This window comes from Desulfosarcina sp., from assembly GCF_046496365.1.
Lineage (GTDB): Bacteria > Desulfobacterota > Desulfobacteria > Desulfobacterales > Desulfosarcinaceae > Desulfosarcina.
Window position 1 is genome coordinate 1 of sequence record NZ_JAWOHB010000043.1, and the last position, 52,903, is coordinate 52,903.

46 protein-coding genes are annotated in these 52,903 nt (G+C 57.0%); 26 read left to right on the forward strand and 20 right to left on the reverse strand.

Annotated elements, in window-relative coordinates; all coding sequences use genetic code 11:
- The 6 genes from R6V78_RS02830 to R6V78_RS02855 form a co-directional block, all read left to right on the forward strand.
- Positions 1-537, forward strand: a 537-nt coding sequence (locus R6V78_RS02830; protein WP_410287809.1) for a YSC84-related protein, incomplete at its 5' end; no start/stop codon positions are given.
- 190 nt (positions 538-727) lie between these two features.
- Positions 728-1,093, forward strand: coding sequence for a hypothetical protein (locus tag R6V78_RS02835; protein WP_410287810.1), 366 nt, complete (start codon positions 728-730; stop codon positions 1,091-1,093).
- A gap of 58 nt (positions 1,094-1,151) precedes the next feature.
- Positions 1,152-1,562: a cysteine rich repeat-containing protein gene (locus tag R6V78_RS02840; protein WP_410287811.1), complete on the forward strand. Its 411-nt coding sequence runs from the start codon at positions 1,152-1,154 to the stop codon at positions 1,560-1,562.
- Positions 1,563-1,685: 123 nt separating this feature from the next.
- On the forward strand, positions 1,686-2,489 hold the full coding sequence (locus R6V78_RS02845; RefSeq protein ID WP_410287812.1) for a hypothetical protein: 804 nt from the start codon (positions 1,686-1,688) through the stop codon (positions 2,487-2,489).
- A gap of 276 nt (positions 2,490-2,765) precedes the next feature.
- Positions 2,766-5,591 (forward strand): patatin-like phospholipase family protein, encoded by a 2,826-nt coding sequence (locus R6V78_RS02850; protein WP_410287813.1) that lies wholly within the window; start codon positions 2,766-2,768, stop codon positions 5,589-5,591.
- Positions 5,592-5,711: 120 nt separating this feature from the next.
- Positions 5,712-6,176, forward strand: coding sequence for a PaaI family thioesterase (locus R6V78_RS02855; protein ID WP_410287814.1), 465 nt, complete (start codon positions 5,712-5,714; stop codon positions 6,174-6,176).
- A gap of 189 nt (positions 6,177-6,365) precedes the next feature.
- On the opposite strand, the gene hisA is transcribed toward R6V78_RS02855, so the two are convergent.
- Positions 6,366-7,127 carry a phosphoribosylformimino-5-aminoimidazole carboxamide ribotide isomerase gene (gene hisA / locus R6V78_RS02860; protein ID WP_410287815.1) on the reverse strand — a complete coding sequence of 254 codons (762 nt, stop codon included), beginning with the start codon at positions 7,125-7,127 and terminating at the stop codon, positions 6,366-6,368.
- A gap of 46 nt (positions 7,128-7,173) precedes the next feature.
- Complete coding sequence (locus R6V78_RS02865; RefSeq protein ID WP_410287816.1) at positions 7,174-9,669, reverse strand: EAL domain-containing protein; 2,496 nt, start codon at positions 9,667-9,669, stop codon at positions 7,174-7,176.
- Between the two features lie 230 nt (positions 9,670-9,899).
- Between R6V78_RS02865 and R6V78_RS02870 the strand changes: the two genes are divergently transcribed.
- Together R6V78_RS02870 and rsmG are read left to right on the forward strand one after the other, a co-directional pair.
- The gene (locus R6V78_RS02870) at positions 9,900-10,901 is read left to right on the forward strand and encodes a methyltransferase (RefSeq protein ID WP_410287817.1); all 1,002 of its coding nucleotides are present in this window, start codon (positions 9,900-9,902) and stop codon (positions 10,899-10,901) included.
- A 26-nt stretch (positions 10,902-10,927) separates the two neighbouring features.
- On the forward strand, positions 10,928-11,692 hold the full coding sequence (rsmG, locus tag R6V78_RS02875; RefSeq protein WP_410287818.1) for a 16S rRNA (guanine(527)-N(7))-methyltransferase RsmG: 765 nt from the start codon (positions 10,928-10,930) through the stop codon (positions 11,690-11,692).
- 132 nt (positions 11,693-11,824) lie between these two features.
- On the opposite strand, the gene carB is transcribed toward rsmG, so the two are convergent.
- Positions 11,825-15,043, reverse strand: coding sequence for a carbamoyl-phosphate synthase large subunit (gene carB / locus R6V78_RS02880; RefSeq protein WP_410287819.1), 3,219 nt, complete (start codon positions 15,041-15,043; stop codon positions 11,825-11,827).
- Between the two features lie 171 nt (positions 15,044-15,214).
- Between carB and ileS the strand changes: the two genes are divergently transcribed.
- The 17 genes from ileS to aat all read left to right on the forward strand — a co-directional run bounded on the left by ileS (position 15,215) and on the right by aat (position 36,040).
- Complete coding sequence (gene ileS / locus R6V78_RS02885; protein WP_410287820.1) at positions 15,215-18,028, forward strand: isoleucine--tRNA ligase; 2,814 nt, start codon at positions 15,215-15,217, stop codon at positions 18,026-18,028.
- A 58-nt stretch (positions 18,029-18,086) separates the two neighbouring features.
- Complete coding sequence (gene lspA / locus R6V78_RS02890; RefSeq protein ID WP_410287821.1) at positions 18,087-18,611, forward strand: signal peptidase II; 525 nt, start codon at positions 18,087-18,089, stop codon at positions 18,609-18,611.
- Between the two features lie 55 nt (positions 18,612-18,666).
- Positions 18,667-20,103, forward strand: a complete 1,437-nt coding sequence (gene holA, locus R6V78_RS02895) for a DNA polymerase III subunit delta (protein ID WP_410287822.1) — start codon at positions 18,667-18,669, stop codon at positions 20,101-20,103.
- A 76-nt stretch (positions 20,104-20,179) separates the two neighbouring features.
- The gene (locus R6V78_RS02900) at positions 20,180-20,389 is read left to right on the forward strand and encodes a hypothetical protein (RefSeq protein ID WP_410287823.1); all 210 of its coding nucleotides are present in this window, start codon (positions 20,180-20,182) and stop codon (positions 20,387-20,389) included.
- Between the two features lie 201 nt (positions 20,390-20,590).
- A complete protein-coding gene (locus R6V78_RS02905) occupies positions 20,591-21,763 on the forward strand; it encodes an ABC transporter substrate-binding protein (protein WP_410287824.1) in 1,173 nt (390 codons plus the stop codon).
- 125 nt (positions 21,764-21,888) lie between these two features.
- Entirely contained in the window at positions 21,889-22,854 is a 966-nt protein-coding gene (locus R6V78_RS02910; protein ID WP_410287825.1) for a branched-chain amino acid ABC transporter permease, read from the forward strand.
- A 55-nt stretch (positions 22,855-22,909) separates the two neighbouring features.
- The gene (locus tag R6V78_RS02915; RefSeq protein ID WP_410287826.1) at positions 22,910-24,253 is read left to right on the forward strand and encodes a branched-chain amino acid ABC transporter permease; all 1,344 of its coding nucleotides are present in this window, start codon (positions 22,910-22,912) and stop codon (positions 24,251-24,253) included.
- Between the two features lies 1 nt (position 24,254).
- Positions 24,255-25,028 (forward strand): ABC transporter ATP-binding protein, encoded by a 774-nt coding sequence (locus R6V78_RS02920; protein WP_410287827.1) that lies wholly within the window; start codon positions 24,255-24,257, stop codon positions 25,026-25,028.
- Positions 25,028-25,744, forward strand: a complete 717-nt coding sequence (locus R6V78_RS02925; RefSeq protein WP_410287828.1) for an ABC transporter ATP-binding protein — start codon at positions 25,028-25,030, stop codon at positions 25,742-25,744. The genes R6V78_RS02920 and R6V78_RS02925 overlap by 1 nt, the downstream gene beginning before the upstream one ends.
- 68 nt (positions 25,745-25,812) lie before the next feature.
- Positions 25,813-26,850 (forward strand): N-acetyl-gamma-glutamyl-phosphate reductase, encoded by a 1,038-nt coding sequence (argC, locus tag R6V78_RS02930; RefSeq protein WP_410287829.1) that lies wholly within the window; start codon positions 25,813-25,815, stop codon positions 26,848-26,850.
- A gap of 204 nt (positions 26,851-27,054) precedes the next feature.
- A complete protein-coding gene (gene folD, locus R6V78_RS02935; RefSeq protein ID WP_410287830.1) occupies positions 27,055-27,963 on the forward strand; it encodes a bifunctional methylenetetrahydrofolate dehydrogenase/methenyltetrahydrofolate cyclohydrolase FolD in 909 nt (302 codons plus the stop codon).
- A 196-nt stretch (positions 27,964-28,159) separates the two neighbouring features.
- A complete protein-coding gene (locus R6V78_RS02940) occupies positions 28,160-29,086 on the forward strand; it encodes a M23 family metallopeptidase (protein WP_410287831.1) in 927 nt (308 codons plus the stop codon).
- A 224-nt stretch (positions 29,087-29,310) separates the two neighbouring features.
- Positions 29,311-31,842: a preprotein translocase subunit SecA gene (gene secA, locus R6V78_RS02945; RefSeq protein WP_410287832.1), complete on the forward strand. Its 2,532-nt coding sequence runs from the start codon at positions 29,311-29,313 to the stop codon at positions 31,840-31,842.
- Positions 31,843-31,911: 69 nt separating this feature from the next.
- Positions 31,912-32,397: a metallophosphoesterase family protein gene (locus R6V78_RS02950; protein ID WP_410287833.1), complete on the forward strand. Its 486-nt coding sequence runs from the start codon at positions 31,912-31,914 to the stop codon at positions 32,395-32,397.
- 279 nt (positions 32,398-32,676) lie between these two features.
- On the forward strand, positions 32,677-32,985 hold the full coding sequence (clpS, locus tag R6V78_RS02955; RefSeq protein ID WP_410287834.1) for an ATP-dependent Clp protease adapter ClpS: 309 nt from the start codon (positions 32,677-32,679) through the stop codon (positions 32,983-32,985).
- A gap of 3 nt (positions 32,986-32,988) precedes the next feature.
- The gene (clpA, locus tag R6V78_RS02960; protein ID WP_410287835.1) at positions 32,989-35,229 is read left to right on the forward strand and encodes an ATP-dependent Clp protease ATP-binding subunit ClpA; all 2,241 of its coding nucleotides are present in this window, start codon (positions 32,989-32,991) and stop codon (positions 35,227-35,229) included.
- A 154-nt stretch (positions 35,230-35,383) separates the two neighbouring features.
- Complete coding sequence (aat, locus tag R6V78_RS02965; RefSeq protein WP_410287836.1) at positions 35,384-36,040, forward strand: leucyl/phenylalanyl-tRNA--protein transferase; 657 nt, start codon at positions 35,384-35,386, stop codon at positions 36,038-36,040.
- Positions 36,041-36,137: 97 nt separating this feature from the next.
- Here the strand turns inward: aat and yvcK are convergent, their stop codons facing one another.
- The 17 genes from yvcK to gspG form a co-directional block, all read right to left on the reverse strand.
- Positions 36,138-37,133 (reverse strand): uridine diphosphate-N-acetylglucosamine-binding protein YvcK, encoded by a 996-nt coding sequence (gene yvcK / locus R6V78_RS02970; RefSeq protein WP_410287837.1) that lies wholly within the window; start codon positions 37,131-37,133, stop codon positions 36,138-36,140.
- A gap of 90 nt (positions 37,134-37,223) precedes the next feature.
- On the reverse strand, positions 37,224-38,399 hold the full coding sequence (locus tag R6V78_RS02975; RefSeq protein ID WP_410287838.1) for a SprT-like domain-containing protein: 1,176 nt from the start codon (positions 38,397-38,399) through the stop codon (positions 37,224-37,226).
- Between the two features lie 9 nt (positions 38,400-38,408).
- Complete coding sequence (gene aroQ / locus R6V78_RS02980) at positions 38,409-38,861, reverse strand: type II 3-dehydroquinate dehydratase (protein ID WP_410287839.1); 453 nt, start codon at positions 38,859-38,861, stop codon at positions 38,409-38,411.
- Between the two features lie 11 nt (positions 38,862-38,872).
- Entirely contained in the window at positions 38,873-39,523 is a 651-nt protein-coding gene (gene rpe, locus R6V78_RS02985; RefSeq protein ID WP_410287840.1) for a ribulose-phosphate 3-epimerase, read from the reverse strand.
- 236 nt (positions 39,524-39,759) lie between these two features.
- Positions 39,760-40,695, reverse strand: a complete 936-nt coding sequence (locus tag R6V78_RS02990) for a tetratricopeptide repeat protein (RefSeq protein WP_410287841.1) — start codon at positions 40,693-40,695, stop codon at positions 39,760-39,762.
- Between the two features lie 18 nt (positions 40,696-40,713).
- Positions 40,714-41,076 (reverse strand): membrane protein insertion efficiency factor YidD, encoded by a 363-nt coding sequence (yidD, locus tag R6V78_RS02995; protein ID WP_410287842.1) that lies wholly within the window; start codon positions 41,074-41,076, stop codon positions 40,714-40,716.
- Entirely contained in the window at positions 41,073-42,797 is a 1,725-nt protein-coding gene (gene gspE, locus R6V78_RS03000; RefSeq protein ID WP_410287843.1) for a type II secretion system ATPase GspE, read from the reverse strand. The genes yidD and gspE overlap by 4 nt, the downstream gene beginning before the upstream one ends.
- Complete coding sequence (gene gspD, locus R6V78_RS03005; protein ID WP_410287844.1) at positions 42,794-45,157, reverse strand: type II secretion system secretin GspD; 2,364 nt, start codon at positions 45,155-45,157, stop codon at positions 42,794-42,796. Before gspD ends, gspE begins: the two co-directional genes overlap by 4 nt.
- 50 nt (positions 45,158-45,207) lie before the next feature.
- Positions 45,208-46,077 carry a type II secretion system protein GspC gene (gene gspC, locus R6V78_RS03010; RefSeq protein ID WP_410287845.1) on the reverse strand — a complete coding sequence of 290 codons (870 nt, stop codon included), beginning with the start codon at positions 46,075-46,077 and terminating at the stop codon, positions 45,208-45,210.
- Between the two features lie 3 nt (positions 46,078-46,080).
- Positions 46,081-46,956 (reverse strand): type II secretion system protein GspN, encoded by an 876-nt coding sequence (gene gspN / locus R6V78_RS03015; protein WP_410287846.1) that lies wholly within the window; start codon positions 46,954-46,956, stop codon positions 46,081-46,083.
- A gap of 8 nt (positions 46,957-46,964) precedes the next feature.
- A complete protein-coding gene (locus tag R6V78_RS03020) occupies positions 46,965-47,492 on the reverse strand; it encodes a hypothetical protein (protein ID WP_410287847.1) in 528 nt (175 codons plus the stop codon).
- Positions 47,493-47,498: 6 nt separating this feature from the next.
- A complete protein-coding gene (gene gspL, locus R6V78_RS03025; RefSeq protein ID WP_410287848.1) occupies positions 47,499-48,941 on the reverse strand; it encodes a type II secretion system protein GspL in 1,443 nt (480 codons plus the stop codon).
- Positions 48,942-49,149: 208 nt separating this feature from the next.
- Complete coding sequence (locus tag R6V78_RS03030) at positions 49,150-50,253, reverse strand: general secretion pathway protein GspK (protein WP_410287849.1); 1,104 nt, start codon at positions 50,251-50,253, stop codon at positions 49,150-49,152.
- Positions 50,228-50,935, reverse strand: a complete 708-nt coding sequence (locus tag R6V78_RS03035) for a prepilin-type N-terminal cleavage/methylation domain-containing protein (RefSeq protein WP_410287850.1) — start codon at positions 50,933-50,935, stop codon at positions 50,228-50,230. Before R6V78_RS03035 ends, R6V78_RS03030 begins: the two co-directional genes overlap by 26 nt.
- Positions 50,928-51,356 carry a prepilin-type N-terminal cleavage/methylation domain-containing protein gene (locus tag R6V78_RS03040; protein WP_410287851.1) on the reverse strand — a complete coding sequence of 143 codons (429 nt, stop codon included), beginning with the start codon at positions 51,354-51,356 and terminating at the stop codon, positions 50,928-50,930. The genes R6V78_RS03035 and R6V78_RS03040 overlap by 8 nt, the downstream gene beginning before the upstream one ends.
- Positions 51,357-51,358: 2 nt before the next feature.
- Entirely contained in the window at positions 51,359-51,850 is a 492-nt protein-coding gene (locus R6V78_RS03045; protein WP_410287852.1) for a prepilin-type N-terminal cleavage/methylation domain-containing protein, read from the reverse strand.
- 124 nt (positions 51,851-51,974) lie between these two features.
- Entirely contained in the window at positions 51,975-52,430 is a 456-nt protein-coding gene (gspG, locus tag R6V78_RS03050; protein ID WP_410287853.1) for a type II secretion system major pseudopilin GspG, read from the reverse strand.
- Positions 52,431-52,609: 179 nt separating this feature from the next.
- Between gspG and R6V78_RS03055 the strand changes: the two genes are divergently transcribed.
- A partial coding sequence (locus R6V78_RS03055) for a Druantia anti-phage system protein DruA (protein ID WP_410287854.1) occupies positions 52,610-52,903 on the forward strand: 294 nt, incomplete at its 3' end.

Genomic DNA, 52,903 nt, shown 5'->3' on the forward strand with positions numbered 1-52,903 from the left:
ATGGCTGCGGCCGGTTTCAATTTGGCCCAGGCCGATGAGTACACGGATACGGTTGAAGTTTTTGCCAAATCCCCGGTGGTGAAGCCTTTTTTGGATAATTCCTACGGGTATGCGGTTTTCCCGACAGTGGGCAAGGGGGGATTTGTCGTCGGGGGTTCATATGGCACCGGCCGGGTGTATGCGCAGGGCAAGGCCACCGGCACCACCAAGCTGATCAAGGCGACCATCGGTTTGCAGGCCGGCGGACAGGCCTTCAGCCAGATGATCTTTTTCCAGGACAAACGCGCTTATGATGAATTCACCGGAGGCAGCTTCGAATTGGGCGCCGACGCGTCTGCGGTCGCCATTACCGCTGGCGCACAGGCAAGCGCAGGTACCGGTGGTGCCACTGCCGGAGCCAGTGCCGGCCCAGCAACCGGAAAGCAGGCCCCAACGAGTTACCACAAGGGCATGGCCGTGTTCGTTCACGCCAAAGGCGGGCTGATGTATGAAGCTGCCGTGGGCGGACAGAAGTTCAGCTTTGAAGCCAATAAGTAGCCTGGGATATTGTTTTCCAGTGTGGGAAAGTGACTTCCGGCAAACTGGCTCCATAACCATGAACCGATAAAGGCACCCATGGATTCAAGGAAACAGTTTGCCGTTCTTAAACAAATTGTATGCAAATGCCTTTGATTTTGACGATTCGAATCTCGGTTGTCTGCAACATACACAATCCAAGGAGACTGTTATGAAAACACCACCAATTTTTGCCGTCGTCTTTTTAATTGCCGTGGTATTTTTTTCACCTGTTTTGGCCACTGAAACCAGCAGCGCTGAATCGACCGGCCCTGACGAAGCGCTTGTCAAAGCGTATTTGGAAAAGAAAGCGCCCGGAGACACAGGCTCCTGTCTTACAGAGCATATGAAAATGGAAATAGTAGGGATCAGTGACGTGATGCCTGGTCATCAAGCGGAAGTGTTTTATAAATTCGAGTACAAGCTGCGCTGCAATCGCGGTTCGGAGTCCAAAAGCGGTCAAGGGGTTCTGCATGCCGCCCGTTTGAGGGATGGCAATTGGATAGATCGGGAAACCTTTGCAATAATAAACAAATAAAATGAACTTTTCCGTCTGTTCGAGGCGGATCTTACCAATTTAAAAGGAGGGAAAGATCATGAAGACCGGTTCCATTTTGAGCATTGCCATCTGTGTCACGTTATTATTTGCAGTTTCCGCCGGGGCTCAGCAGAGCCTGGTGGAGACTGTGGCCAACGGCTGCAAGGCAGAAATCGACACCTACTGCAAGGATGTGACCCCTGGTGAGGGTCGCGTGCTGGCCTGTCTTTATGCCCACGGCGATAAATTGTCGGGAAAATGCGAATACGCGCTCTATGACGCCGCGGCGCAGTTGGAGCGGGCCGTGGCCGCGTTGTCCTACGTGGTCAACGAGTGTACCGACGACCTGGATCAGTTCTGCATGGGTGTTGCCGCTGGAAATGGGCGGCTTAAGGATTGCCTTGAGAAAAACGATTCGAAGGTCAGTTCGCGGTGTAAGGACGCCATGAAGCAAGTCGGGTTAAAGTAAAAAATCTGCCCGTGTGGAAAACCTTACCAGACAGCCACTCCGATATTTTAAGAAAGGAAAGGCATGCAATCAAAAAAGATAAACGTCCTGTCAATTGGCTTTTTTGCAGCGATGGCAGTCCTATTGGCCTTTTCGCAAGCTAACGCAGCGCAGAAAAATGCAGCCGGGGATTCACCGTGGGAAACGTTCGGCGTCAATCTGGGTGTTTTCGTTTCTGCGACGGACACCAGTTTTCGCATCGGATCCGGCATCGGGTTAAACATCGATGCGGAAGAGGCGCTCAATTTGGACGCGACCAATACCGTTTTCCGTGCGGATGCCTTGTGGCGTTTTTCCGACAACCAGCGCCATCGTCTGGATTTCACCTGGTTTTCGCTCAACAGAGACGCTACCCGGCAGATCGGTCAGGACATCACCATCGAAGACAAGGATGGCAACCCGATTACGATCGATGCCGGCAGCACCGTCGAAACCCACTTTGACTTTGACATTTATGAACTGGCCTACAGCTACTCCTTCTTCCAGGATGACCGCGTCGACTTGGCGGTGGGAATCGGCCTGTTCCTCATGCCCTTGGACTTCGGCCTAAGGTCCGCTGGCGTCGTCGATGAGGACGGGTCGGCGAGTTTTACCGCCCCCTTGCCGGTCTTCGGACTACGCATGGATGTCGCCCTGACCCCCAAATGGTTTCTTCGAAGCGGAACGCAGATCTTTTATTTGGAATACGACAGTTTCACTGGATCGGTATTTGAATTCAAGGCGGCGATCGAGTACAACCCCTGGGCGCATGTGGGCCTGGGGCTGGGATTTGACACCCTGAGAGTCGCATTGGAAGCGGATGGGGAAGACTATCCGTCAATCGATTTCAGAGGCAATGTAGAATTCGCCTACTCGGGATTGCAGTTGTACCTGCGCTATTTCTTTTGACGATCTCGGTGGGAAGATGTCAAGGACGCTGCCTCCGCGTCCGAACGCAAGAAATTCATCGCGCTGGTAGAGTCTTTCCACAAATACGGGGACCAGTACGATGTGGACTGGTTGCTCATGGCCGCTCAAGGAAGCGATGGTGGAGAAAAAGCAGACCGTGGAGAAGATAAAGGGCCAGAGTAAATGCGCTTTCACAAATTCACCTTGCCTACGATCGCCCAACGCCAAAAGAGGTCGAACCCGTCAACCATCGCTAACAACAAAAGAGGACGAAGCATGCCAGTCCGGCCTTTGAAGTCAGCCCTGCTCGTTATAATCCTATTGTCGTCGCTCACTTGCCCCTTATCTGCCGCAGATGACACCTACCCCAATCGTTTTTCACTGGCCATCAGCGGTGGCGCCAGCAAGGGCGCCTATGAGGCCGGGCTGATCTGGGGCTTGGTCGAAGTCCTTCGCCAGGTGCAGAACACCGAGATCGGGGTGCTGGGCGGCGAGCCGCGGGCCGTCGACATTGCCAGTATTGCCGGAACATCGGCGGGCGGGATCAACACCCTGCTCGCCGCGATGGCCTGGTCGGTCAAACCGGAACGTGACGGCGGCTTCGCCAATCGCATCGATGAGAATATTTTCCGGGATGTCTGGCTGACCCCCGATGTGAACCGGTTGCTGCCCATCGAGCCCGATTCCCCCCAGTACCTGCCCGATGACGCCATGCTGTCCCGCAGAGATCTCGTCGCGGTTGCCCGGGAACTCAGCGAAAAATGGCGCCGGCCGGGAACGTTTCGCGCCGGTCTGCGGCTGCCCATGGGGGTCACGGTAACCCGGGTGCAACCGGACACTCTCTTCGTCAACGGCGTTGCCGTGAGCAACCAGCGCTTTTACATCCCCTTTGAAATGCGCACGCAGGCGGACGGCAGCGCCGCATTCTTTTTCGACCCCCACGACTATCCCGCCCTTTCCGACCCGGCGATGATCCTCATGCCCTGGGCGGCCGACGACGCGCCTTTCACCGTTTCCGACCAGCAGGTTCAGGATGTATTGATGACGACCAGCGCCTTCCCCATCGGTTTCGGTCGCAAGCGCCTGCAATATTGCCGGCGTATGGGAATCGCGACTGACACGACCAACGCCGCAAGGTCCACGGTGACCAACGGTTCAGGAGAACCTGCAGGCGTGTGCCCGGAAGGATACGAACTGACCGAGGCCGAATTTGCCGACGGCGGCCTGTTCGACAACCTGCCCATCGGTCTGGCCCGCACGCTGGCCGAATCCAGCGCGCTGCACAAGAAAATGCCCCTGCCGGTCAAGTACATTTATGTCGACCCCAACCGGGAACGGCATCAAATTCATGTGGCGCCGGAAAAACGTGCCTGCGACGGCGACACCCCGCCGGAGGCCTGTCGTACCCTGACCTTCGACCTGGGATCGGAATCGGTGGTCTTAGGCGGTGCCATCGGCACGGCCCGCAAGTATGAGCTCTACCGGGAGCTGACCGGTGACAACTGGCGTTTCAACCTTTCCCAGCTGGCCCGCAAGATGGCCGATACGATCGAGGCCGAAGCACTTGACGTGAATTGTAACGCCGGTCTGCCCTATTTTGACGGCCAACCGGCGTGCGGGGATCGGCTGCGCCATACTGCCCGTCTTTTGGAACTCACCCACAGCTACCGGATGCCGCCTGTCTTCGGACCCCTTTCCGCCCGGGCCCTGCTTCAGGCGGGCATTGCCGGGACATGCCGCCCGCCTTCATCGTCGATGCAAATTATTGGCTATGATGCCGAATGTGCGATTGACGCCAGGCGCCTGAGAATGCAGCTGGCCAAGGTGCTCACGGATCTCTCCGCACAGGTCCTGCCCGACGAGGAGAACCTTGCCAAAGAAATACAACGGTCGGCCCTTTCCATCGATTCGGATCGCCTGATGCAGGTGACCAGCCGCGGCGGTTCCATCACCGGCACCCTGCTCGACGACTTCGGCGCGTTTCTGGACTACAAATTCCGTGAGTACGATTACACCGTCGGGGTTTACGACGCCATCCTGACCATTGCCAATATCCAGTGCATGCAGAATCTCCCCGCTGGGGACCAGCAGGATCAGCGTCTGAGCTGCCGTGACCGCCTGAGCGAACAGCTCTACCGGCTGGTCGGGATCGCCGACAACCCCAAGAGCCGGTATGTATTTGCCATGATGGCCCGGCAGGAATTCGGCGGGGAAGGTGGGTTGCGCTTTGCCTACGACCCCATGCCGCCCGAAGATCGCGATATGCGCATCATCTTCGAAGGCCTCGACCTGGCTTACCTGGCTCCCGCTCGGCGTGATCGCCCGACCGAGGAGCTTCTCTCAACCGAACAGGCCTTTTTCGAGCACCTCAAGGCCGAGGGTTTCGCACCGACGCCATCTCCTCAAGGGGAAACCTCGCTGCTTACCCTGATCATGGACGATCCCCAATACTGGGCCCACGAACTGGTCAACCGGGTAACCAACCGTCTGGTCTACCTCGAACAGCAGGCGGATGCCGTCTACCAGGCCCGCGAACCGGATCCTGAAAAACAGGTTCAGGCCAATCCCACCCTCATGGGAGCCGGTGCGTTGACCCTTCGGACCGCCACCTACAAATACCCGGATTTCACCCTATCGCCCTCGACGGCCCCTGAATCCTGGTTCTGGCGCAACATCATCCCCTATGAAACGTCATTTGATTTCATGGACGGCGATGTCGTGTTTTATTGGCAGCCGACCTGGAATTTCAACCGCATCAATGCCGGTTTGCGCATGGGTTTGGGCTTCACCGGCGGTGTGGTCAATTCCAATGCGGACGAAGACCGCGAAAATTACGGGGTCCTGGGTCTGGATCTGACGCGACTTGAAAAAACATCCCTTTTTTCGGGGTGGGGCATCACACCGGCCGTTTACCATAACTGGACCCATCCGAAAGAAAGCGACCAGACGACTTTCGGCGTGGACGTGCATGTCAATTTGCTGAAAAACCGGGTGCGCATCAGCCTGGGTGCCCGGGATGTCATCAACGCCACGGAGGACACCGTTTTCTTGACCATCGGCATCGCCGATCTGCCAGGCCTATTTTACTGGATGAGTCGTTGATGCCACTAAAATGTTTAAATCGATGCCCCATGTGATATGCTCAACAAACTTGAAGGTATAAAAAGCGAAAAGGAGGCGCAGTTTAAATGCGAAGCGATCATACATTGATTCCATTACAACATGGCCATGAATAAGAGCAACCACACTGGTCCTCACCGTTTCACTATGCCTGCATGGATTAGCTGTGCACCGTTCGAAAAAATGCTGGGCATGGAAATTGTCAAGGCTGAGGCTGGTGAGGCTATTCTAAGAATGCCTTTTATCGAGTCACTCGCTCAAGGTGCCGGTCTGATGCATGGCGGCGCAATGGTCAGCTTGGCAGACACAGCCGTGGTGATGGCTATTAAGAGTGTTGTCTTGCCCGGAACCCATTTCGCCACCCTATCCATGCAGAACCGTTTTCTTCATCCAGTGAAGCAGGGCATCCTCGAGGCAAAGGCAAGCGTTGCCGAACGCGATGGTTCTATCATTAAGGGTTCATGTAATATTTTTGACGAAGAGGGGCGCAAGGTCATGATATTTGAATCGGTTTTTAAAATCGCCAAGAATGCAGAAATCAAAGCTATCGTTTATGGGAAACCATAATCTTTGGTTTAAACACCTGCCTCCATTCTCCGGTTCAAGTCCGGATGCCGCGTCCAAAAGCATCGAACACAAAGGGCTGGATGTCATTCAGCCCCTTTTTATTGTGCAAGGCATGCGAAGTCGATTACCGCATTCAAAAGAATGCATGCATTGCAGCTGACCCGCTTCGCGGGCAGCCTGACCGGCTGTTTATGGTCCATAGCGCCGGGCCAGGTCGTTATAACGCAGCCCGGTTCCGCCGAAAATGTCCAGGGCACTGCCTACGGTGAAATCGATCCTCTCGTTTCCCAGGGTCGCGATCAAATCAATATCCTCCTGACTGGATATACCGCCCGCATAGGTGACCGGCCGACCCTCCCAGCCTCCCAGATAGGCCACCAGGTCGGTTTCGATACCTGCGCAGCGGCCTTCGACATCCACGGCATGGATGAGAAATTCATCACAGTATTCGGAGAGGCGGTCCATGAGGCGGTGTGTGACCACCTCGTCGGTGAATGTCTGCCAGCGGTTGGTGGCGACCAGATAATCATGGCCGCGCTTTCGGCAGCTCAAGTCAAGCACGAGGCGGGTTTTTCCGATTTTTTGACGCAGTTCCCCGAGGCGGGCCATGTGGATTTGACCCTCGTGGAAGACCCAAGAGGTGACGATGACGTGGCTGGCGCCGGCATCCAGCCATTGGCTGGCATTGCCGACATCGATACCACCGCCTACCTGCATGCCGCCCGGCCACCGGGACAGGGCCGACCGGGCTGCCGCCGCATTTCCTCCGCCCAGCCGGATGATGTGACCGCCGGTAAGGTTGTCCCGCCGATACAGGTCCGCAAACCAGCCGGCGGGCCTTTGTGTTTGAAAGTTTGTTTTCAGACCATTGGCTTCGCCATCGGACAGCGTGGCACCGACAATCTGTTTTACCACGCCATCGTGCAGATCAATACAAGGGCGAAAACGCATGATGAACTCCGGATTGCGGATGGATCGATAAAGTCCCAATGATTTTTCAGGTCTTTGGGTCTGTCGGGTCGGACGTCTTCCTCTGGTGTTCCAACAGGTCTTTGAACTTGTCCACGGGGACCGGATGGGCAAAAAGAAATCCCTGCATGCTGTCGCATCCGTGGCTCGCCAGAAAATCCTTCTGCTCCTGGGTTTCCACACCCTCGGCAACGGCATCGATATTCAGGTTGCGGGCCATGGCGATGATGGTTTTGACAATCTCCTGGTCCGCCTTGCTTTTCATTGCGTCGGAGATGAACGACCGGTCGATTTTCAAAGCGTCGATGGGAAAGCGTTTCAGGTAGCTCAGGGAGGAGTATCCGGTGCCGAAATCGTCGATCGAGAAGGTGATCCCCTTGGCCCGCAGGGCATTCATTTTTGCGATGCAGACTTCCGGATTCTGAATCACGCTGCTCTCGGTGACTTCCAGTTTGAGGCTCTCCGGAGGCAGTCCGGAGGCAGTGATGATGTCAACCACCATCTGCTCAAAATCTGGCTCCTGAAACTGTCTGGCGGAGAGGTTGACGGCGACGAACAGATCGGGGAATCCCATGTCATGCCATCGCTTGGCCTGCGCGCAGGCGGTTTGCAGGACCCACCTTCCCACTGGAACGATGATGCCGGTTTCCTCGGTGATGCGGATAAAATCAGCAGGCAGAATGAGCCCCAGATCGGGGTGGTGCCATCGCAGCAGGGCTTCCATGCCCTCGATGCGGTTGTTTCGGCTGACCAGCGGCTGGTAGTAAAGCACGAGCTCATTCTGGTCCAGGGCTTTTCTCAGGCTGCTTTCCATTTTCATTCGGTACAGGGCTTTGCGGTTCATCTCCTCGGTAAAGAACCGAAAGTCGCCCCCGCCGCTTTCCTTGGCGGTGTACATGGCCATGTCTGCATTTTTTACCAGGCCTTCCACATCCCAGCCGTCATTGGGAAAGACGCTGATGCCGATGCTCGTGGAGGTAAATATCTCGTGGCCGTTGAATCGGAACGGCTGGACAAGTGATTCCAAGATTTTACGGGCCACGCGGGCGACATCGATGTCACGGTTCAGGTTGGTCAGGATTACCGTAAATTCATCACCGCCCAGCCGGAACAGGTGGTCTGTTTCCCGAAGCGATGCCTTGAGCCGATTCGCCACCCCTTTGAGCAGTCGGTCTCCGGTGTCGTGGCCCAGTGCATCGTTGACCTGCTTGAATTTATCCAGATCCAGAAACATCAGCGCCCAGGCGCGGTCTGAATCCCGACGGCTCGAATGTTGAAGCATATCGTCCAGGCACATATAAAATGATTTTCGGTTGGGAAGCCCGGTGAGTACATCATGATAGGCGACGTAGCGCAGCTCCGCGTCTTTCTTTCGTCGTTCACTGACATCCTGAAGGGTGATGACATACCCTTCGGGATTGCCGTCGGTGTCGAAGAAGACAGCACCGCTGATGGAAACATCCACCAATTGCCCCGCTTTGGTCAAGCGTTGGGTCTCCACACCTGAAAAAGCGTCTCCCAGTTTGATTTTCGCCATGAATTCTTGGGTTTCGAGCAGGTTTGCTTCGGGAATAAAATCAATAACACGGTTGTGGCATTCATCCAGGGTCCAACCGAACACGGTCGTGAAGGCGGGGTTCAGGTAGATGATCCTTTCGGCCATGTCCCGGACCATGACCGGATCGGGCGCTGCTTCCAGCACGGTGCGGTGGCGCTGCTCGCTTTTGGTCAATGCCTCCTGCGCGCGTTTGCGTTCGGAGATATCCCGGTAGATCACATAGATGGCCGGTTGGTCTTTTTCCGTGGCGATTGGTTTGGCGAGGATGGAGACATCCACCAGGGTTCCATCTTTTTTCATTCTCCTGGTTTCCACTTCAAAACATGCCCCACCAATCGCGCGTGCGGAAAGGGAGAGGCTTTCCGCTTTCAGATGCTGTGGAACGATCAGTTCATCCATGCGCTGGCCGACGCAGGCGTGTCGCGTATATTGGAACAGGTGGCAGAACTCTTCATTGACGCGGATGACCCGATCTTCCATGTCGAGAATTGCTATGGCTTCCGGGGCAATGTCAATCAGTTGATCGGCATAATTTTTCTGGCCTAGGAGTTTCCTTTCGGCCTGCCTGCGTTTGGTGACGTCCTGGATGACACTTTGGTATCCATAGGTGCCACCGTCCGGCTTATCCAGCCGCATCAGGGTCACCAGGCAGTGTTTGAGCTGGCCGCGGCTGTCCACGAAGATCACAGGCGTGTTTTGTACGAGGCCTGTTTCTTCAACCTTGCTGATCAGACGCGCCTGGTCCGCCGTATGGGCATAAAAAGAGGTGATGTTCAACTCGACCAGGCCGGTTGGATCAACGCCCAGAAACGTCACTGCAGCGGGATTCAAATCCAGGATCAGGCCGTCCGGTGCGCTGACGATTACCGCGTCGGGAGATCGTTCGAAAAGGATGCGATAACGATCCTGGGCAGCCTTTGCATCCCTGACCGCGGTGCCTGATTCAGTGCGGCTTTGTCCGGTCATACGTTATCCCCATGTCGGGCGGACCACGGTGCCTTTTTTGAGATTGGCAGCCAACCGCCGGCTTGCAGAAATAAACCTAACAAAAACAGACCGGATTTGGCAAGTGGATAAGCGTTGCCCCAAAACACGGGTAAGTGCGGAATCGTTGACAAGTTGAGCACAATCCCCTACCTAATGGGTTAAGGTGCCATCGTCCCAATCGGATCCCGACAGCCATGCAAGGGGGGCAAATGAATCATCAACCCTGGTCTCCTGAAGCGATCCTCAAAACATCCGGCGCATACTGGGCCGCCGGCGCATTGCACGCAGCCGTGGCGTTAGACCTGTTCACCCGGATCGGTGACAGCCGCGTGAAGGGGCGGATCGTGGCGGGACAACTCAATGCACCGGTCGATGCCGTCTGCCGCCTTCTGGATGCCGTGACCGCCATGGGCCTGCTGACTAAAGATGCGTCGGGCTATGCCAATACCGAAGCCAGCCGTGCATACCTGTGTTTGAATTCCGAGCGCTACATCGGCTACATCATCCGGCACCACCACCATTTGATGCGCTCATGGGCAAAGCTGCCCGAAGCGATTCTCACCGGAAAACCGATCCGGCTGCCGATGCGGGAGGAAGCGCAGGAGGAACGCGAGGCGTTCCTTATGGGGATGTTCAACCTGGCCATGCAGGTGGCGCCGCGGCTGGTAACCGTTGTCGATCTCTCCGGCTGCAGGAAATTACTGGACCTAGGCGGCGGCCCAGGCACCTATGCAATCCATTTCTGCCGCCAATATCCGGGTCTTTCCGCGACGGTGATGGACCTGCCGACTTCCCGGTCGTTTGCAGAAAACACGATACGGAAAATGGAAATGGTGCAGCGGGTCACCTTTGCTGCCGGCGATTATCTGCTCGATGACATACCCGGACACTACGATGCGGTGTGGATGTCGCATATCCTGCACGGGGAATCGGAGGAGCGTTGCGCGCGCATTATTGAAAAGGCATACCATTGTCTGAACCCAGGCGGGGTCGCTGTCATCCATGAATTCATCCTGGACGACAGTCTGGACCGGCCGCTTTTTCCGGCGCTGTTTTCATTGAACATGCTGCTGGGAACCGAAGGCGGGCGGGCGTACAGTCAGGGACAGCTTACCGGTATGCTGGCAACCGCCGGGCTGGTTGATATTCAGCGGCTCGATTTTTGCGGGCCCAATGAATCCGGCGTCCTCCGGGGCGTCAAGCCCGCCTGATCCGGCCAGGATGGTGGAGGCATGGCGTGAAAATCGATTCGAAACGATGGCGGCAGACGCTGATCGAGGGGGCTAGGGCACTGGGGCTGGACCTTTCGGCCGATCAGTCGCTAAGCATGCAGCGACATGCGCTGGAGCTGCTTCAGTGGAACCGCGTCACCAATCTGACGACCATTGCCGATCCGCTTGAAGTGGCGCTCAAGCACTATGTGGATTCCCTGGCCGTGGCGCCGTGGATCAACGCGGGTGCCCGGGTCCTGGATGCCGGTTCCGGCGGTGGATTCCCCGGCATACCGCTCAACATCATGAGGCCTGACCTGTCGGTCACCATGGTGGACAGCGTCCGCAAAAAAGTATCTTTTCTCAAACATGCCATTCGAACTTTAGGGCTCAGCGGTCTCTACGCGATTCACGGACGGCTGGAAGAATTGTCCGTGTTGCCGGCTTTTCGTGGAAGGTATGCGATCGTGGTTTGCCGGGCGTTTTCATCCCTGCAGGACTTTTCCCGCCTGGCCCTGCCGTTTCTCTCTCCCGGTGGCAGCCTTCTGGCCATGAAAGGGCCGCAGACGGACCGCGATCATGAAAACGGGATTCCCCGCGATGCGGGGACAATCATCCTCAACGGAACACCCTTTGCCATTCACATTCACCGCTATCGCCTTCCGCTACTGGATGTTCAGCGCAGTTTGGTGCGGCTCACACCCGGACTGAAGGACAGCGATCTGCAGTCGGAGGATCGCGGTCCCAGGACCTTAAACGGCAATGGCGACAGGCAAATGTCGTCAGGCTGAAGATCAGCAGGCCGGCATGTCCGGCCGTTTTTTGCAACCAGAGACAGCCCGAAACCACCGGATCCATTGACCCCGCAAAATCAGTTTGACGCCCAATTCGCCGTCGAAGGCCGCATGCAATCAGCTTTGCGCTCATTTCAGCGTCCGCACGTAAGACTGCAGCGTGCACAGGCTGTCCTGTCCTTGTTTCCGTGCAGCGATTCCCTTGGCTGCCGCCAGTGCACCTGCCGGTGTGGTGATGTCCGGGATGTTGTATCGGATGGCGGTTTTGCGGATATGGGCATCATCTTGCTGGCTCTGGGTGCCGCTGGGCGTATTGACCACCAGGGCCACCTCCCCGGTCTTGATGCCGTCCACCAGGTCGGGGCGGCCGAACCCAAGCTTTTTCACCAGCTGCGCGCTGATGCCGTTTTTGTTCAGAAAGGCATGCGTGCCGCGCGTGGCCTGGATGCCGAACCCCATCTCCTTGAACAATCGCGCCGGTTCCAAGATACTGGGTTTATCCGCGTCGGTAACCGTGATCAGAACATTCCCACTCAATGGCAGGGTGGGGCCAGCCGCCTCCTGGGAGGTGAAATAGGCCATACCGAAACCATCCGACAACACCATGGCCTGACCGGTGGATCGCATGCGTGGACCCAGTAACGGATCGGCCTCCGTGAAGGTGTCAAAGGGAAACACCGAGGACCGGATGCCGTAATGGGGCAGCAGCCGGCGGGGCAGGTCCATCTCTTCCAGATGCATGCCCAGCATGATCTCGACCGCCCGCTCGGCCATGGGAAGGTTGCAGATTTTGGAGACCAAAGGCAGGGTTCGACATGCCCATGGATGGGCTGCCAAGAGGTAAACCGTGTCATTATAAACGGCGAAGCGGGTATTGAGCAAGCCTTTCACATTGAGCTCCAAAGCGATTTTTTGCACGATGGCGCGAATGGTTTCCACGTGCCGCGGTGGGGTGCTGTACGGGGGTATCACCAGGGCGGCGTCTCCCGAATGTACCCCGGCCAGTTCGATATGCTCCATGACCGCCGGCAGATAAATCGCCCTGCCGTCACATAAAGCGTCGGCTTCGACTTCGATGGCATATTCCAAAAACTGTTCCAGCAGCATCGGCGAACGGGATGAAACCGCTGCGTTCATCACATGCTGTTCCATCATTCGGGCATCCATAATGATGGATCTCCTGCTTCCCTGCCTGTCCGTCTGGGGGCTGGCCACGAGGGGATAACCGATGGACTCCGCCATATCCATGGCCTGTTCCGGTGTGTCGGTGACTCGGATCTGGGGGTGGGGGATACCCAGAGACTTCAGCAGGTTGCTGAACTGCAGGCGGTCCTGGGACAGCACCGCACGTTCATGCACCGTTCCCAATACCTGGAAGCCGGCATTGCATAGGTCCGGGTAAAGATCCATGGCCTGGTGGCCCCCTAACTGGAGGATGATGCCGTCGGGGCGCTCCGATCGGCAAACGGCCTTAATGTCGGCGGCCGTCACGGGTTCCACGTAGATGCGGTCGGCATCCTTCAGTCCGCATGCCGAAGCGGGGTTGCTGGTGACCAAAATTACTTGCCGGCCGGCCGCACGCAGGGCCTTGGACCCGTGCACGCAGCAGTGGTCCAGTTCGATGCTCTGGCCGATGCGACCGCAGCCGGGTCCGACAATGAGAACACTCTTACCCATGGGTGAGTGGTGCCCTGACCCGCTTGCGGATGTGTTGAACCAGATGCGGGAGCTATCGACATCAGCCGACGCCCGGGGTCGGAGTTTCAAATTGGCGGCGGACAACAGTTGTGCAGCGGAATCCTCCGAAATTCCCAGCAGGCGGGACAGGCCGGCTTCGTTGAACCCGGCTGCGGCAGCTTTTTCAGTCAGCGATGGCGACAGCGGCTTCCCCGCTGCGTCGGCCAACTCGGTTTCCAGGTCCGCCAGACCGGCCAATTGCTGGATCCATCCAACATCGATCCCAGTAACTGCGGTTATCGACAGCGGATCGGCGCCCTTTTTCAAGGCTTCATGCATGACCTGCAGACGGTCCGGTGCCGGTGAAACCAGCTCGCGCATCAGTGCTTCGACGGTGAGCGGAGTCAGTTCGGGCTGCAGACCCAACAGTGGGAACCGCGGGGAGCGGCTCCGGGCGGCCTTTTGAAGGGCTTCCGGAAAACTGCAGCCGAGGCCGAAGACCTCTCCGGTTGATTTCATTCGGACATCCAACCTGGCCGCTTCGCCTGGAAACCTTTCGAACTCCCAGCAGGGCAGACGAACGACCACTGTATCGGTAGACCAGGCAGCGGCCATGCGGGAGTCGTCTGCGTGCAGGGCCGCTGCCAGCCCGGTGCCCAATGACAGACGGGCGTGAATGGCTGCAAGATCGATTCCGAAGGCTTTGGCACAAAGGGCGGTCATGCGCGAAAACCGGGTATCCACAGCCAAAAGCAGCACCTGGTCCGCGTCCGGTGAAACGGCAAATTTCAGATGTACGGCACCGGTCACGCCGGTAAACTCGGCCAGCTTGAATGCCGCCGCTTCGATTCGTTGAAGGGTCTGTTGATCGATGGTCATCGGGGGGAGAATGGTGGCTGAGTCACCGCTGTGGATACCGACGGGATCCATATTTTCGGCCATACCCATGACCTGCATGCGGTTGTCGGTATCCCGCAGCAATTCGACTTCCAGTTCGCGATATCCGGTCAGCCCCTTTTCGATCCGGAAAACGCCGGTTGGGTCCGATGGCAGACGTCCTCCGGCAGCGAGCAGGCCCAGCTCCTCCACATTGAAGGCGGTCCCATAGCGCTGGGAACCTAAGATATCGGTTGTCCGCACGAAGACCGGATACCCGATCTTTTCCGCAGTGTCGGCTGCATCGGCCAGGCTGCCGGCGGCTTGCCCGTCGGGGCAGGTCAGACCGAGTGGGTTGACACGATCGCAAAACAGGAGCGGTTCATCCACCAGATCCAAGGCATTCTCTTTCAATCCAATCAGTTGAATACCCATATCTTTCAACAGGCCGTTGCGCACCAGCGCTTTTGCCAGACCCAATGCGATCGGCCCGCCGACGGTGGGGAACAGCGCGTCGGGCTTTTCCCTCAAAATGACTTCAGTCAGGGATTGAATGTTCAAGGGCACCATGTAGGTGCGATCGGCTGTTTCCACGTCGGCAGCCAGGGCGGACGGGTCACAGTGGACCATAACGGTATGAAGGCCTGCCTGTCTGAAGACTTCGCAGGCCCGGCAGGCGGCGTCGTCGTATGCGCCCGACTGCCCGATCCTGACCGGGCCTGATCCAATGATGAGGATTTTTTCCATGGGGTGGGGCGACATGATCTCTCCTTTGGCAGTATCCTTCCATTTCATGCGCGTTTGACAGTTCCCGCACACGTTTAGGTAGAGGCCGTATACTGACCCAAAACCGGTTCGTTTTCAAGGATCAATATCGTTGTTTTCACCTTTCTAATGGCTTGACATGAACCCGCTTTCAAAGTATAAGCCTCTGTTTAACATGAAAATTCCGCTATGGAGGCATCGATGGATTACAAGAAGACGCTGAATCTTCCCAATACCGGCTTTCCCATGAAAGCAAACCTCGCCGCTCGCGAACCCGAACAGTTGCAAACCTGGGAACGCAATGGACTTTATGACCGTATCCGGGAGGCGTCCAAGGGACGGCCGGCTTTTACCCTGCATGACGGCCCGCCTTATGCCAACGGCCATATCCATATCGGAACGGCGCTGAACAAGATTTTAAAGGACATTATCATCCGATCCCGCCAGATGGCCGGCTTCGATGCCGCCTACGTTCCCGGCTGGGACTGTCACGGCCTGCCCATCGAACATAACGTGGACAAGGAGTTGGGAGCCAGGAAGAAGGAGATGACCCAGGCCCAGGTTCGCCGCCAGTGCCGTGCCTATGCCGAAAAATTTATCGGTATCCAGCGCGACGAGTTCAAACGCCTTGGGGTAATGGGCGAGTGGGACAACCCCTATCTGACCATGGATTTCCGTTACGAGGCGGTGATTGCCAGAGAGTGCTGCAAATTCGCTCTCGACGGCAGCCTGTTCCGCAGCAAGAAACCCATCCACTGGTGCTGTAGCTGCAACACGGCCCTGGCCGAGGCCGAGATCGAGTACCACGATGAAACCTCGCCTTCGGTTTATGTCAAGTTCGCCCTGAAGGACAATCCCGCGGATATTTCCGCCGAGCTGGCCGGGAAAACAGTATTCGTGGTGATCTGGACCACCACCCCCTGGACCCTGCCGGCCAACCTGGCCGTGGCGCTGCATCCTGATATCGATTATGCGGCCGTTGAAACCGGCGACGGGCAGACGCTTATTCTGGCCCGGGAACTGGTGGCAGACTGCATGACGATCTTCGGCATCCCCGACTACCGCATTCTGGTCGATATCAAGGCCCGGGATATGGAAAACAAGCGCTGTCGCCACCCCTTCTACGACCGGGATTCGCTGATCATCCTGGGCGACCATGTCACCCTGGAAACGGGAACCGGATGCGTCCATACCGCACCGGGTCACGGTCGGGAGGATTACGAAGTCGGCCTGCAGTATGGGCTGGAGGCCTACTCGCCGGTCAACGATAACGGCGTTTTTACCGACGAGGTGGGCCTGTTTGCCGGACAGTTCGTTTTTAAGGCCAACGAAAATATCAATCAGACCCTGTCTGACAAGGGGGTGCTGCTTGCCAAAACCGACATCAGGCACAGCTACCCCCACTGCTGGCGATGTAAACGACCGGTTATTTTCAGGGCAACGCCCCAGTGGTTTATCTCCATGGACAAGAATGGGCTGCGCAAAAGATCCCTGGAGGCGATCGACCGTGTCAAGTGGATTCCCCGCTGGGGCCGGGAGCGCATTTACGGAATGATCGAAAACAGGCCGGACTGGTGTGTTTCCCGACAACGGGCCTGGGGTGTTCCCATCACGGTCTTTATCTGTGAGCGCTGCGACGCCGTGCATATGGACGAGGCGGTCATGAACCAGGTTTTCGACCAGTTTGCGGCCCACGGCGCCGACGTGTGGTTCGAAAAGGAGGCGGCCGACCTGCTGCCGAAAGGTTCAGTCTGTAAGAGTTGCGGCCACGGGGCCTTTGCCAAGGAGACCGACATCCTGGATGTCTGGTTCGATTCGGGCGTGAGCCATGCCGCGGTGCTCGAAGACCGGGACTACCTGCACTGGCCGGCGGATCTGTATCTGGAGGGCAGCGATCAGCATCGCGGCTGGTTTCACAGCGCCCTGCTCACTGCCGTGGGCACCCGGGGTGAGGCCCCGTACCGCAGTGTATTGACCCATGGCTTTGTGGTCGATGCCGAAGGAAAAAAACAGTCCAAATCCCTGGGCAACGTTGTGGCTCCCAAAACGGTCATCGACAAATACGGGGCGGAGATTCTGCGCATGTGGGTGGCAGCCTCCGACTACCGTGACGATGTGAGAATTTCCGACAACATTCTCAAACAGCTCAGCGATGCCTACCGCCGGATTCGGAATACGGCCCGTTTTCTGCTGGGAAACCTGGATGATTTCTCACCGGAGACCGACAGGGTCGGCCACGAACAGATGCTGGACATCGATCGCTTTGCGCTGCACACGCTCCAGGTGCTTGTGGAACGGGTACTCAAGGCTTACGATACCTACGAGTTTCACGTGATTTATCATCGGCTGTACAACTACTGCACCGTTGACCTCTCCTCGTTTTACCTGGACATCCTAAAAGACAGGCTTTATACCAGTCCACCGGCATCAACTGCCCGGCGCAGCGCCCAGACGGCCATGCTTGCCATTTTGGATGCCATGGCCCGGATGATGGCTCCCATCATGCCGTTTACGGCAGAGGAGATCTGGAGTTATATTCCGGGGACGAAGGAAAAGGCGCCCAGCATCCACCTGGTCGCTTTCCCCAGACCGGATGCCGGACTGAAGGATGAGGTCCTGGCTAAAAAATGGGCGGCGCTGATCGGCGTGCGGGCTGAGGTGACCAAAGCGCTGGAGCAGGCCCGCGCGGATAAAGTGATCGGCCACTCCCTTGATGCGTCGGTCACCGTTGGGCTTGCCGATGACCTATATGCCCTCATGACTGGTTTTCAAGAGGACCTTCGCTCCATTCTTATCGTTTCCCAAGCCGCCGTGGTGGCCGGCGAAATCCCCGCTGCCTACGCCGGTCAGGAGACGGCGGGTGTCTGGGTGAAGGTCGAACCTGCCGGCGGTGAAAAATGCCAACGGTGCTGGGTCCATGATAACAGCGTGGGGAAAATTGAAGGCCACCCCACCATCTGCAGCCGCTGCAGCGGCGCGCTGGCGCAGCTGGAAGGCTTGGATGCGACGTCGTGATCAAGATCCGATGAGACCCGCTCATCCGCACAATTTCCCGACCGACGATCGTTCGGATATGGATGCACAGAAACCGAAACCGGGACCCGGCGGCCGTCTGCCCTCCTTGGGCTTCAAGCCGTTTGCGATGATTGCCGGACTGGTGGTGTTGCTGGACCAGGCCACCAAACTGCTGGTTCTGGCTAAACTGCCGCTCCACCATGCCGTCTCGGTGATCCCCGGCTTTTTCAACCTGACCCATATCCGCAATCCCGGGGGTGCGTTTGGCTTCATGGCCTCCGGCAGCCTTGAAATCCGCAGCCTGTTGTTCCTCGGCGTATCGGTTTTCGCCATGGGATTGATTGTCTACTTTTACCGCAGCACGCCAAAAGCCTATCCTTATCTGGCGTCGGCCCTGGCCATGATTTTCGGGGGGGCCGCAGGCAATCTGGTCGACCGGCTGCGTTTTGGCGAGGTGGTTGATTTTCTGGATTTATACGTGGGTGTTTACCATTGGCCTGCATTCAACGTGGCCGACAGCGCCATCTCCATCGGCATTACGATTTTTATCTTCCACGCGGTAATGGGAAAAATGCCGTCCTAGTGTTTTTGGCGTTCGTCGATTAAACAGGCCAAGGGCAGGCGGCGGTGCTGACTTTATGACGACCATCGCGTACAGTTCATTTTCAGAATATCTCAGCGACGCCACCGCAGCCGGCTGGCCGGCGGTGACCTTGATATGCGGTGAGGAAATGCTCTGCAAAAAAGCCGCCGAGGCGGCTCTGGACGTCCTGCTGCCCCAGGCGGAGAGACTCCTGAGCATAGACCGTTTCGATGGCAATGAAGATACCATCGGCGACGCGCTGACAAGCATGAATACTTACGCCCTGCTGACTGCCGCCAAGGTGGTGCTGCTCCAGGATGCCCGGCTCTTTTATTCCGCCAAGGCCCAGCAGGGGCTTCGCGAGAAGATGACGCAGGCCGCCCAAAGTGGTGACCTCAAAAAGGCATCGCGGCTTTTTCTGAACTTGATGGCGCTTAACGGGCTGAGTTTTGAAGAGCTGGAGACACCCGCCCTGAGAAACAAGCTGGTCGACGATGTCGACGGCGGCGTGGCCTCCTGGTTCACCCAGTTGATGGATTATTGCCGCGAGAACGCACTATCAATCCCGGATAGGCGCGATGATGCCGATCTGCTCAAATCAGCAATGGAAAAGGGCTTTCCGGATGGGCATCACCTTGTCATTACCACCGATGTCGTCGACCGCCGCAAAACCGTGTTCAAGCACATCGATGAAATCGGCCTGGTGGTGGACTGCACCGTTCCCGGAGGGGAGACACGGGCGGACCGCATGGCCCAGGACGCGGTGGTTCAAGCCGCGATGGATGATGCCCTGGTGCAGGCGGGTAAACGAATGGTCCAAGAGGCCCGCCAGCGGTTGATGCAGTGGACCGGCTTCGATCTGCGCACCCTTGCCGGCAATCTGGAGAAACTGATCAGCTTCGTCGGCGACCGCCAGACGATTACCGATGCGGATGTGACCCGTGTGCTGCAGCGCACCCGCAAGGATCCCATCTTCGAGTTTACCAATGCGGCTGCGGACCGGGACCTGTCGGCCGCACTGTTCTTCATGAAGCGCCTGCTGGACGAAGGGCTGCATCCGCTGCAGCTGCTGGCGGCGCTGGCCAATCAGATCCGACGGTTGCTGCTGGCCAAAGACTTCATTTTGCGGGACCGGGGCCGCTCGTGGTCCGCCCGCATAACCTTCCCGCAGTTTAAAGCCGGTCCCTTCAAGGCGGTTCAGGCAGACGATGGGGCTTTTGCCGTGCTTCTGGAACAATGGGATACGATGCTTAACCCTTCGGTTGAGGCTAAAAAACGCCCCAAGGCCGCATCCAGCGACCTGGTTCTGGCCAGGAATCCCAAAAGCCCGTTTCCCGTCTATCAGACGCTTAAAAAGGCAGATCTTTTTTCAGTCAAAGCGCTGACACGGGCAACGATTGACTTGAGCGACACCGATAAACGGATGAAATCAACCGGCCAGGACCCCCGAATCCTGCTGGAAACCTTTTTGATCCACTTTTGCCGGAATTAGGTTTATCCCGGCGTTAACATGGAATCCACCACGGGTTTCCGCCTATCCGCCATCAGCTGCGGCAGCGAGGTCAAACGTGGGTTTTTTGAAAAATCAGCAGATCAAAGCGGCCCTTCGCCTCCTGGCCTGGCAATATGAAAGAACCGGCCAGGCCTTGCCGGAAAGGGCCCGGTTGGAAGCACACGCCCGGCAGCTCGTGGCGGACGCCCACCGCATCGCCAGGGAACGGGGAGGGAATGTGCTTGCTATCTTGAAGGAAATGGTCGCGACCCTGCGTCCACGCTGATCACCGGCCGCGAAACGGCTCAACGCCCCGTCGCGGATGGGGCGGCCAAAAACGATGCAGCCTCCCTTTGACCCGCAGGGGATGCCGGCTAAAATGGCGTTGAAAAACACACGTGCCCATGGTAGGGTTGCACGCTATCCACTTCGGGGTGCTTATCCCCCAATCCACACCCACCCAATCGGCAGCAAAAGGAGGAGTGACATGCGTAAATTTTCAGTCGTTTTGGTATTATCCCTGGTTGCGGTAATGGCCTTCACGTTCGCGGCGGTGGATGCCGGCGCGGCGGATGCCATCAAAATCGGTTTCAACATCCCCTTGACCGGTGACAACCCGGATGTGGGGGCATCATCCAAAAACGCCGCGGAAATGTATTTGAAGAAAAATCCCAAGGTCGAGGTGGGCGGCAAATCCTATGACCTGAAGTTCCTTTTTGACGACAACGAGTACAAGGCCGAATCCGCCGTCAAGGTCAGCACCAAACTGATCACCGAAGAGGGCGTGCTGGGCATCATCGGCCCCCAGGCCTCCAGCCAGGCCGTTCCGGCCGGTGATGTCGCCAACAACTATGCCACCCCCATGATCAGCCCCTGGTCTACCAACCCCAATACCACGCTTGATCGGCCCTATGTTTTCCGCGGCTGCTTCCTGGATCCCTTCCAGGGGCCGGTGGCTGCCAATTTCGCCACTGATGAGCTGGGCGCCAAGAAGGCCGCCGTACTTTACGACATTGCTGCCGACTACCCCAAGGGGCTGGCTGAATTTTTCAAGGAGGCGTTCGAAAAGATCCATGGTTCCGGCTCTGTTGTGGCCTTCGAAAGCTTCACCACCGGTGACAAGGATTTTTCCGCCCAGATGACCAACATCATGATGTCCGGCGCGGATGTGCTCTTTACCCCCCAATATTACAGTGAAGTCCCCCTGATCGTCCGCGCCGCCAAGGAGATGGGCTGGACCAAACCGATTCTGGGCTCCGACTCCTGGGGGGGCGGCGACCTGATGGGCCTTTGTGGCGATGACTGCAAGGGGTACTACTTTTCCACCCACTATGCTGCGGCCGGCGCCAAGGGTGAGACCAAAGCCTTCATCGACGAATATACCGCCGCCTATGGCAAAACTCCCGACGATGTGGCCGCCCTGACCTGGGATTCACTGGGCCTGATGATCCAGGCCATCAAAAACACCGGCACGCTTTCCGGTGACCTCAAGGCCGACCGTGTCAAGGTCAAGGATGCCCTGGCATCCATCAAACAATTTCCGGGCATCACCGGTGATATGACCTTCACCCCCGAGGGGGATCCGAACAAATGTGCCGTCGTGGTCAAGATCAACGATGAGGGCAAGTTTGAATTTTTTAAATCCGTCTGCCCCAAATAAATCCTGAAACCGACAAGCTGTTGTTGTGACCCGCCGGCCGCCACCCCGAAGGGGAGGCGGCCGGTCCAACAGAGAAGGGAGCGGGCATGCCTGTTCCCCTTTGCTTTTGACGGGAGCTGCCTTCCATGACCGCTAACTTCTTTTTGCAGAACCTGATCAATGCCCTGCAGTGGGGAAGCTTCTACGCCCTGATCGCACTCGGCTACTCCATGGTCTACAGCATTTTGATGCTGTTCAACTTCGCCCATGGAGATATCTTCATGGTGGGCGCCTACATCGGCCTTGGCGTGGCGCTGGGATTGTTGTCTCTTTTCGGTACGGGGGCGGCGGCCATTTTGCCGGGCTGGATGCTGCTGGTGATGACGCTGTTGATCTCCATGTTCCTCACCGCCTTTGTCGGCATCATCGTCGAGCGGGTGGGATACCGGCCTCTCCGGGAGGCACCGCGGGCATCTGCCGCCATTACCGGCTTGATGATCGGCATCATCCTGGAAACCGCCAACATCCTATTTCTGGGCGGCTCGCGGCTGAAGTTCCCCCAGCTGATCGAATCGGTCACCTACAACATCGGCGGCGTTTACGTGACCAACAAGAAGATCATGATTGTGCTGGTTTCAATCGGCCTGATGCTGGCCCTGCACCAGTTGATCTCCAGGACGAGGTGGGGTATGGCCATGCGGGCCATGGCCTACGACTATGTGGTCGTCCCTCTGGTCGGGGTGCCCATGAACACCATTGCCGCCATGACCTTTGCCATCGGTTCGGCGCTGGCGGCCGCCGCCGGCATTCTTTTCGGTCTGGCCTACCCGGTGCTGGACCCTTACATGGGGGTCAGCTTCGGGTGGAAGGCCTTCGTGGCGGCCATCCTCGGCGGACGTGGGTCCATCATGGGGGCCTGCATCGCCGGCTTTATGCTCGGTTTTATCGAAATCATGACCGTTCCGGCGATCCAGATTGTCAACCGCCTGTTCTCCTTGAATATCGGGTCCAACCTGCGTGATCTGATCGCCTATTCCATCGTTTTGGTGATTCTCATTTTCAGACCCCACGGACTGTTCGGGCAGGCCTACAGCGCAAAACTGCGGCTCTGACTACGTTGGGCAAAATCCTCATCCTGATCGCATCTGCGGACAAGGAAACATAACCATGGATGAAACGCACGCACCGCGACAGACCGGCGGCATGATATACCGAGTCGGCCTGTTTTTTAAACCGGTGCCACTTTTGGGATACCTTCTCGGGGCGCTGATCTGTGTGCTCTGGGAGCAGCTGGTCGGCGAAGGATTGACCTCGGTTTTGGGGCTGCCCAAGATGCCGGTGCTTTTCGGGCTTCTGACCATTTTCAAAGTGCTGGCCGGGATTATCAATTTTTTGATCAAAGGCGATGCATTCAACTGGGCCACCGTGATGCATATTCCCGCAGGTTTGGTCTACCTGGCCGTTATTTATCTGATCCCGCTGGCCCTTGTCGCAAGGGTTGTCGTAAAACCGGCCAATGCACTGGCCCGCTACCTTCAGGGATTTCCCCTCATCGTCACCGCACTGGTTCAGCTGGGCTTGATGTATGCGGTGCTGCACATCTGGGCAGAGATGAGCGACTACCGGTTGATTTTCCTCAAGCTGACCTTGATCGCCGTTTTGTTTACCCTGAGTCTGAACATCATCAACGGGTACATGGGCGAATTCTCATGTTCACATCCCGGCTTCATGGCCATCGGCGCATACATGTCAAGCCTGTTTACGGTGGGGCTGTTTACCAGTGACAAGGTGCTGGGCGATGCGGTGTTCAATTTTTCCGTCGCCTACCTCTCTTTTCCCCTGGCACTTGTTTTCGGCGGTTTGGCGGCTTCATTGGGTGCATTGATCATCGCCATTCCCTCCTTTAAAACCCGCGGGGACTACCTGGCCATCATCAGTCTGGCGTTTCTTTTCATCGTCAAGAGTTTTTTTGAGAACATGCAGTCATTGGGCGGCAGCCGGGGAATTTCCGGACAGCCCGACTGGGCGACCCTGCCGGTGATTTTCATCACCATGGCCTTTGGTATCTGGACGATCAACAACTTCGTCACCTCCATTATGGGCAAAGCACTCAACGCGGTGCGCGACGACGAAACGGCGGCCGAAGCCATGACCGTCGACACCCGTAAAACCAAGATGGCGGCTTTTTTGTTCGGCGCCTTCTGGGCCGGTGTGTCGGGCGGTCTGCTGGCCCATGTGCTGCGCTACGTGAACCCGGCCATGTTCAGCGTCCAGAAACTGGCCGAAGTTCTGGCCATGGTCTATTTTGGCGGCCTGAACTCCGTTTATGGCTCGATTGTCGGCGCAGTGTCCATCAGTCTGCTGGGAGAGGCCCTGAGGCCTCTGGAAATTCTCAAGTGGATCGTCATCCCCCTGATGTTGATTCTGGTGATGATCTATCGGCCCACCGGGCTCATCGCTTTCAAGGAATTCGATGCCCGCCAGGTGTTCGGACCCAAGGAGGTGGATTGATATGCCGTTGCTTCACGTTACCGACATGAGCCATAATTTCGGTGGCCTGCAGGCTGTATCCGGATACAACCTCAATCTGGACCCGGGTCAGATCATCGGGCTGATCGGCCCCAACGGCGCCGGAAAAACCACTATTTTCAACCTCATCACCGGTATTTACCGACCGACAATGGGTTCGGTGCGCTTTGACGGTGAGGAACTGGTTGGCAAGAAACCCAACCAAACGGCTGCCATGGGTCTGGCCCGCACATTCCAGGAGATGAAGCTCTGGCGCCACATGAGCGTGCTGGACCACATCAAATTGGCCCGTTATTCCAAACTCTCCTATGGACTGATGGGCGCTTTTCTGGACACGCCCATGCGTCGGCGCCAAGAGCGTCATGCCGCTGAACTGGCCATGGAGTATCTCAAGATGTTCGCCGTTGATCAGTTCGCCGACCAGCTTGTGGTCAATCTGCCCTATGGCGCCCAGCGGCGGGTGGAGATGGCTCGGGCCATGGTCATCGAACCCAAGGTGCTGCTGCTGGACGAGCCCACCGTGGGTATGACCCCGGACGAGATGATGGCCATGATCGAGGTGGTCCGCAAAGCCCATGAACGTTTCAATCTGGCCATTTTTCTCATCGAGCACCGACTGCGGGTGGTTCACGAGCTTTGCCAGCATGTCCAGGCGTTGGTGTTCGGGCAGGTCCTCGTGGAGGGAACACCCAAAGAAGTCCAGAATCATCCCAAGGTCATCGAGGCCTACATCGGCGAACAGGAGGTTGATTTCTGATGCTCCTCAACGTAGAAAACCTCCGGGTTTCATATGGTAATATCAAAGCCCTGCATGGGATCAGTTTTAATATCGATGCCGGTGAAATTGTCACCATCATCGGCGCCAACGGTGCCGGAAAAAGTACAACCCTGCGGGCCGTTTCGCGCATGGTACCGGTTGAGCCGGGTTCGACCATGACCTGCATGGGAAAAGATCTGCTCAAATTTCCGGCCGACAAGGTTGTCAGTCAGCTGGGAATTACCCACGTGCCCGAAGGCCGTCGTCTGTTCGGCAACCTGACCGTAATGGAGAATCTGCAGCTGGCGACCTTTGCCCGCAAGGACCGTGACAATGTGAAAAAAGACATCCGGCGGGTGTTCGAAATCTTTCCCCGATTGGAAGAGCGCCGGTCTCAGGCTTCGGGCACCATGAGCGGCGGCGAACAGCAGATGCTGGCCATCGGCCGGGCGTTCATGAGCGGGCGCCGGCTGATGCTGCTGGACGAACCCTCCATGGGGTTGTCGCCGTTGCTGATGATGAATGTGTTTCAGGCCCTTAAGGAGATTAACCGGCAGGAGGGCACCGCCATCCTGCTGGTGGAACAAAATGCCCGCTTGGCCTTGAAATTTTCGCAAAAAGGATATGTTCTTGAAAACGGGAATCTGGTCCTGGAAGGCAATTCCGTTACCCTGATCAACGATCCCGGTGTGAAAAAGGCATATCTGGGGGGGTGATCGTTTTTGGCTGATCGCTCACCGGAAACAGGTGAGCGGGTGCAATCCGATTTCGAAAAGGAGCTGTCATGATCCGTGCAGCTGTAGTCGGCGCCACCGGATACGCCGGCGCTGAACTGGTCCGCATTCTTTGCGGTCATCCGGATGTGACCCTGTCGGTCATTACCTCCCGGCAATATGCCGGAACGCCCTACGATGCCATTTATCCCGCATTGAACGGATTCGTCAATTTAGATTGCCTGGGCAGCGCGGCGGCGGATGTCGCCAAAAATGCCGATGTCGTTTTCCTGGCGCTGCCCCACAAGGCCTCCATGGCGATGGCCCCCGGGCTTCTTGACGCGGGAATGCGCGTGGTGGACCTCTCTGCGGACTTCCGGTTCAAAAACCGTGACGCCTATGAGGCGCACTACCAGCCCCATGCGTGCGCCCATCTGTTGGACGTGTCGGTGTACGGGCTCTGTGAGCTTTATGGTGAAGCGGTGGCCTCTGCGGAACTGATCGGCAACCCGGGCTGCTATCCCACCAGTGTGCTGTTGCCCTTGATGCCCCTGGTCAAAGCGAAGCTGGTGGATCCGACAACTGTGATTGCTGATTGTAAATCCGGGGTCAGCGGGGCCGGACGTGAAGCCACCCACGCCACACATTTCTGTCACGTCAACGAATCGTTCAAGGCCTACAAGGTGGGCGGGCACCGGCACACGCCGGAAATTGAAGAGCAGTTGTCCCTTTGCGCGGGGGCGCCGGTGAGAATTACCTTCGTTCCCCATCTGGTGCCCATGACCCGGGGTATGCACAGCACGGTTTACGTCAGTCTTGCTTCGGGGGTGGGGACCGGTCAGATCCGGCAGTGCCTGGAATCGTTTTACCACCAGAAACCCTTCATCCGGCTGCTGCCCGCCGGTCGGTTTCCGGATACCCTGCATGTCAAGGGAACCAACTTCTGCGACATCGGCTGGGTGGTGGATCCTGGCAGCGGACGGCTGATTATGATGTCTGTCATCGATAACCTGGTCAAGGGGGCGGCGGGACAAGCGGTCCAGAACATGAACCTGATGTTCGATTTCCAGGAGACGGCCGGTTTGGGTGGGGTTCCCTATCCGCTTTAGTCGGCGTGAATATCTCCAACCAGGCCAATTTGTTGACAACCCCGATGTTTTGGAATAAACAGGTGGCGAACGTTAATTCGCCTGCGGGCAAAATCCGCATCCTTGCCATTTACCTGTGCATTCATGATCGCATGTTGAAAGCGCCAAAGGCTTTTCGTTGGGTATAAATTGCACCGAAACTAACCATGTGAAAGGAGACTGGAGATGACAGCAACGCTTATTAAGGGCACCGAGATCCGGGAGCAGATCCTTGAGGAGATTACCGCCGAGGTAAAACAGATCAAGGCAAAGCACGGCGTGGTTCCGGGGCTGGTCACCATCCTTGTGGGTGAAAACCCGGCATCCATTTCCTACGTGACCCTGAAAATTAAAACGGCTCACCGCGTTGGGTTCAAGGAGGTTCAGGACAGCCAGCCGATTGACATATCCGAGGCGGATCTGCTGGCCCTGATCGCGAAGTACAACCAGGATGACAGCATCAATGGGATTTTGGTCCAGCTGCCGCTGCCCAAACATATTGATGAGAAAAAAGTTCTCAACGCCATCGATCCCGATAAGGATGTTGACGGTTTCCATCCGGTAAACGTCGGCCGTTTGATGATCGGCGGTGCCGAAGTCAAATTTCCCCCGTGCACCCCTGCAGGCATTCAGGAGATGATTGTGCGCGCCGGTGTGGAGACCAGCGGCGCCGAGGTCGTGGTCGTGGGTCGCTCCAACATCGTGGGCAAGCCCATCGCCAACATGATGGTGCAAAAAGGCCCTGGTGCCAACGCCACCGTCACCATTGTCCATACCCGGACCAAGGACCTGGCCGCTCACTGCAAGCGAGCCGATATCCTGATCGTTGCCGCAGGCGTTCCCGATCTGGTGAAGCCTGAGTGGATCAAGCCCGGTGCCTGCGTCATCGACGTCGGTGTCAACCGCGTGGGTGAAAAAGTCAGCGAAAAGACCGGCCAGAAAATTGCCATCTTGAAGGGTGACGTGGATTTTGATGCCGCCAAGGAAATCGCCGGATATATTACACCGGTGCCTGGCGGAGTGGGGCCCATGACCATTACCATGCTGATGCTCAATACCTTGAAATCGCTCAAGTTCAGTCTGGGAATGGCTTAGGCGCGCATACCCGGTCCTCCTGCGGGCCTTCGGGTTTTTTTCCAGTTAAAATGGATGGTTAATGGGTAAATAGGGCTACCATGCGCTTGACATGGTGTCACTGGCATGGTAGCCTTTGCGCATATGCGGCAACAAGAATTTTAACTAATCGAATTAATGGGTAAAATTTGATTTATGGGTTTGGCTTGGAAGGGTGATGGCTAAAAAGATATCGTTCATCGTCTTGAGCAATTCGGGAACGACAGTCAAACAGATTGCGGCGCCCGTTGTTCTGCTGGTGGCCTTATCACTGGTCGCTGTTTGCGGTACAGTACTTATCGGCATGTTCCTTTACGACTACCTGGCCCTCAAACAATCCGTTGTGGGCAGCCAGAAGCTGGCCCAGACCATTGACGATCAACGCGGCGAGATCGGGCAGCAACGGCTCCAGATCCAATCCTTCGCCCATGAAATCAATTTACTCAAGGAGAAGCTGGTCCAGCTGGACCAGTTTGAAGAGAAGATCCGCGTGATTGCCAATCTGGAGCCCAGCCGGAGCGGCGACAACCTATTCGGTGTGGGGGGGGCCGCTCCCGAAGACCTGGACCCGCAACTGGAGATCACCCAGCGGCATGAGGGGTTGATGCGTGCGATGCACCAGCAGATGGGTGAACTGGGTGCGGCTTCCCAGCGCCAGGAGGGCAGCTTCAGCAGTCTGCTGGAAAAACTGGAAGGGCAGCGCAATCTGCTGGCTTCAACACCGGCTATCCGCCCCACCAGCGGTTGGATGACTTCCAGTTTCGGGCAACGGGTTTCCCCGTTCACCGGCAGAAAAGAGTTCCATAAAGGGGTGGACATCGCCAATCGCAATGGTACTGCCATCCTGGCCACCGCCAACGGTGTCGTTGCCTTTGCAGGCGAGAAAGGCACCATGGGCAATGTGCTGGTCATCGACCACGGGCATGGCATGATCACCCGGTATGCCCATCTCAGCGAGTTCTTGAAAAAACAAGGCGCAAAAGTCAAACGCGGGGATATCATCGCTCAGATGGGCAATAGTGGACGCAGCACCGGCCCGCATCTGCATTATGAAGTTCACCTCAACGGTGTTCCAATCAATCCCGCCCAGTACATTTTGAATTGAAAGGCACGTGTCAGCTGCTGCCTGATTGCGCTTATCCCGACCTGTCATTCAGGTGCACCCCGCCGCTGTGTCGACCCACCTGCCTGTTCTGACACCGGCCGACCCTTTGCGCTTGAGTGACCCGCTAAAATGGTTTAGGATACCGACGCGTTGACAGGGGTGATGATTGATCGGGTCCCATTTCAAAGCGCCATCCCTTTGACAAAAGTGGAGAACAGATAAAGATGATCGGCAAGTTTCTGACCCAGATATTCGGCAGTAAAAATGAACGCGACCTAAAAAAACTTCAGCCTGTTGTCGAGGCGATCAATCGTTTTGAACCGCAGATGAAAGCCATGCGGGACGATCAACTCAAAGGGCAGACCGCAAGGTTGAAGGCGCTTTTGGCCAACGGAGAACCCCTGGACGACTTGCTGCCGGAAGCCTTTGCAACCGTTCGTGAGGCCTCGGTGAGGGCCTTGGGGATGCGCCATTATGATGTTCAGCTGATCGGCGGCATGGTGCTTCATGGCGGCAAAATCGCCGAGATGAAGACCGGTGAAGGTAAAACCCTGGTGGCGACACTGCCCGTCTATCTCAACGCCCTGACCGGTCGCGGGGTGCATGTGATTACGGTAAACGATTACCTGGCCCGGCGGGATACGGAGTGGATGGGTCAAATCTACGCCTTTCTGGGAATGACTGTGGGAACCGTTCAGCATGGGATCGACGATCGCCGGCGGAAAGAAGCCTATGGCGCGGACATCACCTACGGAACCAATAACGAGTTCGGCTTCGATTATCTCCGCGACAACATGAAGTTCGATGCGAAGGCGCTGGTGCAGCGGAATCTGCACTATGCCATCGTGGACGAGGTGGACAGTATTCTCATTGACGAGGCGCGTACCCCTTTGATTATTTCGGGCCCGGCGGAAAAATCGACCCAGTTGTATTATCAGGTAAACGCCATCATTCCCAAGCTCAAGGTGGAGGTGGACTACAAAATCGACGAGAAGGCCAGAAGTGCAACCCTCACCGAAGAGGGGGTGGCGCACACCGAACAGATGCTGGGTGTGGAAAATCTTTACGATCCCGTCAGCATCGAAATGCTCCACCACACCAACCAGGCACTCAAGGCCCACACCCTGTTCAAACGTGATGTGGATTACATTGTCAAAGATGGCGAGGTGATCATCGTCGACGAATTCACCGGGCGGCTCATGCCCGGTCGACGATACAGCGAAGGGCTGCACCAGGCACTGGAAGCCAAGGAGAACGTCAAGATTGAGAATGAGAACCAGACCCTGGCCACGATCACTTTTCAGAATTACTTCCGGATGTACGCCAAACTGGCGGGTATGACCGGAACAGCAGACACCGAGGCGGCGGAGTTTAAGAAAATCTACAACCTGGAAGTGTCGTTGATCCCCACCAATATGCCCATGATCCGCAAGGACTTTTCCGATGTGATCTACAAGACCCGCCGGGAAAAATTCAATGCCGCCATCGAAGAGATCAAGCAGCTGCACAAAAAAGGTCAGCCGGTGCTGGTGGGTACGGTCTCCATCGACATTTCCGAGCAGCTGGCCGGAAAATTGAAGAAGCAAGGCATACCCCACGAGGTGCTTAATGCCAAGAACCACGAAAAAGAGGCGGAGATCATCTCCATGGCCGGCCAGAAAGGCGCGGTGACCATCTCCACCAACATGGCCGGGCGCGGAACCGATATCGTTCTCGGCGAGGGCGTGACCGAACTGGGAGGCCTGCATATTCTGGGAACCGAGCGCCATGAGAGCCGGCGCATCGACAACCAGCTGCGCGGCCGTTCCGGGCGTCAAGGCGATCCTGGGTCTTCCCGGTTCTATCTGGCGCTTGAGGATGACCTCCTGCGCATATTCGGCGGTGAGCGCATAACCGGAATCATGGAGCGACTGGGTATGGAAGAGGGTGAGCCCATCGAGCACAACCTGATCAGCCGGGCCATCGAAAACGCCCAATCCAAGGTGGAGGCGCACAACTTTGACATCCGCAAGCACCTGCTGGAGTACGACGATGTCATGAACCAGCAACGTGAAGTGATCTACAAACAGCGCCGCGATCTTTTAACCGGTGTTGACCTGAAGTCCACCATCGAAGACATCATCATGGAAAGCGCCGAGGATATCGCCGCCAAATTCGCCGATGAACGCGCGCTTCCCGAGGATTGGGACTGGGTGGCGATTTCGGACGCCGTTTTCCAACAGTTCAATTTCCGGCCGGCCGAAATGGATGCCGATACCCTGGATGGACTCAACCAGGAGGGACTGGCCCAGGAGATATATGACCAGGCCCATGTGCGGTACGAAGAAAAGGCCGCCATGCTGGGCAGCGGGGATGATTTTCGGCAGCTGGAGCGGATGATCATGCTCCAGACCGTGGATAATCTGTGGAAGGACCACCTGCTGTCCATGGATCATCTCAAAGAAGGCATCGGGTTGCGCGGCTACGCGCAGCAGAACCCGCTGCTGGTTTATAAAAAAGAAGGTTTCGATATGTTCCAGGAGACCATCGGCCGCATCAAGTCGGAAACCCTGGGCATTTTATTCCGCATCCAGCTGGCCGAGCCGGACCATATCGAAAACCTGCACAAGCCCCGGGAACAAAAACTGATTTTTTCCGGCGGCGGTGATGGGCCGCCTCTCAAAAAAACCGTCAAACGCGAAGCGGATAAAATCGGCCGCAACGATCCCTGTCCATGTGGGAGCGGCAAGAAGTATAAGAAATGCTGTGGGGGATAGCGTCGCCTTTCAGGGGGGCCACCCATCAACCTGTCGAACCGGTGCGCCTGGCAATGCCCAGTTAACATGATGAATCCAAAAAAACCAACCCGCGCTAAGACCATCGGCATCCTTTCCGACACCCACGGGCTGGTCCGCCCCGAGGTTGAAAAGGCCCTGGCGGGATGCGATCAAATTCTGCATGCCGGAGACGTCGACATTCCACAGGTGCTCAAGCGGCTGCAGCGCATCGCTCCGGTGACCGCAGTTCGCGGAAACATGGATCGCGGTCCATGGTCCAACGTATTGCCGGTCACGGCGATGGTGCAGATCGAAGGCGTCTTTTTTTACATTTTACATGATCTGCACCACCTGGACCTGGAACCGTCGGCCGCCGGGATCCATGTGGTCGTCAGCGGGCATATTCACCAGCCCGATATTTTTGAGAAAGACGGCGTGATCTACCTCAATCCGGGAAGTGCCGGTCAGCGGCGATACGACTATCCGGTATCCGTGGCCATTGTCCGTGTCGAAAACGGCGGCGCCTTCCCGCAGATTGTCAAAATCGATGTGTAACGCCTCAGGATTACATATAATCGGTGGGTATTGATCAAAAAACAGCTGTCCTAAGACCTGCCCTGCCCACCCCCCTTTCGATCAAGAAATGCACTTTACAATCCATGGCAGCGGTGATTATAATCTAGGTAAGCTGCCTGGCAGCTGGCTCCTGGATCAACGTTAATGGATCCAGATGCTTAGCATCTGAAATGAAATCAGCGGTCGATAGCATAAACGGATTCATCCGACATGGATTTCAACCCAAGCATATAAATTGAACCATAAAACCGATTTGCGATGGCCCGTTATCAAACAGAGGATCAGGTAAGCGCGCAGACCCGGGATGAAACCGGGGAGCCGCCCATGTATCGGGTGCTGCTGCACAACGATGACTACACCACCATGGAATTTGTCATCGAGGTTCTGGTTTACGTGTTCAACAAGTCCCCTGAAGCAGCGGCAACCATTATGCTGAACGTACACCAGAAAGGTATCGGGGTTTGCGGGGTTTACCCCCATGAATTTGCCGAGACCAAAGTGGATGCGGTCCACAATCTTGCCCGTGAAAGAGGCTTTCCGCTGCGCTGCAGCATGGAACAGGAATAGACTATGATCAGTAAAGAACTCAGCGCCACCTTGGGATTCGCCGTGCGTGAGGCCAAGAAACGGCGGCATGAATACGTCAGTGTTGAACACGTGCTGTTTGCCATTCTGCACGACAGTTCGGGGCTCGAAATCGTCGAAAATTGCGGCGGAAATGTAGAAAACCTGAAAGCCAATCTGGAAATGTTCTTCAATGAAAACATGGCGATGATTCCCGAAGAGAACGAGTATGTACTCCAGCAGACCATCGGGTTTCAACGGGTGATCCAGCGGGCTGTCAACCATGTGCGTTCTGCCGAAAAGAAAGAGGTTGCGGTCAGCGACATTCTGGCCTCCATTTTCATGGAAAAAGACTCCCACGCCGTTTATTTCCTGAACGAAGCTGGTATTTCACGGCTGGATGTGCTGCGGGTGATCTCCCATGAAATGCCCAGCCAGATGGCCGACGATGAGTCCGGCATCGATGGACCGGTCGAAGAGAAGCCCAGCAAGAAAAAAGCGGGGTATCTGGAGACTTACACGGTTAACCTGATCGACCGGGCGGCCAAAGGCAAGCTGGATCCGTTGATCGGTCGCGAACTGGAGCTCGAACGGACCATGCAGGTGCTCTGCCGTCGCAGGAAAAACAACCCCATCTTTGTGGGTGATCCGGGCGTGGGCAAGACGGCCATGGCCGAAGGGTTGGCCCAGAAGATATGGGACGGCGAAGTGCCGGACCTGCTCAAGGAGGTGCGCATCTATTCGCTGGATCTGGGAGGCATGCTGGCCGGATCCAAGTTCAGGGGTGATTTTGAGCAGCGTCTCAAAGGGGTGGTGGCCGAGCTGAAAAAACGCAAAAATGCCATTCTGTTCATTGACGAAATTCACACCATCGTGGGTGCTGGCGCCACCAGCAGTGGATCCATGGATGCCAGCAATATCTTGAAGCCGTTTCTGTCAACGGGTGAACTGCGTTGCATCGGATCCACAACCTATGAGGAATACAAAAACCATTTCGAGAAGGATCGCGCCCTGAGCCGGCGATTTGAAAAGATCGATATCATGGAGCCGCCGGTCAAAGAGTCGATCAAGATCCTCAAAGGGCTGCGCTCCCGTTACGAGGCACATCACGACATCGAATACACCGATGCCGCCCTCAAGGCCGCATGTGAGCTGTCGGCCAAGTACATCAATGACCGGTTCCTGCCCGACAAGGCCATCGACGTCATCGATGAGGCCGGTGCCGCCATCCGCCTCTCTGGTGCGGTCAATCGCAAGTGGATTCACCCGTCGGATATCGAAAAAATTGTGGCCAAGATCGCCCGGATTCCAGCGGTTAACGTTTCCACACCCGACAAGGCCAAGCTGGAGAACATGGGTGGCGAGCTGCGCCGGGTCGTGTTTGGCCAGGACGATGCCATCGATGCCCTGGTGACCGCCATCAAACGCTCCCGGGCCGGTCTGGGACAGCCCGAAAAACCGGTCGGTTCATTCCTTTTCACCGGCCCCACCGGTGTGGGCAAGACCGAGGTGGCCCGGCAGGTGGCCCGGCACCTGGATGTAGAATTCATGCGCTACGACATGAGCGAGTACATGGAAAAACATGCCGTGGCCCGGCTGATCGGCGCCCCTCCCGGCTACATCGGCTTCGACCAGGGCGGATTGCTCACCGACGGCGTTCGCAAACACCCCTATTGCGTGCTGCTGCTGGACGAAATTGAAAAAGCCCATGAAGACCTGTTCAATATCCTGCTGCAGGTGCTCGATCACGCCACCTTGACGGACAACAACGGCAAGAAGGCCGATTTTCGCAACGTCATCATCATGATGACCTCCAACGCCGGTTCGAGGGAGATGAGCAGTGCCACCATCGGCTTCGGCGACCCCAAAAGCGATTCCACCGGCAAGGGCAAAAAGGCCATCGAGAAAATTTTCAGCCCTGAGTTCAGAAATCGCCTGGACGGCATCATCACCTTCAACGGCCTTGATCGCCAGATCATGAGCATGATCGTCGACAAATTCATGCAAGAGTTTACCGACCAGCTGGCGGTCAAAAAAGTCTCGATGAATTTCTCTGCAGCGGTAAGAAAATACCTGGCTCAAAAGGGTTATGATCCCCAATACGGCGCCCGCCCTCTGGCCCGTGTCATCCAGACAGAGATCAAGGACGTACTGGCCGATCAAATCCTGTTCGGCAAGCTGGAGAAGGGTGGTCGCGTCAAATTGGATATGCAGGGGGAGCAGCTGGTTTTTGAATACAACAGATAGCTCATCGTTCATAGCGGATCGCTCAGCGCGCATGCCTGATAAAGGCGCCTGTGGCATCCGACGGCCGCTGCCCTCATATCCGGTCTAATCAGCACCCGCAATGAACATGCTTAGATGCCGTTTTTTCTATCAGCTATGCGCCACGGGCTGACACATGCCTGTCTTCACCCTCTCCAAGCGACTCTCCTTTCCCCCTGCGCACCTGGCTATCAAAGAAGGCCTGCTCGCCGTCGGCGGTGACTTGAGCCCTGAACGGCTTCTTCTGGCTTACCGCAACGGCATATTCCCCTGGTATTCAAAGGATGAACCCATCCTCTGGTGGTCGCCCGACCCGCGGCTGGTTCTGTACCCCGGGGAACTGCGAATTTCCAAATCGCTTCGCAAGGTGATCAAGCGAAACGGTTTTCAGATTACCTTTGACAAGGCCTTTGATGCGGTTATCCAGGCCTGCGCCGAAGCCAAGCGCGCCTACGGCGAAGGCACCTGGATTACCGATGAGATGCAGAGCGCCTATTGCGAACTTCATCGGCGGGGTTATGCCCATTCGGTGGAAGCCAGACAGGACGGCAAACTGGTCGGCGGTCTGTACGGCATCGCCATCGGCCGTGCCTTCTTCGGTGAATCCATGTTCAGCAGGGTGAGCAATGCTTCCAAGGTGGCTTTTGTCACGCTCGTTGATCATCTAAAGCTGTTGAAGTTCTCTCTGGTGGATTGCCAGGTGAGAACGGAACATCTCATCCGATTTGGAGCCCGCGAAGTTCCCAGAAAAGTGTTTTTGGAGCAGGTCGCGATGGCGGTGGAGAAAAAATAGGTTGTTGGATCTATTGAGGTCAGCCCAAACGCACAGCGGCTTCCCTATTCAAGGGGTAACGCTGGGCGTGGGAAGTTCGACGTGGGGAGATCGACGCTCAGCATCCTATTCCCATAATGCGTGCGATCAACGCGGCGAGCTTGTGCGGATCGTGGCGGATGACGTCCCCGGAAGTTTCCAGCAGGTCTTCTAAAATCAGTCGGCACCCGGGGATCGCGAACCCGACATCCACAAAATCGGACTTTTGTTTGCGGTAGAGGGCCAAGAGACGGGTATCGGGGCGCCGGTTGTTGACGATGGCGCCGTCGATTTTGCGGCCGGCAAAGCTGTCGATGGTGGCGATGAAATCGCAGGCCTGGAAGTGGTTGGTTTCGCCATATTTGGTCATGATGTTGACCACATGATAGATCGGCGCGGACACCGCGGCAAGCTTTGCGCGCAGACCGGGGACGATGAGGTTGGGGATGATGCTGGTAAACAGGTCACCCGGCCCCAGGATGATGATGTCGGCATCGGCGATGGCCTTGAGTACCGGTGGGAAAACCGTGATGGTGTCGCTGTGGTGGGGCACCAGGTAGACGTCGCGGATGGTTTCGCGCTGGTGGCCGCGGGGCGTGTCGATGGCGCTTTCGCCGTATATCCGACTGCCGTCGGTCAGTTCGGCCACCAGGGTGGCCCGATCGATGGTGACCGGCAGGATCTCCCCCTTGACATCCAGAATCTCGGCCAGGGCCTGTACGCCGGCGGGAAAACTGCCGGTATATCGCGAGAGCATGGTCAGGAGCATGTTGCCCGCATTGTGCCCTTTGAGGCGCCGGTCCTTGCTGAAGCGTTTTTGGAAGATGGCGCGGGCCGTTTCCTGGTGGGGCGACAAGGCCAGAATGCACTTGAGGATGTCGCCGGGCGGCAGGGTGCCCAGCTCATCGCGCAGCCGTCCGGTGCTGCCCCCGCTGTCCATCATGGAAACTACGGCGCTGATGCGGATGCCGGCCAGATTTTTCAGGCCGGAAAGCAGGGCGAATTGACCGCTGCCCCCGCCGATGGTGACCACATGGAGCGGGCTTTTTTTGGCGTTGGATTTTTTTTCCCCCACGGGTTCTCCCGATTCCTCAATCCCTTGTCCGACTTCATTTTTCCGCAGCAAGGTTTTTGTTCCAACCGGTCAAAATTCTGAAAACCTAAACTAGGATTCGTGCTTGTATTCCAGCACCCGCTCCTTGAAACCGTCGCTGCGGGTGATGCCTTTGGCGATGATCATTTTTTTACCTTGTTCCGTTCCGTCGGCCAGCACGCGGGGATCGTGTCTGCGGACCCTTCCTGAAATGGCGCGTACATGCGGGTAGCGTTGGTCCACGTAGCGGGCCAAAGCGTGGTCCTCGATTCGAACGGGCAGCTGCGCGCCGCGGCTGCCGGCCGCCGCGGTGCGCGCCTGCTGCAGGGTGGTTTTGAATCCTTCGATGATGCCGATGGAAAAATCGGTTTGGCGGTAACGGGTCAGCGCTTTGCCCCGGCGATAGTCCGCCCAGGCGTTTTCAATGTACCGGCAGACGGCGGCGTGGATATATTCGGCGATCTGCACGTTTTTAAGGGTGCCGCTGATTTCCAGCACACGCCCCATGCACGCTTTTTCCAGCACCCAGGCCTGGATCCACATGCCCTGGACGAAGTAGAATTCCTGCAGCAGATCAGCCAGGTGATAGGTCTCGCGAAAATGCCTGCGGCGAGGGGCGCCCAGGAAAACACTGTGGTAATCCTGATCCGCACCTCGACCGATCAGCTCCACATTGTGGCGCGAAATCAGTTCATGGGCCTTGCGCATGGCAGCGTGGGCCTCATTGGGGTTGCTGCTTTCGGCCAGGGCCATGAGTTTGTGTATTTTGACCACGATGCGGTCACGGTTGTCCAGACTTTCCCCCTGCTGCAGGCGCGTATGCAGGGGCAGGTAGGTGCCCGAGGCCGAAGGATTGGCACGCAGCAGGCGGCAGGCCTGCCTGAAGTGCTCCCCATGGTCCTTTTCGGATGTGGCCCGCAGCCCTTCGTGGGCCACCTGATGGGCCATTTCGTGCAGCAGCACCTCCTTGATGTCATCCCAGCGGCCGCTGTCGACCATCTCACGGCTCAGGGTGATTTCGCGCTTTTCCGGGCTCCAGCATCCCAACCGGCCAGGCAGGTTGCGGATGGCAAAAAAAGGTTTCCTGACGGCGCGTTGAAGGGAGTCGGGCAAAAGCCACAGGGCGTTTTCCCATTCGGCCACAAGGCCGCGCAGGACCCGGTGCTCAAAGGATGACCGCAGTGCGCCGGCATCCGGGGCGGCGGGCGGGTCGTCCCAGATGGACAGTTGTTTCAAGTCAGCGGTCATGGCCACCTGTCAGGCGATCCGTTTTGCCAGGGCTTCCAGGGCGAACAGATACCCTGATTCACCCAGGCCTGAGATCTGCGCCATGGCGATGTCGGCAATATAGGAATGCCGGCGAAACGGTTCGCGACTGTGGATGTTGGACAGATGGACTTCGATGGTCGGCACCTGCAACAGCAAGACCGCATCCCGGATGGCGACACTGGTATGGGTGAAGGCGGCTGGATTGATGATCAGACCCTGCACCCGCCCGGCGGCCTGTTGCATGGTGTCCACAATCTCCCCTTCGTGATTGGACTGGAAGGTGGACAGTGCAAGTCCCAGTTCGGCAGCCTTCGCCGTCAGGGCCTGGTTGATGTCCGCCAGTGACCGGCTGCCGTAGTGCCCGGGTTCGCGTTGACCCAGCATGTTCAGATTGGGACCGTGGACCACAAGAATGCGTTTGGCGGACCGGCTGTCAGCCACGATTGCCTCCCTTACCATTTTGCCTTGAGTTCGGAGATGGTTCGCCCATAATCCGCACTGCCGAAGATGGCGCTGCCGGCCACAAACACGTCTACGCCGGCTCGGGAGATGGGGCCGATGGTGCCGGCATTCACGCCACCGTCGATCAGGATCAGGGTGGACAATTCCCGCTCGCGAACCATTGTCCTTAGCTGGGCCACCTTGTCCAGGGCCGAGGGGATGAATTTCTGACCACCGAAACCGGGGTTGACACTCATGATCACAACCAGGTCAAGGTCCTCGAGCGTCCACCGGAGGGTCTCTACCGGTGTGGCGGGGTTCAAGGCCACGCCGGGTTTGGCCCCTTTTTCACGGATCAGCTGAATGGTGCGGTGCAGATGGGTGCAGGCCTCCTGGTGGACGGCGATATAGTCGGCCCCGGCATCGGCAAAGTCGGCGACATAGCGTTCCGGGGATTCGATCATCAGGTGGACATCGATGGTCAGTGCGGTGGTTCGACGAACCGCTTCAACCACCAGCGGGCCCATGGTGATGTTGGGAACGAAGCGGCCGTCCATGACGTCCACATGGATCCAGTCGGCGCCGGCCGCTTCGACTGCCTTGATTTCGTCTCCCAATCTGGAAAAATCGGCCGACAAAATCGAAGGTGCGATAAATTTCATCTTAATTCCCCCTGCCTTTTCGGAAAAAGACCGCGGTCCAAACTCCTGACTGCTCAGCCTCCGTTCACGATCCGGGTCTTTACCAACTGACCATCCATATAAACAAGTACGGTTGGGTTACCACTATTTGACGCCAAAAGCCAGATCTCTTGGCCCGGCGCCAAAAAATCATCCAACCAGCCGAGTGCGATCACTGTCTGGTGAGACTTAAGGAAGGAGGTGCAAGGATGCATGGGTCAAAAGTCAATCGTCAGGCATAATGCGGCACCTCCGGGTGACGGTACCAGGGATAGGGGCATCTGCCTGCGCTGGTTAAGCAGATCACGGTACTCGGCCACACGGTCACGGTTGTACTTATGGGCACTGGCGACGGCACTGAAAATATTGCCGGCGTAAAACCCGAACCCCACGAAACTGATCACGCTTCCGAGGGCATATTGGTCGTTGTCAAAGCTCTCCCAGGCCGCCCAGATCAAACCGGAATTGATCAGAAAGGCCGTCAACGCATCCTGGTACCTCTGGCCATACAGCTGGCCGGCGCCGGGTACGATGGAAAGCCAGCCGGCGGTGGTCGGGTTTTTGGTCGGGATGGCGTCGCTAAGGGCCAGGGCCTGCTGCAGATTGAGTACCTGGAAACGATCCTGATTCTCGGGTGTGATCTGACCAAACGCCTGGTCCGCCTCATTCCAGCGGCCCTGGTCCACATGCAGCCACCCCAGTTCATAGCGGGCCTGGTCGATGGTATCCGCCGCGGAGGCGATCGCCATGAGGTTGTGCAGGTCCAGCATGGCCTGTTCGAACATGCCCTTGCGGGCATGGCTGCGACTGAGCATGAAAAAGGCCTCGTTGTCCAGCGGCAATCCTTGATAGTTCACGGTCTGTTGATTGAAAATAGCGGCCGCCGCCTGAAATTGGCCGGTGTTGAAGTGAGCCATGCCGGTTTGAAACCTGGCCCGGGGTACTCTGGGGTCGGTGGAAAAGAAATGGATAAAGCGGTTGAACTCAACGATCGCCTCGTCGAACGCCCCGGAATCAAAACGCGATTGTGCATACCGGTATTGGCTGTCCGCATCGATGGTCAGTTGGGCAAAGGCGATGGCGCCGGTGGCGGCAATCACCAGCACGGCACCAAGGGCGCGGCAAAAATAGCCTGAGGCGGGTTGAAATACCATGGGGCATCCCATTGGTGTTCAATGCAGCCAGAAATCGTTGTTTACAAGAGGATCCTGGCATCGCAGGCCGTCGCGGGTCATTACCGACGGGCTGTTTTTCAGTTCGTCCCGGCCGCAGCGCATCAGCCGATCGCAGGCCATAATCCATCCCTTGATGGCTCCGTGACGCTGCATGGCCTGCAGGGCATAACTGGAGCACGATGGGGTCATGGGGCAGCGGTGACCGTCCGCCCCGGAGAGATAGTTCTGGAAGAAGCGGACGGATCCCGCCATCACCGATGGGACCTCCGGTTGCGTTGCCGGCGATCCGGCCAGTGCGGGGCCGGCAAGCAGAAAGCATAGCACCGACAGGTAAACGCACTTCATTGGTGTGTCGGTCATTGTTGGGTCACCCGCAGCACCTCTTCGATGGTGGTCGTCCCGGCCAGAACCTTGTCGATGCCGCTCTGGCGCAAGGTCTTCATGTTGTATTGCAGGGCGTATTGCTTGATCTGCGAGGCGTCGAAAGTCTTCAGGATCAGGTTTTTCAACCCCTCGCGCATATGCATGATCTCAAATATGCCGATGCGGCCCCGGTAGCCGGTGTTGAAACACTTCTCACAGCCCTTGGCCTGATAGATGGTATGGTTTTCCAGCTGCGGTCGGGTAATGCCGATGCTGTCCAGGATCACACCGGGGGTATAGGCCTCCTTGCAATGATCGCAGAGCACCCGCACCAGCCGTTGGGCGATTACCGCCACCACGGAGGAAGAGATCAAAAACGGCTCCACACCGATATCCACCAATCGTGTGATGGCACCGGCGGAATCGTTGGTGTGCAGGGTGGAGAAAACCAGGTGGCCGGTCAGGGCCGACTGAACGGCGATGGTGGCGGTCTCCTTGTCGCGGATCTCACCGATGAGAATGACATCCGGGTCCTGACGAACGATGGACCGCAGGCCGCGGGCAAAGGTGAGGTCGATTTTCGGGTTGACCTGAATCTGGCTGATACCCTTTAGCTGGTATTCCACCGGGTCTTCGATGGTGATGATGTTGATGTCCGGCTTGATGATTGAAGCCAATACGGAATAGAGGGTGGTGGTCTTGCCGCTTCCCGTGGGACCGGTGACCAGAATGATGCCGTTGGGCTGGGTCACCAGCAGGTTGAGCAGTTCATGCTCCTTGGGTGAAAGCCCCAGCTCCTTGAGGTTCAGCGTCTCATCCGATTTGATCAACAGCCGCATGACCACACGCTCACCAAAGGTGGTGGGCAGGGTTGAGATGCGCACATCCACGTTCTGGCTACCGATTTTGACTTCCAGCCGTCCGTCCTGGGGCAGGCGCTTTTCGGCGATATTGAGTTTGGCCATGACCTTGATGCGCGAGATCAGGGCCGGCTGGATCCATTTCGGCGGGGTGAGCAAATCGTAGAGGATGCCGTCGACCCGGTAGCGTACCTTGAAGCTGTCCTGATAGGGCTCGATGTGAATGTCACTGGCACGGGCTTTGATGGATTGGGAGATGATATGGTTCACCAGCTTGATGATAGGGGCATCACTGGTGTCCTCGAGCAGGTCGGCCGTGTCTTCGATTTCGCTGATGATGGTGCTGCCGTCCTCTTCCATGTGCTGGACCAGCTGCTCGGCGGTGCCCTGACTCATGTCAAAGAGCAGATTGATGGCTGCGAAGATGGCGCTTTTGGTGGACAGCACCAGGTTGTACGCCCCAAAGCCGATCATGCGGGCCAGGTCGTCCAGGGGCTGAAATGCCGAGGGATCGTTAACGGCGATGATGTTGACCATTTCCGGCGGCAGGGTGATATTCCCGGAAGCGGGGATGTTTTTCAGCACCAGCGGAACCATGGCGTGTCGTTTGAGAAAGCCGATGGGTGCCTTGCGGGAGCGGTCTTCGCCGAAGCTCTCCAGGGGCAGTTCGGGCCAAAAGGGGATATCATACTGGTCGCCCAAGGCGTCCAGCCACTGAGTTTCGGTGATGACCTTGCGGCGCAGCAGTACCTCCGCCAGGCTGCCGCCCTTATCAGCACGCAGCCTGACTGCATCCGCATAATCCTCATCGGAGACGCCGTGCTTGCTTTTTAATATTTCTTCCAAAGATTTGTTCATGGGCTGTTTTTCAGAATGAGCGTATCCGCAATGCCTTGTCCGGTTAGGCTATCCTGGGCCTTTTGTGCCGCAGCGCGGTCCGGAAAGCCGTCGATCTGCACCCGATACCAGATCTTGCCGTCCACATCCGTGGCTTTAATAATGGCATCATGCCCCATCTGTCTCAGCCGGGCCACCGATTCCAGTGCCGACATCTCGTCGCTGAAGGACTGTACCTGCAGGTGATAGCCGCCAGTTTCGACGCCGCCCGCTTTTTCGGCAGGTGTTGGCGACATCTGTATGGCGCCGGCCTGGCCTTGTGTCCCGGGTGTGCGCCCGTCTTCCAGCATGGATTGCGGGAGGCCGTTGCCTGCCGGATCGGTTTCGATGGATGACGGAAGCTTCGCTTCCCTGTCGCCTTGGTAGAGTTTGATCTGCATCTCACGCATCTGATCCATCTCGGATCGTTTTGATCCGGAGACGCGTAAAGATTCCTCCGGGTTCTGAATCACCTTGGGCGTAATGAAGATGAACAGATTGGATTTTTCACTGCCTGTGGAACGGGTTTTAAAAAGCCAGCCCAGTCCGGGAAGATCTCCAAGGCAGGGCACCATGTATTCGGTCTGCGAGAAGTTGTCGTCGATCAGTCCGCCGATGACGACCGTATTGCTGTCCTTGACCATCACGGTGGTCTCTACGGTGCGCTTGAGCGTCGTCGGCCTGAAGTCCGTCGTGCTTTCCAGGGCGGAGACTTCCAGCGACAAATTCAACCGCACCATGCGGTCTTTGTTGATCTGTGGCGTGATCTTCAGGGTTTTGCCCACATCCCGGTACTCGAAGCTGTTGTAGGTGTCATTGTTGGTGGTCGAAGTCGTGGTCTGGAAGGGAATGTTCTTGCCCACGGTAATGCTGGCTTCCTGATTGTCTGTGGTGAGCAGTTGGGGCGTCGACAGAATGTTGACATCCTGGTCTTTTTTATAGGCCTGCACGATGGCCGCGATACTGGGAAATGAGACGCCGGCGACTGTAATCGCTTCACCGAAAAGGCCCAGGGAGAACCCGGAGGCGAGAGCTGGAATCAGGCTGCCGTCCGCACCAAATCTAAGGCTGGAATCATCCGTGGTGAAGCCGCCGCCGACGACAGCCTGGCGGTCATTGTTCAACGAGACATCGTCGCCAACGACCCATTCGGTGCCCAGGTCGAAGCTTTTCTGCGCATTGACCTCCATGATCAGGGCTTCGATGTATACCATGGACCGCGGAATATCGATCTGGCGGATGATATCAAGCAGTGTGGCGTAGTCGTCCCGGTCCGCGGTGATGATCAGGCTGTTGGTGGCTTTGTCCGCTGTGATCGTGACCTTGTCGGAAACCACCGGGGCCTCATTGGCGCCGCCGGCGGCTTTGGTCTTGTCCTCTTTGGGCAGGTCCTTGAGCACGGCGACGATCTCTTCGGCCGCCGCATATTCCAGGTAATAGACGTGTATCCGTTCCTTGCCCTTGGGGGTTTCCTGATCGAGCGTATCGATCAGGCTGCGGATGCGGTTGGTATCATCTTCGCTGGCCACCATGATGATGCTGTTGGTGCGTTCGTCGGCGACGAAGGCGGCGCCGCGATCGGATGTCGGGGCTCCTTTTTTGGCCGTCGCCGGGGAGGAGGTCTTGAACACTGTGTCCAAAAGAGACACCAGCTTGGCTGCATCGGCGTTGTGGACGGGGAAGATGGTGATCTCACGGCCCACGCCGGGGATGTCGATGGTTTTCAGTATCTTCATCAGGCGGGAGATATTGGAGTAATTATCGGTGATGATCAAGGTGTTGGTAGGCGCGTACGAGAGGATCACACTGCTTTTTGAAACCATGGGGGTGAACAGCCGCTTGACCTCTTCAGGGTCGGCGAAGCGCAGGGGCATCAGTTGGGTGACCACCTGGTCGTTTCCCGAATCGCCTCTGGCCTGGGTTCGCGTCTCGATGTTTTTGGTGCGTGCGTCCGGGGAGGGGATGATCTTGGTCAACTGGTCCGTCTCCACGGTGGCGAAACCGTGAACCTCGAGAACGGATTCGAACACTTTATAGGCTTCATCCACGGAAATTTTGGAAGGCGAGATGATGGTTACCTTGCCCTTGACCCGCTGATCGATGACGAAGTTTTTGCCGGTAAGCTCGCTGATAAACTTGATGAACACGCTGATATCCACATTGTTGAAATCAATGGAGACAAAGCGCTGTGACCCGTTGGCCGGGGTGTTGCCGCTGGCCGCCTTATCCTGAGCCTGATCCTGGGCGGTTGCGCTGGCGGCAACGAGGAAAAGGATCAGCACGGCGATCAGGGCGCCGACCATGCGTCTTCCGGTTGCATCGATTGTTTTTTCAATTGCCATATTGTCTCATCCTGTTTGCACCGGCAATGGGCCCGCAGGCGCCTGGCCGGCTATCTGATGCTATATTCGATATTCTTTTCCTGTCCCCTGCGTTTCAATTGTACGCTGAGGTTGGTTGAGGATTTGAGGCCGTCGACCAGTCTCAACGCATCATCCACCGATGTTATTTCATTGCCGTCCACACCACTGATGATGTCTCCGTTTCTCAGGCCCATTCGACGGAAGATGGAGTTCGGCTTGATGCTGGAAAGCGCCAGGCCTGCAGGCACGCCGTTTTCCATGTGAGGCTGGATCTGAACCTGGGTCATCAGCGAGGCCATGTCGGTCATGGACTGCTCGATGTAAGAGCGACGCAAGGAGATCCTTTGGGCACGGACGGCACCGGCGGACGCTGCCGGTGCCCGCATGGGCAAGCCACCCGGCAGGGAGACGGTGCCGCCGGATTCCAGTTCCTGCATCTGCAGAACCTCATCCTTTCCGTTGACGCCGAGGATGACTTTTTCCCTGAATATCTCCTTGACTGTGGCGGTCTGGATGGAATCGCCGGCACGGTAGAGGTTCTGCTCGCGTGTCTTGACATCTTCGATGACTGCATAGGTTCCGTCGCTGCTGCCGGAAACCGTCCCCCACAGCTTCAGGTTCAATTTGGTTTCCTCCAGCGATTCGACATCCACCTGCTGTTGCTGGGGGGTGCTCTCCGATCCGGTTTTGAACAGGTTGCGCTCCAGTACCGCATTGTATGCGGACAAGGGGAGCTGCGGTGTGTTCATGTCGCCCACCCGGTAAACATTTTCTTCCACGGGCACGGGTTTTTGGGCCAGCCTGGTGGAGATGGCTCCGTAGAGTCCGTTGACGAACACGTATGCCGAAGCGGTGATGCACAGCAGATTGACGAAGGTAAATATAACTTTTGGTATCATCGCCTATCTCATGGACACATCGGGACTGTCTATGGAACCGCGGACCCGGAAGGTCAGTCCACGGGTTCCCAGTGTCCGGGTGTTGACGGCCCCCTGGGGGATCGTCTCTTGAAGCCGGGCAATCAGCTCCGGCTTGGGTTTTGCGTTGCCGGTAAGGTTCAGACGGCTCTGCTCGATGGGGTTTCTCAGGTCAATGGTGCCGGTAATTTTGCCCTCGAGCATGGGACCGTCGAACGCCAGGGATTTGAGCCGCAGGTTGCCACCACTCACAGAAAACTCCGCATTGGTCTGCACCATCACGATCTCGCCGATGCCGAAATAGGGGGCCTTCAACGTGATGTGCAGCTCCGACACAGCCAGCGACCCGTTGGTTGTGCCGCCGCCCTCCGAGGCGCGACTGCCATCGTGGGTAATCCGACCGTTGAGGGACCCTGAAAGGCTGAAACGCGTGTTGGCCTTGATCGCCTCGAGTTGATCCAGGTGTATTTCAAAAAGATCCGCCTGCGCTTGCAAGGGGCCGCCCGGCTCGGTGCCGGTCAGGACGGCCAGGCCGTTTAGGCTTCCCCCGGCCAGGCGTGCTTCCAAACGGACCTGCTTTTTTGCCTGCAGCAGGGTCGCTAGATCGGGGGACATCCGTGCGTCGTCAAAACGGGCCAGGCGAACGTTGGCCCGGATCAGGTCCACGCCGGTCATTTTAATACCCGGCGGCAGGGTCGGACGAATCGTCTCCGCCAGCAGGCTCAGGGATGGATCGAAAGCTGCCAGCCGAGCATCCAAATAGGCGGTAACGGCCTGGTCGGGAAACAGCACGACCAGGAAAAGGGCTGCCGCCAGCAGAAAATAGAGCAGATATGCAATAATGACCTTAACGAAAGTCATGGGTACGGTTACATCTCCAAGGTTTCAACCTGAAATACCGTGTTGATCAGGGTTGCGTTTTGCTCTCCCCTGGCAATGGAGAGTCGTTTGATGGAAATCATATCCCGGGATGTTTCGATACCATGCAGATATGCCAGGAGCTGGGCCATGGTGATATCCTGCAGTTTTATTTCCACCATGGAGAGCCGGTAGGGGCTCTCCTTTTGGGTGGTGGTGGTCGGTTTCATGTAAGCAATATGGCTTTTGACTCCGGTTTGTCCCGCCAGGGTGTCCAGAAAGGAAAATAGCGTGAATCCGCGTTTACGCGTTTTCAGATACCGCTGGGCCTGTTCGGCCGTCTGAACCGTTTGGCGGTACTCCGCTTGCAGCAGCAGGATCTGTTCCAGCTCCTGTTGACGGGTGGCAAGCGTTCTGGTGAGCTGCGCGTTTTTATCGAACAGGGGAACAATCAGAAACTGCACCGCCAGAAAGACGATGACGGCGGCTGTTGCCGCAGCTACGCCGATTTTTTCACGTTGGTTGAGTTTGATGGCCATGGCTTGCTAAAAATCCAGTTTCATTTTAAATCGCACCCGCTGCCCCGATTTCTCGAGGTCGGCCGAACTGATGGTTACGAGTTTGAAAATCTCCGCCCCTTCCAGCTGCCCCTTGATGTCGTCCACCGTGTTGAAGGTATCCGTATCGCCGGAAAGGACCACATTGTCCGCCCCGACCACCATCCGGTTGAATTCCACATCCACAGCCGATGGGATCTGCTGGCTCAGGGCGTTGAGGATGTCGATAACCTGTACGCGGGCACTGGTCAAATTAAAGCCGGTGCTTCCTTCTCCGGCCTCCTTGATTTTGATCTGCATCTGTTGCAGGGGGTTGACCACACGGGTGACTTCGGGAAAGGTGCTTTTGAACACGGCTTCGATCTGCCGGTCCATCTCGGCCAGCCTGCGTTCTTTGGCGCGTACGGCAAAAAATTGACCGGCCAAGGCCAGGGTCAGTGCCAGGGTGATCAGTACGGCGGTCAGGATGATATGGCTGCGGTATTCGCTCCAGTAATGCTGGACGGTTGACCGCTCCGTGGAAAAGTTGATGCCGCCGACGGACTCGGTTTCTACCAGGGCCAGGGCCAGGGCGATGTCCAGACGTCCGGATTGCCAGTCCGGTGTGTCCAGCGACCCTGTCAAGCGGGGGAACGTCCGAATTCCCGCGATGGATTTGACCGGTACACCCAAAAAGGTGGACGACCCGTTCCCGGCGTCGAGCAGTTGGGATTGGGGGCCGCTTGAGAACACCGTGGATGGATTGACCGCAATTCCCAGGTTGTCCTGCATTGCGGTGAATGTTCGTTGCATGGCCGTTTCCAGGCTTCGGGCCGCCGGGTTGCCGCCGCTGGCGACCGGCAGCGTGCGCGCCATGCGCACACTGCCGGAACAGACCGCGTACACCGTGTGGTTGCCTGCACCGGTATCGATGAACAGAAAATCATCGTCGTCGGCAGTCATTGCGCAGATGAACCGGGCTGCGGCATACCCGCCGGGCATGATAACCACAGGTCTTAAGTTAACCGACCCGAGGATCTCCAGGTATCGCTGAATATGTGCCTTCTGGACGGCAAAGGCCAGAAGGTCATGCTGACCGTCCCGTTTTACAGCCTCGAAATCAAAGACCAGTTCATCCACCGGCCTCGGCAGGGTGGGTTCCAACTCAAAAGGGAGGACCTGCCGGACCTTCTTGATGTCCAGAAACGGAATCGAGAGGTTTCTGTATGAGACCGCGGTGTCGGGAATGCCAAGCACACAGGCGGCGCCCGAAGGGTTCAGCGTTTCCACAACGGCCTTCAGGGCTTCCTGCAGGCCCACTTCAGCCGGTTGATCCGCCGGGAGGGAAAAATGGACCTGTGCGGTCAGGACGCTGCCCTTGAAACCGCCGTCCAGCAGCACGGCGGAAACGGACTCCTCGCGAATTTCTATGCCGAGGACTTTGCGGCTCATGGTTGTTCGTTTGCTTGGGGGTTGACGGCCATCATGGAAAAAACCTCATCAGCCATTGTCTCTTCGGCAACCAGCCTTCAATGCGGATGGATTGCCAGGGTCCGCGGCTGCATGTCCAAGGGAGCATGCTAGCGCAACAAGACGGTTGTGGGCCTGATCCGTCTTATGACGGTTTTATGGTTATGCACCGCAATTGTCTTCATTTATCCTATTCTGCCTGCCAAATCAAGGTTTTACAAATCCACCTCCCGGTGTCTTGCTCTTTTTCGCGTTGAACCACTGCATTGATGGTGTGGGTTCGGTCGTTGCGTCTGGCCGTGGAGACGATCCGGAACAGGTCGCTGGACGCGACGATCAGATCGGGACTGATGGTGATGCCTCCGGCGCCGGGCACATTTTTGTACCACTGGACATTGTTGATGGGGTTGATAAACGTTTCATCTGCTTTGGCCACGCGAAAGTCGGCCAGGGCTTCAGCAAGATCCGCGTTTTCTGGCGGCAGCAGGGCGGCGAGGACGGCTACATTGGCTGTCGAGATGTTGATCTTCCCATCAAAGGTGAAACGGCTGTCTCCGGCCGGCGATTCACCGTGGACGGTCAACAGGGATGCAAGGCCGGCGGCGGCCCCCACGCCGGAAAACAGCTCCGGGATAACCCCTTGAACCAGGGCGACTTCGGCCAAGTGATCGAAGGGCCCGTTCTTGCAGCTGTAGGATGGCTCCAGCCCTTCATAGTAGTCGGACTCGGCGCCGCTCAATCCGGTTATGGCCTCGTCATCACCGCTGTCCAGCCAATCCTTCAACGAATTGATGATCATATTGGGGTCACTTTCCGGGGTCTCTTCAAACAGGGAGAATACCCGATCCAGCAGCCGCTCCCAAAGAAAGCGCTGGGTCGCGGAAAACTGCTGGCCTTCGGGAAATTTGACCAGGGCGTTGACCTGGATTTTACCGCGCTCATCGGTGATGTCTACATCGATGCTGCCCCCATCAAAAGGGATCAGTTCGACCATCTCGGCCACTTTTTCCGGGTTGGCCCAATCTTCCTGAAGGGTGTCCGTGTCGTTTTCCTTGCGGTCATTGATCAGCATCACCATGGCCGCCTGGACCCCGGATGCGGCCATTTCGCTCAGCACGACCTGCTCTCTTGCATGTATGGCACCGGTGACCGAACTGCGGATGCGGCGGTTCAAGGCCAGTCCGGCAGTGAGCAGTACGGCCACCACCCCGATGGCAACCAGAATCGCCACCCCGCGGTGGTTGCTGAGGATGCCGCCCCCGGCGGGGCTATTGGGCTGCTTTTCGATATGCATGCAGGGGTATCCGTGTGCTGAATTGTTGGGACCGGGACGGAATTCCCACCGTCAACCGGACCTCGACCGATCGCGGTGTGGCGTAACCGGTGTCCGCAGATTCAGAATCCCACCGTTCGCTGATCTCACCATCGGCGGCAATATAACCAAATTCGATCGCCAGTATGTTGTCGCATAAAATGGGATCATCCTCGCTTTCCTGGAATTCGGGAAAGGGATAGAGGTGGTCGGCGCGACGCAGCACCAATGACTCGTCGGACAGCTGGTGAACGTAGTAGACGATGCGGCACACCCCTTGCCGTGGATCCCGGTTGAGGGACAGGTGCGCCAGAGAGGCGAATTGCAGGCGACCGAAGCTGCTTCCGGCCACGTCCGTCGCTTCTCCCAAGAGACGATAGGGATCCTGGGGGTCGTCGAATTCCGGTTTGGTGTAGCGTGGATAGTGGGAGACGTATAAATTCCCCAGGTCCGTGGCCATGCGTCCCAGACAGGTCCGGGCCGATTCGAAGACCGCCACGTCACCGCCGACAGCGTCGGCGCTGGAGAAAACAGCACGGAAGGAGCCGAATACCGTTGTGATCACCAGGGCGAAAATAAAGATGGCCACCATGATTTCCAGCAGGGTGAATCCGCCCAATGGGCTGCCTGGAAACGCCGACGGCTGCTGGCGCGGGCTATTCATACAGGTGCCTGTAGGTGGTCAGGGTGAAAAGTGATTCTTCCTCATTGAAGCCGATGGTCAGGATAATCCGTTTGAGTGACGGCCCGTCTGCCTTGATCAGATCCGACGCCACCGCTTCGCTCTCGATCTTCCAGGTGTAACCGGGGTGGTCGCTGTCGAAATCACCAGCGTCGCTGGTCAGGTCCTTCAAATCAAGCGTGTCGATTTCGGCCAGCTTCTGGCGGGCCAGCATGGTCGCTACCGTATCGAACCGTCCCCTGGCGTCCATGAAAAGGGTCTGGGTATGCATGCGGTAGATGGCCGTCAGCGCGATGGCCACCACCGACAGGGCGACCATCACTTCCATCAGGGTGAAGCCCTTTTCAGCAATGCCCTTGCGGGTGAGGCGGTCAAGGCGAGGTCGGTTGATGTCCGGTGCCATGGCTACCATCCTTGACCGCCTCTGACCAGATTGACCCTGGACAGAAAGGGTTCGATGTAAAAGGCCAGGCGATCCCCGTTATCGTTTCGTATGCGGATGACCGCCTTATCCGAATAACCCTGGGGATAGAAGCCGATGGAGATGGTTCCGCCGGAAATGCGTTCGGCCTGGGAAAAGGCCACGTGGTCGATGGTCACGCCCCGTGGCAGCCGGTAGCCTTCCTCGCGCGCGGTGCTTGCCTCGGTCTCTGCCATGCCGGCTTCGGTGATCCACAGCCGCTGAACGTCGGGTGAGACATTGAGCAGATAGATTTTTTGGTCGACAACCGCTTTTTCCTTGAGCGTTCGGCAATTGGCGATGATCCAGCGCGCCGTCTCGTCCGTACCGTCAGAAAAAAGCCCGACACTCAGTCGCGGAACGGCCACCACCAGCATGATGCTGATCAGTGCGGTCACCACGACCATTTCAATCAGCGTGAACCCGCTGTGGTTCAAATGCCTCATTTCCACTGTTTTAATTGCGCGTGCCCGTGTGCGTAGCGCACTCTGATGGGTGTAAGCGCTTGATTTCATGGCATGGCAGATGGGTATGGGCCTGTAAGGTGATGGGCGGCACCGGCTATTCGGACTCCCAGCTGTTGATATCTGCGTCGTTGTCTTCGCCACCGGCTACCCCGTCGGCACCGTAGGCGATAAGGTCAAATTCATCGTGAATACCCGGGCTTAGGTAAACAAAATCGTTGCCCCAGGGGTCCTTGGGTACCTTGCCCTTTTCCAGGTATCCGCCCTTGCGCCAGTTTTTGGGAATGTTTCCCGAGGTGGGGACCTCCACCAAGGCCTGCAGCCCCTGCTCGGTTGAGGGGTAGGCGCCGCTGTCCAGCTTGTAGAGCTTGAGCGCCGTTGAGATGCTTTCAATCTGCATTCTGGCTTTGACCTGCTTGGCCTGTTCGGGACGACCCATGATGCGGGGAACGATCAGGCCGGCCAGAATGCCGAGAATGACGATGACCACCATCAGTTCAATCAATGTAAAACCGCGGCGGTTGTCCGCTGCTTGCGGTAAAGACAGTTTCATTGCACCTCCCTGGATTTATGACAGGGCTTTTTCAGGCCTCCGTCAATCATTTTAAACCTGCCGACGGATACTAAACCAATGGTCTGCAACAATCAAGCTCCCCTGGCTGAAAGCCAGGGCTCCGTCAAAGTCACCTAAGTATGAGAAATTGTAAGACGACCAAATAGCACTGGCTTTTTATGTCCACATTTGCTAAGTTGCCTTTAATGGGCAACTTAACAGCTTCACCTTCTATCCGCCGATCGGATTTCATCGTACGCCCCGTATTGCGCGATGAAATGGGCCGCTGGCGCGCCTTGATGCGACAATACCATTATCTGGGATTTGAGCGCATCGTGGGTAAATCCCTATGCTATGTTGCAATCAAAGCCAATCAATGGGTAGCCTTGATCGGCTGGGGCTCTGCAGCCTTTAAATGTGCCGCCCGTGATCAATGGATTGGATGGGACCGCTCGTTGCAGTTCAAACGACTG

What these genes read in the sequence shown, in the direction of transcription:
- rpe (WP_410287840.1), bottom strand. Translation starts at nt 39,523, where the DNA reads ATGAAATTTATCGCACCTTCGATTTTGTCGGCCGATTTTTCCAGATTG.
- hisA (WP_410287815.1), bottom strand. Translation starts at nt 7,127, where the DNA reads ATGCGTTTTCGCCCTTGTATTGATCTGCACGATGGCGTGGTAAAACAG.
- R6V78_RS03035 (WP_410287850.1), bottom strand. Translation starts at nt 50,935, where the DNA reads ATGAATAGCCCGCGCCAGCAGCCGTCGGCGTTTCCAGGCAGCCCATTG.
- R6V78_RS02990 (WP_410287841.1), bottom strand. Translation starts at nt 40,695, where the DNA reads ATGGTATTTCAACCCGCCTCAGGCTATTTTTGCCGCGCCCTTGGTGCC.
- R6V78_RS02855 (WP_410287814.1), top strand. Translation starts at nt 5,712, where the DNA reads ATGGCCATGAATAAGAGCAACCACACTGGTCCTCACCGTTTCACTATG.
- R6V78_RS02850 (WP_410287813.1), top strand. Translation starts at nt 2,766, where the DNA reads ATGCCAGTCCGGCCTTTGAAGTCAGCCCTGCTCGTTATAATCCTATTG.
- holA (WP_410287822.1), top strand. Translation starts at nt 18,667, where the DNA reads ATGACGACCATCGCGTACAGTTCATTTTCAGAATATCTCAGCGACGCC.
- gspL (WP_410287848.1), bottom strand. Translation starts at nt 48,941, where the DNA reads ATGAGCCGCAAAGTCCTCGGCATAGAAATTCGCGAGGAGTCCGTTTCC.
- R6V78_RS02870 (WP_410287817.1), top strand. Translation starts at nt 9,900, where the DNA reads ATGAATCATCAACCCTGGTCTCCTGAAGCGATCCTCAAAACATCCGGC.
- lspA (WP_410287821.1), top strand. Translation starts at nt 18,087, where the DNA reads ATGGATGCACAGAAACCGAAACCGGGACCCGGCGGCCGTCTGCCCTCC.
- R6V78_RS02865 (WP_410287816.1), bottom strand. Translation starts at nt 9,669, where the DNA reads ATGACCGGACAAAGCCGCACTGAATCAGGCACCGCGGTCAGGGATGCA.
- R6V78_RS02920 (WP_410287827.1), top strand. Translation starts at nt 24,255, where the DNA reads ATGCCGTTGCTTCACGTTACCGACATGAGCCATAATTTCGGTGGCCTG.
- gspN (WP_410287846.1), bottom strand. Translation starts at nt 46,956, where the DNA reads ATGACTTTCGTTAAGGTCATTATTGCATATCTGCTCTATTTTCTGCTG.
- R6V78_RS02950 (WP_410287833.1), top strand. Translation starts at nt 31,912, where the DNA reads ATGAATCCAAAAAAACCAACCCGCGCTAAGACCATCGGCATCCTTTCC.
- gspC (WP_410287845.1), bottom strand. Translation starts at nt 46,077, where the DNA reads ATGATACCAAAAGTTATATTTACCTTCGTCAATCTGCTGTGCATCACC.
- gspD (WP_410287844.1), bottom strand. Translation starts at nt 45,157, where the DNA reads ATGGCAATTGAAAAAACAATCGATGCAACCGGAAGACGCATGGTCGGC.
- argC (WP_410287829.1), top strand. Translation starts at nt 25,813, where the DNA reads ATGATCCGTGCAGCTGTAGTCGGCGCCACCGGATACGCCGGCGCTGAA.
- R6V78_RS02940 (WP_410287831.1), top strand. Translation starts at nt 28,160, where the DNA reads ATGGCTAAAAAGATATCGTTCATCGTCTTGAGCAATTCGGGAACGACA.
- R6V78_RS02975 (WP_410287838.1), bottom strand. Translation starts at nt 38,399, where the DNA reads ATGACCGCTGACTTGAAACAACTGTCCATCTGGGACGACCCGCCCGCC.
- R6V78_RS02925 (WP_410287828.1), top strand. Translation starts at nt 25,028, where the DNA reads ATGCTCCTCAACGTAGAAAACCTCCGGGTTTCATATGGTAATATCAAA.
- R6V78_RS03020 (WP_410287847.1), bottom strand. Translation starts at nt 47,492, where the DNA reads ATGGCCATCAAACTCAACCAACGTGAAAAAATCGGCGTAGCTGCGGCA.
- carB (WP_410287819.1), bottom strand. Translation starts at nt 15,043, where the DNA reads ATGAAATGGAAGGATACTGCCAAAGGAGAGATCATGTCGCCCCACCCC.
- clpA (WP_410287835.1), top strand. Translation starts at nt 32,989, where the DNA reads ATGATCAGTAAAGAACTCAGCGCCACCTTGGGATTCGCCGTGCGTGAG.
- R6V78_RS02840 (WP_410287811.1), top strand. Translation starts at nt 1,152, where the DNA reads ATGAAGACCGGTTCCATTTTGAGCATTGCCATCTGTGTCACGTTATTA.
- R6V78_RS02915 (WP_410287826.1), top strand. Translation starts at nt 22,910, where the DNA reads ATGGATGAAACGCACGCACCGCGACAGACCGGCGGCATGATATACCGA.
- gspE (WP_410287843.1), bottom strand. Translation starts at nt 42,797, where the DNA reads ATGAACAAATCTTTGGAAGAAATATTAAAAAGCAAGCACGGCGTCTCC.
- secA (WP_410287832.1), top strand. Translation starts at nt 29,311, where the DNA reads ATGATCGGCAAGTTTCTGACCCAGATATTCGGCAGTAAAAATGAACGC.
- yidD (WP_410287842.1), bottom strand. Translation starts at nt 41,076, where the DNA reads ATGACCGACACACCAATGAAGTGCGTTTACCTGTCGGTGCTATGCTTT.
- ileS (WP_410287820.1), top strand. Translation starts at nt 15,215, where the DNA reads ATGGATTACAAGAAGACGCTGAATCTTCCCAATACCGGCTTTCCCATG.
- R6V78_RS03040 (WP_410287851.1), bottom strand. Translation starts at nt 51,356, where the DNA reads ATGGCACCGGACATCAACCGACCTCGCCTTGACCGCCTCACCCGCAAG.
- R6V78_RS02905 (WP_410287824.1), top strand. Translation starts at nt 20,591, where the DNA reads ATGCGTAAATTTTCAGTCGTTTTGGTATTATCCCTGGTTGCGGTAATG.
- clpS (WP_410287834.1), top strand. Translation starts at nt 32,677, where the DNA reads ATGGCCCGTTATCAAACAGAGGATCAGGTAAGCGCGCAGACCCGGGAT.
- gspG (WP_410287853.1), bottom strand. Translation starts at nt 52,430, where the DNA reads ATGAAACTGTCTTTACCGCAAGCAGCGGACAACCGCCGCGGTTTTACA.
- R6V78_RS02910 (WP_410287825.1), top strand. Translation starts at nt 21,889, where the DNA reads ATGACCGCTAACTTCTTTTTGCAGAACCTGATCAATGCCCTGCAGTGG.
- folD (WP_410287830.1), top strand. Translation starts at nt 27,055, where the DNA reads ATGACAGCAACGCTTATTAAGGGCACCGAGATCCGGGAGCAGATCCTT.
- R6V78_RS03030 (WP_410287849.1), bottom strand. Translation starts at nt 50,253, where the DNA reads ATGCATATCGAAAAGCAGCCCAATAGCCCCGCCGGGGGCGGCATCCTC.
- aat (WP_410287836.1), top strand. Translation starts at nt 35,384, where the DNA reads ATGCCTGTCTTCACCCTCTCCAAGCGACTCTCCTTTCCCCCTGCGCAC.
- R6V78_RS02835 (WP_410287810.1), top strand. Translation starts at nt 728, where the DNA reads ATGAAAACACCACCAATTTTTGCCGTCGTCTTTTTAATTGCCGTGGTA.